Origin of the sequence: Mycobacterium colombiense (assembly GCF_001665835.1) — a bacterium.
Classification (GTDB): domain Bacteria; phylum Actinomycetota; class Actinomycetes; order Mycobacteriales; family Mycobacteriaceae; genus Mycobacterium; species Mycobacterium colombiense_A.
Window position 1 is genome coordinate 1 of record NZ_LZSX01000032.1, and the last position, 57,671, is coordinate 57,671.

At 68.1% G+C, this 57,671-nt stretch carries 53 protein-coding genes, 2 tRNA genes and 2 pseudogenes (1 of these 57 running past the window's edge); 28 read left to right on the forward strand and 29 right to left on the reverse strand.

Annotated elements, in window-relative coordinates; translation table 11 throughout:
• From A5760_RS26585 to A5760_RS06615, 3 genes and pseudogenes are all read right to left on the reverse strand, one after another.
• Positions 1–169 (reverse strand): annotated as a pseudogene (locus tag A5760_RS26585) (RDD family protein); the annotation flags it as partial.
• Between the two features lie 87 nt (positions 170–256).
• Entirely contained in the window at positions 257–1,663 is a 1,407-nt protein-coding gene (locus A5760_RS06610; RefSeq protein ID WP_064878887.1) for a cystathionine beta-synthase, read from the reverse strand.
• A gap of 61 nt (positions 1,664–1,724) precedes the next feature.
• The gene (locus A5760_RS06615; protein WP_064878889.1) at positions 1,725–2,792 is read right to left on the reverse strand and encodes an alpha/beta hydrolase fold domain-containing protein; all 1,068 of its coding nucleotides are present in this window, start codon (positions 2,790–2,792) and stop codon (positions 1,725–1,727) included.
• Positions 2,793–3,035: 243 nt separating this feature from the next.
• Here A5760_RS06615 and A5760_RS06620 point away from each other — a divergent pair, with 243 nt between their 5' ends.
• On the forward strand, positions 3,036–3,998 hold the full coding sequence (locus A5760_RS06620) for an SGNH/GDSL hydrolase family protein (protein WP_155764242.1): 963 nt from the start codon (positions 3,036–3,038) through the stop codon (positions 3,996–3,998).
• A 93-nt stretch (positions 3,999–4,091) separates the two neighbouring features.
• A complete protein-coding gene (locus tag A5760_RS06625; RefSeq protein WP_064878892.1) occupies positions 4,092–5,309 on the forward strand; it encodes an acetyl-CoA C-acetyltransferase in 1,218 nt (405 codons plus the stop codon).
• 109 nt (positions 5,310–5,418) lie between these two features.
• Here A5760_RS06625 and A5760_RS06630 read toward each other — a convergent pair whose 3' ends face one another.
• Positions 5,419–6,270 (reverse strand): Bax inhibitor-1/YccA family membrane protein, encoded by an 852-nt coding sequence (locus A5760_RS06630; RefSeq protein WP_064878894.1) that lies wholly within the window; start codon positions 6,268–6,270, stop codon positions 5,419–5,421.
• 225 nt (positions 6,271–6,495) lie between these two features.
• Here A5760_RS06630 and A5760_RS06635 point away from each other — a divergent pair, with 225 nt between their 5' ends.
• From A5760_RS06635 to A5760_RS06645, 3 genes are read left to right on the forward strand one after another with little or no spacing between them, the layout of a single operon-like run.
• Positions 6,496–7,533 (forward strand): enoyl-CoA hydratase/isomerase family protein, encoded by a 1,038-nt coding sequence (locus A5760_RS06635; protein ID WP_064878896.1) that lies wholly within the window; start codon positions 6,496–6,498, stop codon positions 7,531–7,533.
• Positions 7,534–7,546: 13 nt separating this feature from the next.
• On the forward strand, positions 7,547–8,329 hold the full coding sequence (locus tag A5760_RS06640; protein ID WP_064878898.1) for an enoyl-CoA hydratase: 783 nt from the start codon (positions 7,547–7,549) through the stop codon (positions 8,327–8,329).
• Between the two features lie 9 nt (positions 8,330–8,338).
• Complete coding sequence (locus A5760_RS06645) at positions 8,339–10,129, forward strand: alpha/beta hydrolase (RefSeq protein ID WP_064878900.1); 1,791 nt, start codon at positions 8,339–8,341, stop codon at positions 10,127–10,129.
• Here the strand turns inward: A5760_RS06645 and A5760_RS06650 are convergent.
• Together A5760_RS06650 and A5760_RS06655 are read right to left on the reverse strand one after the other, a co-directional pair.
• Positions 10,126–10,563: a rhodanese-like domain-containing protein gene (locus A5760_RS06650; RefSeq protein ID WP_064878902.1), complete on the reverse strand. Its 438-nt coding sequence runs from the start codon at positions 10,561–10,563 to the stop codon at positions 10,126–10,128. The two genes, A5760_RS06645 and A5760_RS06650, sit on opposite strands and share 4 nt — an antisense overlap.
• Entirely contained in the window at positions 10,560–11,171 is a 612-nt protein-coding gene (locus tag A5760_RS06655) for a cysteine dioxygenase (protein ID WP_064878904.1), read from the reverse strand. Before A5760_RS06655 ends, A5760_RS06650 begins: the two co-directional genes overlap by 4 nt.
• Positions 11,172–11,287: 116 nt before the next feature.
• Here A5760_RS06655 and A5760_RS06660 point away from each other — a divergent pair, with 116 nt between their 5' ends.
• On the forward strand, positions 11,288–11,731 hold the full coding sequence (locus A5760_RS06660) for a lipoprotein LpqV (RefSeq protein ID WP_064878906.1): 444 nt from the start codon (positions 11,288–11,290) through the stop codon (positions 11,729–11,731).
• A gap of 101 nt (positions 11,732–11,832) precedes the next feature.
• Positions 11,833–12,903 (forward strand): patatin-like phospholipase family protein, encoded by a 1,071-nt coding sequence (locus tag A5760_RS06665; protein WP_196772008.1) that lies wholly within the window; start codon positions 11,833–11,835, stop codon positions 12,901–12,903.
• Between the two features lie 30 nt (positions 12,904–12,933).
• Here A5760_RS06665 and A5760_RS06670 read toward each other — a convergent pair whose 3' ends face one another.
• From A5760_RS06670 to A5760_RS06715, 10 genes are all read right to left on the reverse strand, one after another.
• On the reverse strand, positions 12,934–13,803 hold the full coding sequence (locus A5760_RS06670) for a patatin-like phospholipase family protein (protein WP_064878909.1): 870 nt from the start codon (positions 13,801–13,803) through the stop codon (positions 12,934–12,936).
• A 23-nt stretch (positions 13,804–13,826) separates the two neighbouring features.
• A complete protein-coding gene (locus A5760_RS06675; protein ID WP_064878911.1) occupies positions 13,827–14,717 on the reverse strand; it encodes a class II glutamine amidotransferase in 891 nt (296 codons plus the stop codon).
• A 25-nt stretch (positions 14,718–14,742) separates the two neighbouring features.
• On the reverse strand, positions 14,743–15,216 hold the full coding sequence (locus tag A5760_RS06680; RefSeq protein ID WP_064878913.1) for an SRPBCC family protein: 474 nt from the start codon (positions 15,214–15,216) through the stop codon (positions 14,743–14,745).
• Between the two features lie 19 nt (positions 15,217–15,235).
• Complete coding sequence (locus tag A5760_RS06685; RefSeq protein ID WP_064878916.1) at positions 15,236–16,861, reverse strand: long-chain fatty acid--CoA ligase; 1,626 nt, start codon at positions 16,859–16,861, stop codon at positions 15,236–15,238.
• A 161-nt stretch (positions 16,862–17,022) separates the two neighbouring features.
• Complete coding sequence (locus A5760_RS06690; protein ID WP_196772009.1) at positions 17,023–18,141, reverse strand: WD40 repeat domain-containing protein; 1,119 nt, start codon at positions 18,139–18,141, stop codon at positions 17,023–17,025.
• Between the two features lie 403 nt (positions 18,142–18,544).
• On the reverse strand, positions 18,545–19,315 hold the full coding sequence (locus tag A5760_RS06695; RefSeq protein ID WP_064878922.1) for a DUF427 domain-containing protein: 771 nt from the start codon (positions 19,313–19,315) through the stop codon (positions 18,545–18,547).
• 7 nt (positions 19,316–19,322) lie between these two features.
• Entirely contained in the window at positions 19,323–19,595 is a 273-nt protein-coding gene (locus A5760_RS06700; protein WP_064878925.1) for a DUF6295 family protein, read from the reverse strand.
• A gap of 9 nt (positions 19,596–19,604) precedes the next feature.
• Positions 19,605–20,360: a dienelactone hydrolase family protein gene (locus A5760_RS06705; RefSeq protein ID WP_064878928.1), complete on the reverse strand. Its 756-nt coding sequence runs from the start codon at positions 20,358–20,360 to the stop codon at positions 19,605–19,607.
• 119 nt (positions 20,361–20,479) lie between these two features.
• Positions 20,480–21,286, reverse strand: a complete 807-nt coding sequence (locus A5760_RS06710; RefSeq protein WP_064878930.1) for a hypothetical protein — start codon at positions 21,284–21,286, stop codon at positions 20,480–20,482.
• 133 nt (positions 21,287–21,419) lie between these two features.
• Positions 21,420–22,646 (reverse strand): methyltransferase, encoded by a 1,227-nt coding sequence (locus A5760_RS06715; RefSeq protein ID WP_064878933.1) that lies wholly within the window; start codon positions 22,644–22,646, stop codon positions 21,420–21,422.
• 169 nt (positions 22,647–22,815) lie between these two features.
• Here A5760_RS06715 and A5760_RS06720 point away from each other — a divergent pair, with 169 nt between their 5' ends.
• Positions 22,816–23,145: a DUF732 domain-containing protein gene (locus A5760_RS06720; protein ID WP_064878934.1), complete on the forward strand. Its 330-nt coding sequence runs from the start codon at positions 22,816–22,818 to the stop codon at positions 23,143–23,145.
• 42 nt (positions 23,146–23,187) lie between these two features.
• On the opposite strand, the gene A5760_RS26590 is transcribed toward A5760_RS06720, so the two are convergent.
• Positions 23,188–23,340, reverse strand: coding sequence for a hypothetical protein (locus A5760_RS26590; protein ID WP_155764231.1), 153 nt, complete (start codon positions 23,338–23,340; stop codon positions 23,188–23,190).
• Positions 23,341–23,598: 258 nt separating this feature from the next.
• On the opposite strand from A5760_RS26590, the gene A5760_RS06725 reads away from it, so the two are divergent.
• On the forward strand, positions 23,599–24,786 hold the full coding sequence (locus A5760_RS06725) for a serine/threonine-protein kinase (protein WP_064878937.1): 1,188 nt from the start codon (positions 23,599–23,601) through the stop codon (positions 24,784–24,786).
• Between the two features lie 245 nt (positions 24,787–25,031).
• On the opposite strand, the gene A5760_RS06730 is transcribed toward A5760_RS06725, so the two are convergent.
• Positions 25,032–25,105, reverse strand: a tRNA-Leu gene (locus A5760_RS06730).
• Positions 25,106–25,458: 353 nt separating this feature from the next.
• Here A5760_RS06730 and A5760_RS06735 point away from each other — a divergent pair.
• The 4 genes from A5760_RS06735 (at position 25,459) to A5760_RS06750 (ending at position 28,368) form a co-directional block, all read left to right on the forward strand.
• A complete protein-coding gene (locus A5760_RS06735) occupies positions 25,459–26,361 on the forward strand; it encodes a PPE family protein, SVP subgroup (protein WP_064878939.1) in 903 nt (300 codons plus the stop codon).
• A 58-nt stretch (positions 26,362–26,419) separates the two neighbouring features.
• Entirely contained in the window at positions 26,420–27,583 is a 1,164-nt protein-coding gene (locus tag A5760_RS06740) for a PPE family protein (protein ID WP_064878941.1), read from the forward strand.
• A gap of 159 nt (positions 27,584–27,742) precedes the next feature.
• The gene (locus tag A5760_RS06745) at positions 27,743–28,039 is read left to right on the forward strand and encodes a WXG100 family type VII secretion target (RefSeq protein WP_007771418.1); all 297 of its coding nucleotides are present in this window, start codon (positions 27,743–27,745) and stop codon (positions 28,037–28,039) included.
• Positions 28,040–28,083: 44 nt separating this feature from the next.
• The gene (locus A5760_RS06750) at positions 28,084–28,368 is read left to right on the forward strand and encodes a WXG100 family type VII secretion target (RefSeq protein WP_007771417.1); all 285 of its coding nucleotides are present in this window, start codon (positions 28,084–28,086) and stop codon (positions 28,366–28,368) included.
• A gap of 112 nt (positions 28,369–28,480) precedes the next feature.
• On the opposite strand, the gene A5760_RS06755 is transcribed toward A5760_RS06750, so the two are convergent.
• A complete protein-coding gene (locus A5760_RS06755) occupies positions 28,481–29,833 on the reverse strand; it encodes a PPE family protein (protein ID WP_064878944.1) in 1,353 nt (450 codons plus the stop codon).
• A 702-nt stretch (positions 29,834–30,535) separates the two neighbouring features.
• Between A5760_RS06755 and A5760_RS06760 the strand changes: the two genes are divergently transcribed.
• From A5760_RS06760 to A5760_RS06800, 9 genes are all read left to right on the forward strand, one after another.
• Positions 30,536–31,309, forward strand: coding sequence for a response regulator transcription factor (locus tag A5760_RS06760; RefSeq protein ID WP_064878948.1), 774 nt, complete (start codon positions 30,536–30,538; stop codon positions 31,307–31,309).
• Positions 31,306–32,835 (forward strand): sensor histidine kinase, encoded by a 1,530-nt coding sequence (locus tag A5760_RS06765; protein WP_064878951.1) that lies wholly within the window; start codon positions 31,306–31,308, stop codon positions 32,833–32,835. The genes A5760_RS06760 and A5760_RS06765 overlap by 4 nt, the downstream gene beginning before the upstream one ends.
• A gap of 357 nt (positions 32,836–33,192) precedes the next feature.
• Positions 33,193–33,276, forward strand: coding sequence for a potassium ABC transporter ATPase (locus tag A5760_RS27650; protein WP_100882449.1), 84 nt, complete (start codon positions 33,193–33,195; stop codon positions 33,274–33,276).
• Complete coding sequence (locus A5760_RS06775; protein ID WP_064878954.1) at positions 33,273–33,362, forward strand: potassium-transporting ATPase subunit F; 90 nt, start codon at positions 33,273–33,275, stop codon at positions 33,360–33,362. The genes A5760_RS27650 and A5760_RS06775 overlap by 4 nt, the downstream gene beginning before the upstream one ends.
• A complete protein-coding gene (kdpA, locus tag A5760_RS06780; RefSeq protein ID WP_064878956.1) occupies positions 33,363–35,033 on the forward strand; it encodes a potassium-transporting ATPase subunit KdpA in 1,671 nt (556 codons plus the stop codon).
• Complete coding sequence (kdpB, locus tag A5760_RS06785) at positions 35,033–37,183, forward strand: potassium-transporting ATPase subunit KdpB (RefSeq protein ID WP_064878957.1); 2,151 nt, start codon at positions 35,033–35,035, stop codon at positions 37,181–37,183. The genes kdpA and kdpB overlap by 1 nt, the downstream gene beginning before the upstream one ends.
• A 1-nt stretch (position 37,184) precedes the next feature.
• Positions 37,185–38,108, forward strand: coding sequence for a potassium-transporting ATPase subunit C (locus tag A5760_RS06790; RefSeq protein WP_064878960.1), 924 nt, complete (start codon positions 37,185–37,187; stop codon positions 38,106–38,108).
• Between the two features lie 12 nt (positions 38,109–38,120).
• Positions 38,121–40,697 carry a sensor histidine kinase gene (locus A5760_RS06795; RefSeq protein WP_064878963.1) on the forward strand — a complete coding sequence of 859 codons (2,577 nt, stop codon included), beginning with the start codon at positions 38,121–38,123 and terminating at the stop codon, positions 40,695–40,697.
• Complete coding sequence (locus A5760_RS06800) at positions 40,694–41,374, forward strand: response regulator (protein WP_064878966.1); 681 nt, start codon at positions 40,694–40,696, stop codon at positions 41,372–41,374. The genes A5760_RS06795 and A5760_RS06800 overlap by 4 nt, the downstream gene beginning before the upstream one ends.
• 100 nt (positions 41,375–41,474) lie before the next feature.
• Here the strand turns inward: A5760_RS06800 and A5760_RS06805 are convergent, their stop codons facing one another.
• The 8 genes and pseudogenes from A5760_RS06805 to mfd form a co-directional block, all read right to left on the reverse strand.
• Positions 41,475–42,434, reverse strand: a complete 960-nt coding sequence (locus A5760_RS06805; protein WP_064878968.1) for a Ppx/GppA phosphatase family protein — start codon at positions 42,432–42,434, stop codon at positions 41,475–41,477.
• A complete protein-coding gene (locus A5760_RS06810) occupies positions 42,428–42,916 on the reverse strand; it encodes a DUF501 domain-containing protein (RefSeq protein WP_064878971.1) in 489 nt (162 codons plus the stop codon). The genes A5760_RS06805 and A5760_RS06810 overlap by 7 nt, the downstream gene beginning before the upstream one ends.
• Positions 42,909–43,616, reverse strand: a complete 708-nt coding sequence (locus A5760_RS06815) for an FtsB family cell division protein (RefSeq protein WP_064878975.1) — start codon at positions 43,614–43,616, stop codon at positions 42,909–42,911. Before A5760_RS06815 ends, A5760_RS06810 begins: the two co-directional genes overlap by 8 nt.
• A 20-nt stretch (positions 43,617–43,636) precedes the next feature.
• Entirely contained in the window at positions 43,637–44,926 is a 1,290-nt protein-coding gene (gene eno, locus A5760_RS06820; protein WP_064878977.1) for a phosphopyruvate hydratase, read from the reverse strand.
• Positions 44,927–44,983: 57 nt separating this feature from the next.
• Positions 44,984–45,712, reverse strand: a complete 729-nt coding sequence (locus A5760_RS06825; protein ID WP_155764243.1) for a lytic transglycosylase domain-containing protein — start codon at positions 45,710–45,712, stop codon at positions 44,984–44,986.
• A 318-nt stretch (positions 45,713–46,030) separates the two neighbouring features.
• Complete coding sequence (locus A5760_RS06830) at positions 46,031–47,080, reverse strand: nucleoside triphosphate pyrophosphohydrolase (RefSeq protein ID WP_064878982.1); 1,050 nt, start codon at positions 47,078–47,080, stop codon at positions 46,031–46,033.
• Positions 47,077–47,151: pseudogene (locus A5760_RS27225) on the reverse strand (16S rRNA (guanine(966)-N(2))-methyltransferase RsmD); the annotation flags it as partial. The pseudogene A5760_RS27225 and the gene A5760_RS06830, both read right to left, overlap by 4 nt.
• 2 nt (positions 47,152–47,153) lie before the next feature.
• Positions 47,154–50,807, reverse strand: a complete 3,654-nt coding sequence (gene mfd / locus A5760_RS06835) for a transcription-repair coupling factor (RefSeq protein ID WP_196772010.1) — start codon at positions 50,805–50,807, stop codon at positions 47,154–47,156.
• 120 nt (positions 50,808–50,927) lie between these two features.
• On the opposite strand from mfd, the gene lysA reads away from it, so the two are divergent.
• Positions 50,928–52,277, forward strand: coding sequence for a diaminopimelate decarboxylase (gene lysA / locus A5760_RS06840; RefSeq protein ID WP_064878989.1), 1,350 nt, complete (start codon positions 50,928–50,930; stop codon positions 52,275–52,277).
• 169 nt (positions 52,278–52,446) lie between these two features.
• Here lysA and A5760_RS06845 read toward each other — a convergent pair whose 3' ends face one another.
• Positions 52,447–53,040, reverse strand: coding sequence for a TetR/AcrR family transcriptional regulator (locus A5760_RS06845; protein ID WP_007776775.1), 594 nt, complete (start codon positions 53,038–53,040; stop codon positions 52,447–52,449).
• 160 nt (positions 53,041–53,200) lie between these two features.
• Here A5760_RS06845 and A5760_RS06850 point away from each other — a divergent pair.
• The 5 genes from A5760_RS06850 (at position 53,201) to A5760_RS06870 (ending at position 56,977) form a co-directional block, all read left to right on the forward strand.
• A tRNA-Gln gene (locus tag A5760_RS06850) sits at positions 53,201–53,272 on the forward strand.
• A gap of 123 nt (positions 53,273–53,395) precedes the next feature.
• Positions 53,396–54,880: a bifunctional UDP-N-acetylglucosamine diphosphorylase/glucosamine-1-phosphate N-acetyltransferase GlmU gene (glmU, locus tag A5760_RS06855; RefSeq protein WP_064878991.1), complete on the forward strand. Its 1,485-nt coding sequence runs from the start codon at positions 53,396–53,398 to the stop codon at positions 54,878–54,880.
• Positions 54,881–54,983: 103 nt separating this feature from the next.
• A complete protein-coding gene (locus tag A5760_RS06860; RefSeq protein ID WP_064878996.1) occupies positions 54,984–55,964 on the forward strand; it encodes a ribose-phosphate diphosphokinase in 981 nt (326 codons plus the stop codon).
• Positions 55,965–56,321 carry an arsenate reductase (glutaredoxin) gene (gene arsC / locus A5760_RS06865; RefSeq protein WP_064879000.1) on the forward strand — a complete coding sequence of 119 codons (357 nt, stop codon included), beginning with the start codon at positions 55,965–55,967 and terminating at the stop codon, positions 56,319–56,321.
• 32 nt (positions 56,322–56,353) lie between these two features.
• A complete protein-coding gene (locus A5760_RS06870) occupies positions 56,354–56,977 on the forward strand; it encodes an LpqN/LpqT family lipoprotein (protein WP_196772016.1) in 624 nt (207 codons plus the stop codon).
• 1 nt (position 56,978) lies between these two features.
• On the opposite strand, the gene A5760_RS06875 is transcribed toward A5760_RS06870, so the two are convergent.
• Positions 56,979–57,671, reverse strand: partial view of a helix-turn-helix transcriptional regulator gene (locus tag A5760_RS06875; protein WP_155764232.1) — the 3' portion only. It continues 2,604 nt past the right edge of the window; only the last 693 of its 3,297 coding nucleotides appear in the window; the start codon falls outside the window, past its right edge — the gene reads right to left on this strand; it ends in the stop codon at positions 56,979–56,981.

Below are 57,671 nucleotides of genomic sequence, written 5' to 3' on the forward strand. Positions count from 1 at the left end.
GGTCGTACCCGCCGGGCGGCGGGGGCGGGGGCGGCGGATAGGACCCGGTGGGCGCCTGCGGAGGCGGCGGCATCTGCTGGCCACCCGACGGCGGCTCCTGACCACCCGTCTGCCCGGGCGACGAGGGAGGTGGCGGGTAAGAGCCGCCGGGCGGCGGTTGATCGGTCATGGGCAACCTTCCACTCGGGTCCAGCCGAACTAGGCCGAAACAGTACCCGAGCACGTCGCGCCCCGGCGAGACGCGCGGCGCCGCGAATTACCGGCGCCCGGACAGCCCCCGAGGTCCGTCGGAGAGGAATCCCAGCAAGTCATAGCGGGTGATCACCCCAACCGGTTTGCCTTCCTCGACCACCATCAGCGCGTCCCAATCGCGCAGCGCCTTGCCGGCCGCGCTGACCGACTCCCCTGCGCCGATCATCGGCAGCGGCGGACTCATGTGCAGCGCGACCGCGTCGGCCAATTTCGCCCGGCCCTCGAAGACGGCCGACAGCAGTTCGCGCTCGGAGACGCTGCCGGCCACCTCCCCCGCCATCACCGGCGGCTCGGCGCCGACGACCGGCATCTGCGACACCCCGTACTCACGCAGGATGCCGATCGCGTCGCGCACGGTCTCGGACGGGTGGGTGTGCACCAGGTCGGGCAGCTCCCCGGACTTGCGGCGCAGCACGTCGCCGACCCTGGACTGTTCGGTGGAGCCGTCGAGGCGGCTGCGCAGGAACCCGTACGACGACATCCAGGCGTCGTTGAAGATCTTCGACATGTAGCCGCGTCCGCCGTCGGGCAGCAGCACCACCACGATCGAGTCGGGGCCGGCCTGCTCGGCGACCTTCAAAGCGGCGACCACCGCCATCCCGCACGACCCGCCGACCAGCATCGCTTCCTCGCGGGCCAGCCGCCGGGTCATGTCGAACGAGTCGGAGTCGGAGACGGCGATGATCTCGTCGGGCACCGTGCGGTCGTAGGCCTGCGGCCAGAAGTCCTCACCGACGCCCTCCACCAGATAGGGCCGCCCGGTGCCGCCGGAATACACCGACCCCTCGGGGTCGGCGCCGATGATGCGTACCGCGCCGTTGGATACCTCTTTGAGGTAGCGGCCGGCGCCGGTGATCGTTCCGCCGGTGCCGATGCCGGCGACGAAGTGGGTGACCTTGCCGTCGGTGTCGGCCCAGATCTCCGGGCCGGTGGTGGCGTAGTGGCTGGCCGGGCCCTCCGGGTTGGCGTACTGGTCGGGCTTCCAGGCGCCGTCGATCTCGGTGACCAGCCGGTCGGAGACGCTGTAGTAGCTGTCCGGGTGCTCGGGCGGCACGGCGGTCGGGCACACGACGACCTCGGCACCGTAGGCCATCAGCACGTTGCGCTTGTCCTCGCTGACCTTGTCGGGGCAGACGAACACGCACTTGTAGCCGCGGTGCTGGGCGACGAGGGCCAGCCCGACGCCGGTGTTGCCCGAGGTGGGTTCGACTATGGTGCCACCGGGCCGCAGCTGTCCGCTGGCCTCGGCGGCGTCGATCATCTTCACCGCGATCCGGTCCTTCGAGCTGCCGCCGGGGTTGAGGTATTCGACCTTGGCCGCCACGATGCCGGCACCGTCGGGGACGACGGAATTCAGGCGCACCAGCGGTGTGTCGCCGATGAGGTCACTGATGTGCTGCGCGATCCGCATGCGTTCATCGTCTCAGGCGGTTTCGCGCGGCGCACAACTACTCTCCGCGCGGTTTGCGCGTCTAGCTGGTGGCCTCACGGATGTAGTCGCCGATCTGCCGCAGTGAGCGCATGGCCTCGGGGACCATCGGCGCGGCCAGCTGGAAGTCGTGGATCTGCCCGGGCCACACCCGCACCTCGGCCGGCACGCCCACCGCGGCCAGCCTGCTCGCCGCCAGCCGCGCGTCGTGCAACAGCACCTCGGAGCCCGACACGTGGATCAGCGTGCGCGGCAGGCCGGGCTTGATGTGCTCCAGCGGCTCGTAGATCTCTTCGGGCTTCCCGTCGACGATGTTCTTCTGGGCCGCCCCGGCCACCAGCTCGGCGAGCGCATCGAACGCCCCGGCTGTGAACATCGCATCCGTCTCGATGTTGGGGTGGGCCTGCTTGGGTTCCTTGGCCAGCTGCAGCAGCGGCGAGATCGCCACCAGCGCAGCGGGATCCTCACCCTCCTCCTGCAGGCGCTGGGCCAGCGTGAGCGCCAGGTAGCCGCCGGCGGAGTCACCGGCCAGCACGATCTGGTCGGGTTCGTATCCGCGCCGGCGCAGCCAGCGGTACGCGTCGTGACAGTCGTCGAGCGCCATCCCGACCGAATTCTTCGGCAGCAGACGGTAATTGACCACCAGGATGGGCGAGTCGGCGAACTTGGACAGGGTTTCGACGAGCCGACCGTGCGAGTTCGCCCCACAAGTCAGAAAGGCGCCGCCGTGGAGGTAGATGATCACGCGGCGGCTGCCGTCGGCGGGCAGTACCCCGGGCGCGCGGACCAGCTGCGCCGACGCATGGGGCAGCTTCACGGTCTCGCGGACGGTGGCCGACGCCGGGATCAGCACCCGGGCGGTGAGGTCGATCAGGCCCCAGGGCCAAGGCAAATTGGGGACGTGGCTGCCGACGGACAGGATCGGCCGGATGGTCAGGCGCGAAGTAAGGTTCGCAAGTCGCGCGGCGGCGCTGGGCCCGGATTCCAGGACCTCGACGGGTGCGCCGTCGCTGATGGCGAATTTGCGTGCCTGGGCTCGACGCGCTCTCAGAACGTCATGCGGCCGAACGGTACTTGCCGATGACCCCGATTCCTTACTAGGTGCAGTCATGCTCAACACTTCCTACGCCGTTGTAGTGCGATACAGCATGTGACGAGGTGACCGAGCGTCTGGTTCAGCCGTTTGCCATGGCGCTCAGCCAACCCCTTGATCTCAGCTTGACAGGCGTTGCTTAGTGCAACGTATGAAATAGCTGATTCGATACCAGTTTTGCTTCGCACCGTAATCAGTTCGTTTTCCAGCCACCCGCGCGAAACTCGCAGCCGCTCTAAACTTGACTGCGTGACCATGCGGGTGCCACGTCGTTCGGCGATCGCCCTGGCCACAGCGGGCGCGCTGGCCTCAACAGGAACCGCCTACCTGGGGGCACGCAGTCTGTTGGTCGGCCAGGCCACTCACGCGCGCACGATCATCCCCAAGTCCTGGGACATCCCGCCCCGCGCGGACGGCGTGTACGTGCGCGGCGGCGGCCCGGTGGAACGGTGGCATCGCGGCATGGTGGTAGACCAACACCTGATGATGTTCGGTGACTCGACCGCCGCCGGATACGGCTGCATGAGCGCCGATGAAGTGCCCGGGGTACGGATCGCCCGCGGCCTCGCCGAGCAGACCGGCAAACGAATCCGGTTTAGTACCAAGGCGATCGTGGGCGCCACCTCGAAGGGCGTGTGCGGTCAGGTCGACGCGATGTTCGTGGCCGGCCCGCCGCCGGACATCGCGGTGATCATGGTCGGCGCCAACGACGTGACCGCGCTGAACGGCATCAGCCAGTCGGCGCAGCGCCTGGGGTTGACCGTCCGCAAGTTGCGCGCCCGCGGCGCCGTGGTGATCGTCGGCACCTGCCCCGATCTCGGGTTCATCAGCGCCATTCCGCAGCCGCTGCGGTCGCTGGCGCACGAGCGTTGCCTGCAGCTTGCGCGCGCCCAGACCGCGGCGGTCCGGTCGGCCGGCGGCGTGCCGGTGCCGTTGGCGCAGCTGATGGCGCCGCAATTCCGCGCCACCCCCGACGCCATGTTCTCCGCCGACGGCTTCCACCCCTCGGCGCCGGCCTATGCGCTCGCGGCCGACGCGCTGCTGCTCGCGCTCTGCGACGCGCTCGGCGAGGAGGTGGAGCGCCCGCCGCTGAGTTCGCCGGTGCCGGCGGCGACGCCGGTGCTCGGCCAGGGGCACACTCGCACCAGCGTGATGTCCCGGCTGTGGCGGCGCCCGGCGCCCGGACCTGCCCCGTCTTCGTGCCCCGAGGTCGGCAGCGACTAGATTTGTTCTCGCCCGTCGGGGTGGACCTACCGCCCGAAGGTGAAGCGAGCCAGCCCCATCTGTGGGATCTGCAGGGATCTGAAGGGAACCACCATGCCTGAAGCCGTCATTGTCTCAACTGCTCGCTCGCCGATCGGCCGCGCGATGAAGGGGTCGCTGGTCAACATGCGCCCCGACGACCTGACCGTCCAGATCGTGCGCGCCGCGCTCGACAAGGTGCCCGCGCTGAACCCGCACCAGATCGACGACCTGATCCTGGGCTGCGGCCAGCCGGCCGGCGAATCCGGCTTCAACCTGGCGCGGGTCATCGCCGTCGAGCTCGGCTTCGACTTCCTGCCGGGCACCACGGTCAACCGGTACTGCTCGTCGTCGCTGCAGACCTCGCGGATGGCCTTCCACGCGATCAAGGCCGGCGAGGGCGACGCCTTCATCTCCGCGGGTGTGGAGACCGTGTCCCGCTTCGCCAAGGGCAGCGCCGACTCGTGGCCGGACACCAAGAACTCGCTGTTCGGCGAGGCCCAGGAGCGGTCGGCCGCCGCGGCCGAGGGCGCCGACGAGTGGCATGACCCGCGCGCCGACGACAACATCCCAGACGTCTACATCGCGATGGGGCAGACGGCCGAGAACGTGGCGCTGCTGACCGGCATCAGCCGCGAGGACCAGGACCACTGGGGGGTGCGCAGCCAGAACCGCGCCGAGGAAGCGATCAAGAGCGGCTTCTTCGAGCGCGAGATCACGCCGGTGAGCCTGCCCGACGGCACCACCGTGAGCACCGACGACGGCCCGCGTCCCGGCACCACCTACGAGAAGATCAGCCAGCTCAAGCCGGTGTTCCGGCCCAACGGCACGGTGACCGCGGGCAACGCGTGCCCGCTCAACGACGGCGCCGCCGCGGTGGTGATCACCAGCGACACCAAGGCCAAGGAACTTGGCCTGACGCCGCTGGCGCGCATTGTCTCCACCGGGGTCAGCGGCCTGTCCCCGGAGATCATGGGCCTGGGCCCGATCGAGGCGACGAAGAAGGCACTGGCGCGCGCCAAGCTGTCGGTCAGCGACATCGACCTGTTCGAGATCAACGAGGCGTTCGCCGTCCAGGTGCTTGGCTCGGCGCGCGAGCTGGGCATCGACGAGGACAAGCTGAACGTGTCCGGCGGGGCGATCGCCCTGGGCCACCCCTTCGGCATGACCGGCGCCCGCATCGCCACCACGCTGCTCAACAACCTGCAGACGCACGACAAGACCTTCGGTCTGGAGACCATGTGCGTCGGCGGCGGCCAGGGCATGGCGATGGTGATCGAGCGGCTGAGCTAGGCCGCTCGAGCGCGGGCCGTCGGGTGGCGCCCTCAGCGCACACCCGACGCCAGCACACACGAAAAAACCGGCACGCCAATGGGCGTGCCGGTTTTTCTCTGTGGCAGAGCTAGTCGTTCTGCAGATAACTCAGCAGACGCAGGATCTCGATGTACAGCCAGACCAGCGTCACGGTCAGGCCGAGCGCGATGCCCCATGCCGCCTTCTCCGGCGCGCCTGCGCGGACCATCTGGTCGGCGGCGTCGAAGTCGATCAGGAAACTGAACGCCGCGATCGCGATGCACACCAGCGAGAAGATGATCGCCAAGGTGCCGCCGCTGCGCAGGCCGAGGCCGGTTCCGCCGTTGACGTGGAACATCGCCAGCACGAAGTTGCCGAGCATCAGTGCCAGCACGCCGAACATCGCGGCGACCAGCATGCGGGTGAACTTGGGCGTCACCCGGATGGCGCCCGTCTTGTAGACGACGAGCATGCCGAAGAACACCCCGAAGGTGCCCAGCACCGCCTCGCCGATCAGCGCCCCGGCGTTGGCGTGCGACACCGAGAAGTTGGCGAAGACGAACGAGATGGCGCCCAGGACCAGCCCCTCGAGCACCGCGTAGCTCAGCACGATGCCGGGGTTGTCCTGCTTGCGGCCGAAGGTGGCCACCAGCACCAGGACCAGGCCGCCCAGCCCGCCGACCAGGGCCAGCGGCATGGCCAGCGCGACGTCGCGGGCGACCAGGAAGTAGGAGACCACGGCGGACAGCGCCAGCACGGCCAGCGTGATGCCGGTCTTGGTGACGACGTCGTCGATGGTCAGCGGACGCGAAGCTTTGGCCTCTTGGTACGGGGCCGGGTAGGGAGCCGCGTAGGGGTCGGCTCCATAGCCCTGCATCGGGGGCGCGCCAGTGCCGAATTGCGCGTATCCGCCCCTCTGCTTAGGCAGCGAACGAAATACCGGGTTGCTTGTCTCCCGCACCGTCGGATCCTCTCTAATTGGCTTCGAGCTGTGCGAACACAATCTCAACGATCGGCGTTGCACGCTGGTTCCCAGCGGACCTGGGCGTTTTCCGGTGGATATAGTCTCCGCCGTTGTTGTCGCGTTAAAGATAACCCTTACCCGCGGGTGCCGCGTCGGTCGTGACGATCTAGATTTCTTCCTCGAGGCTGGACCGGACTGGACCGGCTCGAGGGAGGCGAGGGCGTGACCGACGAATCCGATGAGGTTCTGACCGAAGTCGAGGGAAGCGTCGGCTTGATCACGCTCAACCGGCCCAAGGCGATCAACTCGCTGAATCAGCCGATGGTCGACGCGCTGAGCGCCATCCTCACCGACTGGGCGGGCGACGACGCGGTGCGCGCGGTGGTGCTGTCCGGCGCCGGCGAACGCGGACTGTGCGCCGGCGGCGATGTGGTCTCGATTTATCACAGCGCGCGTAAGGACGGGGTCGAGGCGCGACGCTTCTGGCGCGACGAGTATCTGCTCAACGCGCAGATCGCCGACTTCCCCAAGCCGTACGTGGCGTTGATGGACGGCATCGTGATGGGCGGAGGCGTCGGCGTCAGCGCGCACGCGAACACCCGGGTGGTCACCGATACCTCCAAGATCGCCATGCCCGAGGTCGGCATCGGCTTCATCCCCGACGTCGGCGGTGTCTATCTGCTGTCTCGGGCCCCCGGCGGGCTGGGTCTGCACGCCGCGCTGACGGGGGCGCCGTTCTCCGGAGCCGACGCCATCGCCATGGGTTTCGCCGACCACTACGTCCCGCACGGCGACGTCGAGGCGTTCCGCCGCGCGGTGGTCTCCGACGGTGTCCAGGACGCACTCGCCAAGTACGCGACCGAACCACCGGCCAGTGAGCTTGCCGCGCAACGCAACTGGATCGACGAGTGCTATTCCGGCGACACCGTCGAGGACATCGTCGCCGCGCTGCGCGGGCACGACGCGGGTCCGGCCGACGACGCCGCCAACCTGATCGCCACCCGTTCCCCGATTGCGCTGTCGGTGACCCTGGCGGCCGTGCGCCGCGCCGCCAAACTCGCGACACTGAAAGACGTTCTGGTGCAGGACTATCGGGTGTCATCGGCGTCTCTGCGCTCGCACGATCTGGTGGAGGGCATCCGCGCCCAGCTGATCGACAAGGATCGCAATCCGCAATGGTCGCCGGCGCAGCTGCCCGCGGTCACCGCGACCGACGTCGAGGCGTATTTCGCCCCGGTCGACGACGACTTGAGTTTCTAGAAAGGCGGTTTGGATGACAGACACGAATTACGAGACCATCCTCGTCGAGCGCGAAGAGCGGGTCGGCGTCATCACCCTGAACCGGCCGAAGGCCCTCAACGCCCTGAATACTCAGGTGATGAACGAAGTCACCAGCGCGGCAGCAGATTTCGATGACGACCCCGGCATCGGGGCGATCATCATCACCGGCTCGGCCAAGGCGTTCGCCGCCGGCGCCGACATCAAGGAGATGGCCGGGCTGACGTTCGCCGACGCCTTCGGCGCCGACTTCTTCGCCCCGTGGAGCAAACTCGCCGCGGTGCGCACCCCGACGATAGCCGCGGTGGCCGGGCACGCGCTGGGCGGCGGCTGCGAGCTCGCCATGATGTGCGATGTGCTGATCGCCGCCGACACAGCGAAATTCGGCCAGCCCGAGATCAAACTCGGGGTGCTGCCCGGCATGGGCGGCTCACAGCGGCTGACCCGAGCCATCGGCAAGGCCAAGGCCATGGACCTCATCCTGACCGGCCGCACCATCGGCGCCGAAGAAGCCGAGCGAAGCGGTCTGGTCTCGCGAGTGGTGCCGGCCGACGACCTGCTGACCGAGGCCAAGGCCGTCGCGACCACCATTTCGCAGATGTCGCGCTCGGCGGCCCGGATGGCTAAAGAGGCCGTCAACCGCGCGTTCGAATCCACCCTGGCCGAGGGACTTCTCTACGAGCGCAGGCTCTTTCACTCGACCTTCGCGACCGAGGATCAGTCTGAAGGGATGGCGGCCTTCGTCGAGAAGCGCCCGCCGAACTTCACCCACCGCTAGGACGCTTGCATGAGCGAACCGGTTTCCGCGACACACGCCGAGGCAGACCAAGCGTCGGCGGACGTCGTCGAGCAGTCCGCGGCGCCCAAGCCGGACGTCGCAGCGCGGCCGGCGGCGGCAGAGCGAGCCGGACGCGCGGCCCCCATCCTGCCATGGACTGAAAGACCTTGGTGGGTACGGCATTACACGTTCACCGGCACCGCGGTCGGTGTGATCTTCATCTGGCTTTCGCTGACACCGTCGCTGTTGCCCCGCGGCCCGTTGTTCCAGGGGCTGGTCAGCGGTCTCTCCGGCGCCATCGGCTATGGGCTGGGCGTCTTTTCGGTCTGGCTGGTGCAGTTCATGCGCGAAAAGGATCACAGCCCGCCGCCGCCACGCTGGGCGTGGAAGGTGCTGATCCCGATCGGCGTGGTGGGCCAGGTACTCATGGCGATCTGGTTCCATGTGTGGCAGGACGACGTGCGCGACCTGATGGGCGTGGAGCACCTGAAATGGTACGACTACCCGCTGGCCGGCGTGCTGTCCCTGGTGGTGTTGTTCACGGTGGTCGAGCTCGGTCAATTCACCCGCTGGCTGGTCCGCTTTCTGGTCGGTCAGGTGGACCGGTTCGTGCCGTTTCGGCTCTCGGCAACCATCGTGGTCGTCACCCTGGTGGTCATGACCGTCGCCGTGCTCAACGGCGTCGTGCTCAAGTTCGCGATGCGCACCATGAACGACACCTTCGCCTCGGCCAACAACGAGGTGAGCCCCGACACCGCTCCCCCGAAAACCCCGCTGCGCTCCGGCGGCCCGGAGTCGCTGGTGTCGTGGGAATCCCTTGGCCACCAAGGCCGCATCTTCGTCGGCGGCGGTCCGAAGGTCGCCGATCTCACCGCCTTCAGCGGGGCCCCGGCCACCGAGCCGATCCGGGCCTACGCCGGATTGGACTCGTCGAAGGGCATCACGGCGGCGGCGGATCTGGCGGCACAGGAGTTGCAGCGCATGGGCGGGCTGCGCCGCGCCGTCGTCGCGGTGGGCACCACCACCGGCACCGGCTGGATTAACGAGGCGGAAGCCACGGCGCTGGAATATATGTACAACGGCAACACCGCGATCGTGAGCATGCAGTATTCGTTCCTGCCGAGCTGGCTGTCGTTCCTGGTGGACAAGGAGAACGCCCGGCACGCCGGGCAGGCGCTCTTCGAGGCCGTCGACAAGCTGATCCGCCAGATGCCCGAGGCGCAGCGGCCCAAGCTCGTCGTGTTCGGCGAGAGCCTGGGATCGTTCGGGGGCGAGGCGCCGTTCTTGAGCCTGAACAACGTGCTGGCGCGCACCGACGGGGCGTTGTTCAGCGGACCGACCTTCAAAAACACCATCTGGACCGATCTGACGTCGACGCGGGACAGTGGATCGCCGGAGTGGTTACCGATCTACCAGGACGGTCGGTATGTCCGATTCGTCGCTCGCGCAAAGGATTTGACGCGCCCCGACGCGCCGTGGGATCACCCGCGGGTGGTGTACCTGCAGCACGCGTCGGATCCCATCGCATGGTGGACGCCGGACCTGTTGTTCAGCAAGCCCGACTGGCTGAACGAGCCGCGCGGCTATGACGTGCTGCCGCAGACGCGCTGGATTCCGGTCGTCACGTTCCTGCAGGTGTCGGCCGACATGGCGGTGTCGGTGGACGTACCCGACGGGCATGGCCACCACTACGTCGCCGACGTCGCCGACGGCTGGGCGGCGGTGCTGCCACCGCCCGGCTGGACGCCGGACAAGACCGCGAAGCTGCGCCCGCTGCTGCACGCCGACGAGACGACTTAGAGCCAGCGGCGCGCGGTGCCGCCGGTGTCGGCGAAAACCGGATCGACCCGGCCCCCGGCCAGCTCGCTCAGCACGCCGGTGCCGGCCAGCGCGTGATAGCCGCCGATGACGTCGGTGGCGCGGTGCAGGCCGATGTCCAGCAGCGCGGCCGCCGCCAGGCTGGACGTGTAGCCCTCCGAACACAGGATCACCCATTCGACGTCGTCGCCGACGGCCTCGGGGAGCCTGGCCTCGCTGGTGGGATCGCAGCGCCACTCCAGGACGTTGCGTTCGATCACCAGCGCCCCGGGCACCTCACCCTCGCGAAAGCGCTGGGCCTGCGGCCGGATGTCGACCAGCACCGCGCCGCGCCGCAGCGCATCGGGCACTTCGACGGCGGGCAGGCGGCGATACCGGCGCCGGGCGGATCTCAAGACGACGTCGATGCGGCTCATGGCGATCCTTCCGGCTGGTCGGTCAGTTCGGTGCGTTCGCGGCGCAACGTCTTGCGGTCGGTGATCTCGTAGTACGACATCGCCGTCAGGGGCGGCGAGTAGGCATGCACGCTCAGGGTCGGCTGCACCGGCGCGGCGGCGGCGCTCGGCGCCCCCGCGACCGGCAGCGAAACGGGCACGGTGACCGGCCGCGGCGCCCAGACCACGTCGTGCACCCAGCCCAACGGGAATCCGGCCTGATCGCCGGCGTCCAGCCGACGGCGTCGCAAAGCCCTTCCGTCCCAACGATATTCGTTGAGCGACCCGGAAATGACGGTCAGCGCGCCCAGCGACCCGCCGTGGTCGTGCAGCTCGGTCGGCTGGCCGGGCACCCAGCTGATCAACCAGACGTCGAGTTCCTCGTCGCCGTGGATGCGGGTGAACCAGCGCCGCGACTCGGGTATGCCGCCCGCCGGCAACAGGTGGTCGCAACGCCCGCTGAGCACATCGTCGGCGGCCTGGTCGGTGGCGTAGAGCAGATCAGGCACTCGCAGCCGGGTCGGGCCGGCGGACGGGGCGGTGAAGGTTCGCGGGCGCTGGGCAGCCGCGGTGGCGACGGGTACAGACATTTAGAGGAGCTTTCACGCGAAAACGGATAGGACAAGCGGCGGCGTGTTACGGCCGACAACACTCGCAAAATCCGAAGCGCTCCATCACGGCCGCCAGTGTTGCATAGATTGAGACCGTGCGCTGGCGCGGTGCTCGGTCCCGGCGGTGGGGCGCGGTTGTCGCCGCGGCCGTCATCCTCGCGGTCACGGGGTGCTCGCACGGCGCCCACAGCGGCGCCCCCTCCTCCCCGCCGGGGCGGCAATCCGGCGTCGGCAACGGCCCGGGTTCGGCGCCCGCGGGCTCCGTCGGCCTGTCCCCCGCCGGCGTGACCACCAGGGTCGACGTCCCCGCGGACTCGACCGAAGAGGAGTACTACCAGGCCTGTCACGCCGCGAAGGAGTGGATGGACGCCCAGCCCAAGACGGATGCGTCGCTGTTCGAGCCGTATCTGTCGATGATTCAGGCGTCCCCGGCGGGCACCGCGGGCAGCTGGAACGCGCCGTGGTCGAAGCTGACGCTGGCCCGCCAGGCCGCCGTGATCGTCGCCGCGCGGGCCGCCGCCAACGACGAATGCGGGTAGCACCGCATCCGGGGATTTTTCGCCATCGCGTAATTGGGATCACGCCTGAAAAAAGTGCCCGCGCCGCCCGCTGACCGCGCGCCTCCGCGCAAAATGTAGGGGTGCCTGACGAACTTCCGCGTCGATCGGAACCGACCCGGGTGGCACTGGCCCTCGGCAGCGGCGGCGCCCGCGGCTACGCCCACATCGGGGTGATCGAGGCCCTGGTGGCGCGCGGTTACGACATCGTCGGCGTCTCCGGCTCGTCGATGGGCGCGCTGGTCGGCGGCCTGCAGGCGGCCGGGCGGCTCGACGAGTTCGCCGAGTGGGCGAAGTCGCTGACCCAGCGCACCATCCTGCGGCTGCTGGACCCGTCCATCAGCGCGGCCGGCGTGATGCGGGCCGGCAAGATCCTCGACGCGGTGCGCGACATCCTGGGCCCGGTCGCCATCGAAGAACTGCCCATTCCCTACACCGCGGTGGCGACCGACCTGCTGGCGGGCAAGTCCGTATGGTTTCAGCGCGGCCCCCTCGACGAGGCGATCCGGGCGTCCATCGCGATTCCCGGCGTGATCGCACCCCACGCGGTCGACGGGCGGCTGCTCGCCGACGGCGGCATCCTGGATCCGCTGCCGCTGGCCCCGCTCGCCGCGGTCAACGCGGACCTGACCATCGCGGTGAGCCTGTCCGGCAGCGAGGCGGTCAGCAACCGCGAGCCGGAGCCGGGTGCCACCGTCGAGTGGCTGACCCGCATGGTGCGCAGCACCTCCGCGCTGCTCGACACGGCGGCCGCCCGGTCGCTGCTCGATCGGCCGACGGCGCGCGCGGTGCTGAGCAGGCTGGGCGGACCGGCCGGTGAAGCGGACAGCTGGGCGGACCCCCAGGATGACGAGCAGCCCGCGCCCGATGACGACACCGGCGAACTGGTCGGTGTGGGACCCGACGTGCCGAAACTGGGCAGCTTCGAGGTGATGAACCGGACCATCGACATCGCCCAGGCCGCCTTGGCCCGCCACACCCTGGCGGTCTATCCGCCCGACCTGCATATCGAGATCCCGCGCTCGACGTGCCGGGCTCTGGAATTTCACCGGGCGGTGGAGGTGATCGCGGCCGGCCGGGCGCTGGCGGACGACGCGCTGGACGCCCTCGAAGTTGAGGACGACCAGGACGTCCCGCCAGCGATCGAGCACTGAGCGCTCAAATCGCTTGCGCGCCAAGCACTGTCACAGCCCCAGGAAGCGGGCGATGGCCGCGGCTTCGCGGCGGCCTTGCTCGCGTCCGGCCAGGGCGGACGGGATGCGGCAGCCCGGGTCCAGCGCGTTGGGCCCGAAAGCGGCCAGCGAATCGGCATCGGCGAAGATGGCGAACGCCGCGCCGGGAAACGCCGAGACCTCGGCGGCCGGCCCGGCACCGAACGGCGACGGCGCATCGACACCCGAGGGCACCAGCACCACCGCCGTCGCGCAGTCGGCGGCCACCGCGAGGTTGACCGAGCTGGCGACCCCGCCGTCCATGTAGTGGCGGCCCGCGATCGTCACCGGCGGCCACGCCCCGGGCACCGCGCAGCTGGCCGCGACGGCGTCGACCAGGTCGACGCCCGAGTCCCGGTCGAAGACGGTCAATTCGCCGGTTTCGACGTCGATCGCGGTCAGCCGCAACTCGGAATCCGGCCAGTCGTGCGACGGCAAGCGCCGCGCGATGACGTCGCGGCGCACCGGCGCGGGAACGGTTTTGGTGGCCAGCGCCACGGCACCGATGCGCTGCATCTGTTGCCGGGTCCTGTCCAGCGTGTCCTCATACGGCTCACCCAGGGCCGTCAGGAACAGTTCGGTGATGGTCTCGACGTCGACCCCGGAATCGATCTCGGCCGACGACTCGGCGACCTGCCGGTCGAACAGCTCGTCCAGGGTGTGGCCGCTGCTCAGCTGCGCGGCGACGGCCGAGCCCGCCGAGGTCCCGACCAGCACGTCCGACTCGGTCAGCAGCCGGGCCGCCGCCGCTGACTCGTCGGCGATGCCTCGCAGAACACCTGTCTCCCAGGCGATTCCCGCTATCCCCCCACCGGCCAGCACCAGGGCGCGTTTGGTTGTCACGTCGTCTAGCTTGCCAGCCCGGATCAGGCCAGTTGCCGGGTGTTCGGCAGGGCGTGCTGCGACTCCTCCACCGGCGAGCTCAGGTCCTCGCGACGCAGCAGATGTTTGGGCGGGTCCGGCAGGATCATGCTGCGGTGGATTTGCAGATCCGCATCGACATGGAAGAGTTCACCCGCCGGCAGCAGCCGCCAGCGTGGCTCGTCGTCCATCACCTCAGTGGCGAACACCACCGATGACCGCTCACACAGATGCTCCGACCGGGCGTGAATCCGCTTGGTGCACAAGTCGAATTCGGGATCACGCGAAGCCGCATCGTCGGATCGATCCAGAATATAGAGGTGATGGGTTTCCGGGTATCGCAGCGCCCACATGTCGGTGGCGGTGCTCAGCAGCACGTTGACGGCGTAGATCCAGGCGTGCTCCGCGAGCCATTGCATCGCGTCGGTGAGCCCGGCGGTGATGTCGCCGTCACGCGCGCGGATCGCGGCGGTGATCAACGCGAAGACCCGCTCGGAGTCGGTATCGCCCAACACCAAGTCGTCGGTGCCGACCTCACGCAGCCGCTCGTCGAGGATGTCCAATCCCTCGAGGACGCCGTTGTGCGCGAAGATCCGCCCGTCCTGCAGGAAGGGGTGGGTGTTGTGGATGTCGAGCGAGCCGGTGGTCGCGTAGCGGACATGGGCGATGACGGTCGTGCCGGTCATCCGGTGCGCCTCGGTCGCGAATTTGGCGTCCTGCCAGGCCGCTATCGGTTCCTTGTACAGGTGCGGTTGGCCGTGTTCGTCGAAGACGCCCAGCCCGGTGCCGTCCGGATTTCGCCGGCTCTGCTGAGCCAGGCTGTCCGGGGCGTCCAGCAGCCAGAAGGTCGCGGTGCACGCGTGCGTCCCGGCGTGCAGGCCAAAGAGTCGGCACATGGCTTCCCACGCTAGCGGTCGCGGGTCAGCCCGTCAGCATGGCCGACAGGTCGTGCAGTGCCCGGCGCGCGTAGGCCTTCCACATCCTGCCCAGCACCGGCAGGGCCCAGGCCGTCAGCGCCGAGCGCGGGCGGATGTCCCAGCGCCAGGTGATCTCGGTACCGCCACCGGCCGGCGCGAAGACCCATTCGCCGAGCACGTGGTCGACCAGCAGCGCCATCGGACCGGTGACCTCCGAAAGCCGGTAGCCGAACGACCGCGGCGGGTCAACGCTGGTCAGTTCCTCGCGCATGCTGGCCCCGCCGGCCAGGTGCACGACCCGGGTTTGGCCCGCCGCGTCCCAGGCGCCGGTCTGCTCGCGCACTTCCTTGATCGGCGGGAACGGCCCGTACCAGCGGTGGAAAAGCGTCGGGAGCGGCATGGGCAGCGTTCGGTGAAAAGCGTCCCGGGCTGCGACCGGGGTGAGGACGGATTGATCGACGACGAGCGAATGTACCACTGGTGTAACGCCTTTCAGCTCAGTGCGCCTCGATCACCTGGTATTCGTCCTCGGCGTATCGCGACCGGATGGTTTTCTTGTCGTACTTGCCGACGCTGGTGCGCGGGATCTCGTCGACGAAGGTCCACCGCTCGGGCAGCCACCACCGAACGACCTTGTCGGCGAGGAAGTTTCGCAGCTGTTCGGGGCTCACCGCCGCGCCCTCCTTGGCCACGATCACCGCGAGCGGCCGTTCCTCCCAGCGCTCGTCGGGAACGCCGACCACGGCGGCCTCGACCACATCCGGGTGCCCGATCAAGAAGTTCTCCAACTCGACCGAGGAGATCCATTCTCCACCGGATTTGATGACGTCCTTGGCGCGGTCGGTCAGGGTGACGAACCCGCGCTCATCGATGCGGCCCACGTCGCCGGTGCGCAGCCAGCCGGAGTCGAACTTCGATTCGTCGCGGCCCAGGTAGTAGGAGCCGGCGATCCACGGTCCGCGGACCTCGACCTCGCCGACGGCTTGGCCGTCGTTGGGCAGCACGTGACCCTCGTCGTCGACGATGCGCATCTCCACCCCGCAGACCGGCTGACCCTGCGTCCCGCGGAAGGCCCAGTGCTGGTCCTCCGGGGTGCCCGGCGGCGGCCACGCCATGGTGGCCAGCGGCGACGTCTCCGTCATGCCCCACAACTGCCGGATCTGTACGTCGTGCTTTTCCTCGAAGGTGCGCATCAGCGATACCGGGACGGCCGAGCCGCCGCAGACCACCAACCGCAGCGACGACATGTCGTGGTCGGGGTCGTCCTCGAGGTGATGCAAGACGCCGTTCCAGATGGTCGGCACCGCGCCGGTCACGGTGGGTTTCAGGTCCTCGACCATCGCGACCAGCGAGCGGGGGTCGAGGTGGCAATCGGGCAACACCAAGTCGGCGCCGGCCATCAGGGCCGCGTACGGCAGCCCCCAGGCGTTGGCGTGGAACATCGGCACGATGGGCAGCACGCTGTCGGTGGCCCCGACGCCGATGCCGTTGGTGGTACACGCGCCCATCGTGTGCAGGAAGCTCGAACGGTGGCTGTAGACAACGCCTTTCGGGTTGCCGGTGGTACCGCTGGTGTAGCACATCGCGGCCGCGGAATTCTCGTCTATGCGCGGCCAGTCGAACTCGGGGGACTCGCCCTCGAGGACGTCGGCGTAGCGCAGCACGGTCTTGCCCGATCCCTGCAGCGGCTCGGTGTCGTCGCCGACCACGATCACGGTGTGCACGGTCTCGAGCTCGGGCAGCACGGGTGCCAGCAATTTGACCAGTGAGGCGTCGACCAGCACCACCTGGTCCTCGGCCTCGTTGGCGACGAAGGCGATCTGCTCGGGGAACAGCCGGATGTTGAGGGTATGCAGGACGGCTCCCATCGACGGCAAGGCGAGGTATGCGGTGAGGTGCTCGGCGTTGTTCCACATGAACGTGCCCACCCGCTGGTCACCCGTGACGCCGAGCCGGCGCAGGCCATTCGCCAGTTGCGCGGCCTGCCGCCCCAGCTCCCGGTAGGTCGTGCGCCGGTAGCCGTCGCCGGTGGCGGTCGTGACGGTGCGTTCCCCGTGCACGGTGCAGCCGTGACGCATGATCGCGGTGATGGTCAACGGAAAGTCCTGCATCGTGCCGTCCACTGATCTACCGCCTTAGTCTCGGGGCAACACGTGTGCCGTCGGCCGCCTCCACCCTAAGCCTGAATTCGGCGAGAGTGTCAGCACCCGAGGAGACTGACGGTCGATTGCGCGGATCCCGTTCGGCCGGGGCCGCTTTGGGGGCCCCGCGGCACCGGGCGGGCCTAGGCCAGGACCGGTTCCCACTCCGGCAGTTCGGGCAGCCAGCCGGCGACCGACAGGTCCCGGTCGCTCGCGCCGCCGCGGGTCTGCGATGGCGCGGTCGAGGAGATGCGCGCCGCGGTGAGCACGCCGGAGTAGTCGGCGACGTACAGATGGGTGCCGTCGGGGCTCTCCACCACGCACGACGGGTGCTCGGACACCTTGACCTCTCCGACGACGTCCTGCTGGTGGGTGCTCAGCACCGTGATGCGGTCGTCGCTGACCAGGTAGGCGCGCGCGCCGTCGCGGCTGAGCGTCATCCGCGTGAGCGGGCCGGTGATCTCCGGGACCTTGTGGGTGCCGACGATTTTGTTGACCCGGGTGTCGACCACGTCGAGCACCGCGCCCGCGACCGGATCGCAGCTCGCCACGTAAGCCGTGCCGCCGTCGTTGCTCAACGCCACATCGCGCAGGGGCAGACCGAGGTCGACGACGCCGACGATGCGCGACCGGCCGCCGACCCGGCGATTGTCGGACCTCGTCCGGGTCTCGATCATGACGAGACTGCCGCCGGTCGGGGCGTTCATGCCGACGTACAGCCGGCGTCCGTCGGGGCTGATCCGCACGCATTCGGTGGTGGTGCCCGGCACGGTCGCCAGGTCGATGACCTCGAGGTCGCCGGTGGTGGTGTCCAGCACCGTCACATCGGCGCCGCGAACCGCGTTCCGGCTGGCATAAAGGAATTTGCCGTCCGGGCTCACCGTCAGGTCGCTGACGCTGTTCGCGAGCCGGTGTGTGGCGATACGCCAGTTCGTGACGACGTCGATGACCTCGATGGCGTCGTAGCCGGCGGTCGCGATGCTGACGTAGGCGTAGTTGGAGTCCGCACTGCTCATGGTGACCGCGAACGGTTCGGCCAGCCCGGTGACGGTGCTGGAGACACGACACGTGTTGGCGTCGATGACCGAAACCATGTTGCGGCCGTAGTTCGTTGCGACCAGCCGGCGCCCGTCCGGGCTGATGTCGATATCGCTGATCGGGCCGTTGTGCAACGGGACTCGCACCACCGAGGTGGCGTCAAGCTCGAAAATTCGGGCGTCTCGATCGTCGTGCGCGGCCGTAGGGCCGTTCACATCGTTCACGCTGGCACCGCCTTTGCTGTGTTTGTCGGCTCTGGTCGTCAAGTGGCGAAGCCGCCGGTACGTGTGCGACGATTTGGCCTCCGGATTCACCGGGTTTCAGCACCGAAAGGCGCTGACGAGATTGGTTTTCGGTAGTCTACTGGCCCAAAATTGCCGCACGGCAGTTCGAGATGCTCGACGTTAGCTACGTCACTCCGCGCACTCAGGTTCTGCTCAGACTTCCAATCACGCTGTATCGCAGTCGCTTACCCGTAGCGAAAGTCGGGCAAACCCGCTTCCGGCGGATTTCGCTCGCGCCGCTAACAGCCCACGTGAGCGCGCTATCGGCTGCGTATGTAAGGAATTCTCAGGTTTCGCGACCGACGAGGGATACATCACATCGCCCGGGCGCGGGGGGTTTACCCTAGCTGAACTGAGTTTGCGGCCTCGCCAACCTGACCCCGTCGACGGTGATGTCGAGTTTCTCGTTGTAGAAAGCGATTAGACCGGCAATCTGACCGACCGCCGGAAGCGGATAGTGGTAGGTCCAAGCCAGGTCCTCGTGCACGGCGTCACCCACGCGCACCGACCAATAACCCGACGTAACCCCCTTGTACGGACACAACGTCTGCGTGGGGCTGGATTCCAGGTGCTCGAAGGCGACATCGGTCGGATCGATGTAATACCTTGTCGGCAAACCTGTTTCGAACAGCAAGACGGGAGTTGTGGTGTCGGCCAAGAGGATTCCGTCGAGCTCGACGCGAATGTGGCGGTGCGAGCGCAGGGCGTCGACCCGCGAATACGGATTGCGCGGGTGGCCGTAGATCGGCTCGTCTTCTTCGAACCAGCGCAACGGATTCCACTCGAACCGCACGGTTCCGGCCAGCGGGCCGTCGCCGTCGGCGTCGAATACCCGCGCGGCGGACTCATGCGTCTGGCCGGCGCCCACCAGGGAGTACAGCCGCGACGCCCCGAATTGCACCTTCTGGGCGTGGTTTTCGTCGTGCAGGAACTCGGAACGGACGTCGTCGAGCGGGATGTAGTACTGCGGGTAGTACGGAACTTCCCACACGTACCGGGCGGCGGTGGTGTCAAAGACCAGCGCGTCGCCCAGGTAACCACGGACCCGCCGCGGGGCGGGTTCGATCCTGCCGCGCGCCGCGGCCATCTGCGGGTAACCGGTGTCGGCGGTCATCGCTGACCTACTGGTCCTTGGAGGCCAGCCCGGCCGGGGCGTGACCGATGGCCTTGCGGATGGCGTCGGCCAGCGCCAGCGCGCTTTCCTCGGTCAGTTCCAGGGCCACCCGCGCCGACGGGCCGAGCTGCGGGTTGATCACGTCGATGTTGACGGTGTGGCCGTAGGGAGCGTGGACGGGGTGGTCGACATACACCGTCGCGCGGTTGGCGCCGAACCATCCCGTCGCGCCCTTGCCGCTGCCCTCGATCTCGACATGTTCGGTGAGATAGGTGCACATGGGAGATGCCTAGCCCTTCAGGTAGGTGGCGAAGAACTCGTCGATGCGCCGCCAGCCGTCCACCGCGGCCTCCGGCCGGTACGCCGGGCGGTCGACGGAGAAGAACGAGTGGCCCGCGCCCTCGTAGGAGTGGAACTCGTGCGGCTTGTCGTGCTTGTTGAGCTCGGCGTCCAGGGTGGCCACCGCGGCGGGCGCCGGAAACCGGTCGTCGAGCCCGAACAGGCCCAACAGCGGACAGCTGAGGTTGGCGGCCAGATCCAGGATCGGCTTCATGGCCTTGGGCATGCCCTCGGGCGGGTCCTCGACGATGAAGGCGCCGTAGCAGTCCACCGCAGCATCGAACGGCAGCGAGCACGCCGCCAGGTAGGCGTGGCGTCCGCCCGAGCAGTGCCCGATGACACCGAACTTGCCGTTGGCGCCGTCCAACGTGCGCAGTTGCTCCACTGCGCCCGCGACGTCGCCGACCAATCGTTCGTCGGGCACCCCGCCGGCGGCGCGCGCCGCGGCGGCCGCGTCATCGGCCGCGGCGCCCGGGGCTTCGCGCGAGTACAGGTTCGGCGCCACGGCGTTGTAGCCGCTGACGGCGAGCCGGCGGACGAACTCCTTGGTCTCCCGGTCATACCCGGGCATGTGGTGGATCCACACGACGCCGCCGCGCGAGGCCTGCTCGAGCGGCACGGCCTGGTAGGCCTCGATCTCGTCGCCGCCGTGGCCGGTGATGGTGATGGTTTCTGCGCGGATGGCGTCTGCGCCGGGTGCGTTCATCGCGACTCCCTTTCTCCGCTCCGGTGGGCATTCCCGTGGTGGCCACCCGGATGCGGAGCGCTGCGGCAGGTCCGGGGCCGCTCCGCCGAGAACCAACGTAGCCCAATCGCGCTGCGGGTTCAGTGCCGCTTGTCGCGCACCTTGTAGGTCGAGGGCCACGACTTGCGTGACTCGTCTCCGGTCAACGGAGTTCCCATCCCGCCGACCTTGACGGCGTACGCCTCCTTGCCGGGGCCGACCTCGCGGTTGGCGTGTTCCTGGGCCAAGTAGTAGAGCTCGTCGATGGTGGCTTCGTCGTACGCGACGAACGAGGTTTCCCGCGCGACGTCGTCGATGCCGACCAGCATCCGGTCGGGCAGCAGTCGCGACGCGACCGCCGCGAGCCCCAGCAGCCCGAAGGGAATGATCCAGTAGCAGAGGAAAGACTGTGGCGTCTTCGTGTCCAGCATCAGGGCGGCGGTGGTCCCCGCGGGCCCGGCGGGACCTTGCACGATCGACGGGATCACCGACGACACCGTCATCGCGGCGAACGTCGCGACCCACAACCAGCTCAGGATCTTGACGGCCCGGCCGAACAGCTCGGTTTTGACGACGTCGGCGGCTTGTTCCGCGGCTGCGAACTCGGCCATGAAGGGCTTGCCGACCAGCACCCCGATCAGCGTCACCAGGAAGATCCCGGCGTTGCTCAGCGGCAGTATCCACCGCTCGAGGAACGAATCGCCGAGCGTGAACGCCAGCACGGCGAGAATCAAAAGCACTGCGACGGAAGCAAAATCGAAGAACTGCCACTTCCTGCCCACCGCGCCCCCCAAGCCCAGGCTGGCGGCGGCGATCGCCAACGCGACCAGCACGGCCGCGGCGAACGGAACGTTACCGACGAGTACCCAATACACGATCCACGGCGCGAGACCGAACAGCATGCCCATGCTGGGTCAGTGTATGGATGACGGTTTGCGGGCCCGTCGGCGGCAGGCCAAACTGTTGGTCCGCGCGCACAATGGCGGCGCCCGGCGGCGACCGCCTCTGTCAAACATGTTATGCCGCAACAGATTCGGGGCGTTAAGCGGATGGCGCGTTGTTCAGCGCCATCGCCAGAAAGTCCAGACGCCACAGCGACCGGAACAGCGTCAGCCCGAAGTCCTGCACCCGCTGCCTGTCCTCCGGCCTGACGTCGCCGCGCTGTGCCATGCCCTCGATGATCTGCCCGATGGTGCGGCGGCCGTCGACGAGCTGGACGAAGGGCAGCTGGGCCGGGTTGAGCTTCAGCGTCGCGCCTGGCAGGTGAATGGTGTCGCCGGACAACACGCAGGCCGTGCGCAGCAGCGGGACGTAGCCGAGGCAGGCCACCGCCGAGAAGTCGATCGCGTAGTCCCCTTTCGGGCGGTCCGGGCGGCAGGCGAGGAAGAAGTGGGTGGCGTTCGCCGGTTGCAGCCGTTCCATCACCGACCACAGCTTGGGGTCGGGCAGCTGGTTGAGCACCGACTGGAACCGGCTGGCCGGGGCGAGGAGGTCGTGCGGGTAATAGGGCACGTTGCGCAGCCAGCCCTGGAACGCCAGCCCGGCGGAGTCGACCAGCTGCAGGCATTCGTCGACGGTGTAGCTGCGTTGGCGGGCGTGCAGGAAGGTGTCGACGAGCGCGCCCTCGGACATCAGATCGCGCGCGCTTTGCAGATAGGGGCGGACGGGGTGGTCGGCCGGTAGCGTCGCGATCGCCTGGACGACGAGTTGCACCGAGGCGTCGTCCTGCGACAAGCCGAGGTCGCGGAACGCCGATTCGAGCATGTCGACCCCGATCCGGCCGTACTTCGCGTAGAGCATGACGCCCAGTACCCCGTCCCGGCGCAGGCACCGGCCGAGCGCCGTCAACCCGGCCAAAGGGTCGGCCATGTGGTGCAGGACGCCGCTGGACACGATGAGGTCGAAGTCGCGCGAGAGCGCCGATACCTCTTCGATCGGAAGCCAGAGCAGTTCCAGGTTGTCCAGGCCGTGCCTGTCTTTCAGCTGCCGATGGTGATTCAGCGCAGACTGGCTGACATCGATGGCGACGACCTTGGCGCCGCGGTTCATGTAGGCCAGCACGGCCGCCTGGAAGGTGCCGCATCCGGCCACCAGGATGTCCAGGTCCGCCTTGTATTCCCGGTCGGGCCACAAGATCCGATGGGCCCAGTGGGGGTCGAACCAATCCCAGTGGTTGGTGGTCCACGCCGCGAGATCGGTTACCGGGGGCGGATATTCCCACCGATCGTATTGGCGGGAGACGCCGTCGCTCCGCGGATCCTCGGTCACTTCGGCGCTGGCTCCTTCGCGGTGGCAGATCGCGCAACGGTACGACGAACTTACTGCGCCTGCCACATTCGGCCGCAGGATCAGTCGCCCCGATTCGTTCCGATCTGACGATTCGGGGCGGCACAATTAGGATTCGGTTCCTGCACCACCCACGGCGAGTAGTCAGCGAATGAACAACACGACATCCTTGCGCGGCTCGATCGCTGTCGGCATGGCCGCGTTGGTCGTCCTCGCCGCCGCCCCGGCGGCGAATGCCGACCCGGCTGACGACAACTTCCTGCGCGCGCTGACCCAGCGGGGACTCACCTGGCCGAGCGGCAACGATCAAACGATGATCAACGTCGGGCATGCGGTGTGCGCGGACTGGGCGGGCGGGGACACCATGGCCCAGACCGTCGACGATGTGCAGAAGTCGCTCGGGGTGAGCACCAACGGGGCCGGCACGGTGATCGGGGCGGCGACGGCGTCGTGCTGTCCCGAATTCCGCAGCAAAATGTAGGGCGCCGGCCCGCTACCAGCCCAGACCCTCTCCGGCGATCGGTTACCGGTTGCCGGCTTCTTCTTCGGCGCAGTGGACCATTCGCTCGCTCAGGCGGACCAACGGGTCTTCGTGCCCGCCGGGCATGCTGTAGGCCAGGCGACGCAGCTCGATGGCGAATCCGTACAGATCTTGGCTCAGGGACGGAGCATTCATAAGGCGACTTCCCACGTATGTGGAGTGTGTATTGAATCTGTAAGCGCCCGAGTGCTCTTCCCGATCAGACCGCCACGGGCATGCGCTTGCGCGCTACGCCTACCCCAATTCGGCTTAATCGCAAACCTGAGCGCCCGCTGGACGTGTACGCCGGTGCGCTCGCCCTAGGCACGGTCGGGCGCGCGCGTTTTGAGCCGTCGCTGTTCGGGTAACCGACGGCACAATTGTGACCGCAGTGGCACGGAGTTAGCAGGGCGAATGAACACCCGTGTGTTGCTCGCCGGCCGCTATGAGGTGCGCGGCAGGCTGGGTCATGGTGGCATGGCCGAGGTTCGTGACGGCTGGGACAGCCGACTGCGCCGGCCGGTCGCGATCAAGCTGCTGCATCCGGCGGTGAGCGCTCAGAGCGGCATGCGGAACCGATTTGATGCGGAGGCGCACGCCGCCGCGGCACTCAATCATCCGAATATCGTCGCGGTCTACGACAGCGGCGAACATGCAGGCAGGCCGTTCATCGTTATGGAGCGGTTGCCCGGCGAAACCCTGGCTGACGAGGTGCGCCGTGGTCCACTGTCGCAGGACCGGGTCCGCGCCATGCTCGACAACGTCTTGGCCGCGCTGGCCGCGGCACACCGCGCCAAAATCCTGCACCGCGACATCAAGGCCGGAAACATCCTGCCCGCCGCGGGCGGCGAGATCATGAAAGTTGCAGACTTCGGGATCGCCAAGACTCCGGAGGCCACCAAAACCCTGACCGGCCACATCCTCGGGACCATTGCTTACCTGAGTCCCGAGCGACTCGCCGGTGCGCCTGCGTGTGTCGAGGACGATCTTTATGCGGTCGGCGTCGTGGGCTATGAAGCGCTTGCCGGCCATCGCCCGTTCCCGCAGGAGAACATGGCCGCTCTGGCGGGTGCCATTCTGCATGGACGGCCGCCGCCGCTCGCCGGGTTGCGACCCGACGTCGACCCCCACCTGATCATGGTGATCGAACGCGCGATGGCTCACGACCCGTGCCGGCGGTTCGGCAGTGCCGAGGAGATGCGCGCCGGGCTCCACCGCGTTCGTCCCGCGGCCGCAGCCGTGCCCCTCGCCCCGCCGCCGCGCGCGGTCACCAAGGTGCTGGAGGTGCCGGTTCCCGGCTCGCCCACGAACACGTTCGTCCCGGCACTGGTCTCGCCGACGACGAACCGCAGGAGAAAGCTGCTGAGCGTCCTGGCGGTCTTGGCCGTACTGATCCTCGTTCCGTTGGCCCTCGCGCTTGATGCGTCGTCCTCGCACGCACCCGGGGAACCCGCCACCACCAGCACGCCGGCGCCGATCCCCGTTGATAACGCCGCGCCGCCACCATCCCCGCCGCCACCACCGTCAGCGCCTCCGGCACCGGTTTTGCACGGCCCTGGCAAAGGACACGGCAAGGGAAATGGCGGCGGCCGGGGGGATTAGATCCGACCACCTGGAGCAGTGCGGCACGAGGGTGCTGCCCGGCCTGCCGTCTGGATTGCGTCCCGCCCCGCCCGTTAAAACCTCTGCGGTCCCGGCTGATTCGAGCATGCGGCCATGCTCGAAAATCTCGTGCGGTGGCGCGAAGTGGTCACCATGAGGTCCGGCCGCACACTCGTCCCGACTGATCTGCTGAGGCTTGGCCCTGCGGCGATACGGGAACACCGCCCCCGGCACGGCAAACCCGGTGCCCCCAGTCGGACTCGAACCGACACTGTGCGGATTTTAAGTCCGCTGCCTCTGCCAATTGGGCTATGGGGGCCCGGCGGCGAATCTAGCGCGTTGCGGCCCCGCGCGTGGCATCGCATCGAGTTGCTAATTAGCCAGATGTACAACATGCGGGCCGAATGGGCGTCCGCTACGATCCGCGCGCCGCGCGCGATCTCCTCTCTCGGCGCCTGCGCCGAGATGACATCACGATGTCGTCCGACAGGGCCTTGTTAAAACTGCCGCCCTTGTCGTTAAGAAGCCGTAAACGGCTGTAACCCCTGCCCTTTGGAAAGGGACCGTGAGGTTGTGGGTCATTAACCTTACGCACACGCATAAGGGCCGTTTACGTGCAGACAGGTCGATCCCACGCCGGGGGTCGACTCGTTCCAACACTAGGAGCAACGGATGTCGTTTCTGACAACACAAACTGAAGAGATGTTAGCCGCAGAGCAACTGCTCAGCGGGATTAACACCAATCTGGCGGCCCAGAACGCGGGCGCGGCGTCGGCGACGACGGTGATCGCTCCCGCCGCCGCCGACCCGGTGTCGGCTCAGCAAGCGGCCGTCTTCTCGGCGTACGGCACCCAGTACCAGGCGATCGCGACCGAGGCGCAGGCGCAACTGGAGAACTACGCGCAAACGCTGGGCATCAGCTCCGGCAGTTACGGCGACACCGAGGCCATCAACGCGAGCCAGGCCGCGCTTTCGAGCGCCGCCAGTCCCGCCGCCGCCGCTGCCGCCACGCCGTCGAACACCCCGCTGGACTGGCTTTCCTACCTCCTCGGTAGCACCGGCAACGGCACCAACCCGAACATGCTCGGCGGGATCTTCGGCCTCTCGAGTAACGGCGCCAACATCTTGAACATCGGTGGCGGCAACTGGGCCTCCGCCGGTTCCGACCTGCTGGGTCTGGCCGGTGGCGGTCTGCTCGACACCTCCGCCGCCGACGCCGCCGGTTCCGCCGCCGACGCCGCGGGCCTGGCCGACACGACGGCGCCGATGGCCGGAGGCGGCATGGCCGGCATGGGCGGCCTGGGCGCCCCAATGGCCGCGGCAGGGCAGGCCACCATGGTCGGCAACTTGTCGGTGCCCCCGACCTGGGCCGGCCCGGCCACCCCGGTCGTCGGCACCAGTGCGGCGCCGCTCGAGACGGTCGGCTGGACCGCGGCCGCGCCGCAGGCCGGCGGCACGGGGACCGTCATTCCGGGGATGCCCGGGATGGGCACGGCCGCGCGCAACAGCGCCGGCTTCGGTGCGCCGCGCTACGGCGTCAAGCCGATCGTCATGCCCAAGCCCACGGCCGTGTAGCCCTCGGTCAGTTCCTCGAAGACTTCAAATTCCAAAGACAAAAGGAGCGGGAAACACAATGGTTCTTGACTTTGCAGCAATCCCCCCGGAGATCACCTCCTCGCTCATGTACGCAGGCGCGGGCGCCGCGCCGCTGATGGCCGCCGCGACGTCCTACGCCAACCTGGCCGCCGAGGTGAGCAGCACCGCGACCCAGTGGGAGTCGATCACCTCGTTGCTGACCAGCGAGCAGTGGACGGGCGGCGGCTCGGCTGCGGCCGCGGCCGCAGCCCAGCCGATTATCGCCTACCTGACCGAAACGGCGGCGACGCTCGAGCAGGCGAGCGCGCAGGCCATGGCCTCGGCGGCCGCCTACGAGGCCGCGTTCGCGGCGACGGTGCCGCCGCCGGTGATCGCGGCCAACCGGACGCTGCTGGCGACGCTCGTGGCCACCAACTTCCTGGGCATCAACTCGGCCGCGATCGCCGCCACGGAAGCGCAGTACGCGGCGATGTGGGCGCAGGACGCCGCCATGATGGCCGCGTACCAGGCCGCCTCGGCGGCAGCGGGGGTCCTGACGCCCGTGACGCCGCTGGCATCGACCACCAACCCGGCGGCTGCCGGGGCGGCGGACAGCACCGCGCTCGCCGCCGACTCCACGGGCGGGACGGTCCAGGCGTTGGCAGCTCCCCTCGCCGCAGCGCCCGCCGCCGTCGACCCCACGCTGCCCTTCCAGACCACCGGCATCCTGTCCTCGATCGACAACTTCCTCGGCACGCCGTCGGTCTTCAACGCCATCAACGGCGGGGTCAACACCGGGGCATGGTTCACCATGAACGCCATCCCGACGGCCGTATCCCTGGGACACACCCTGGGCACCGTGCCGTCGATCCCGTTCGCGCTCACCGACTCCGTCACGCCGCTCGCCGGCGGGATGGTGCCGGGCACCATGGTGGGCTCGGTGTCGGGCGCGGGAGCGTCGGCGGCCCTGGGCGAGGCCTCCGCGGTCGGCGGCCTCTCGGTACCGGCCGGTTGGTCCGCGGCCGCGCCGGCGACTGCGGCGGCTTCGGCCGCCGCCCCGCTCGAGGGCTCGGGCTGGACCGCCGCGGCCGAGGCGGAGCCGGTCACCGCGATGCCCGGCATGCCCGGAATGGCGGGGGCAGCAAAGGGCGCCGGCGCCTACGGCGCCGGGCCGCGGTACGGCTTCAAGCCGATCGTCATGCCCAAACAGGTTGTCGTCTGACAGGGTCCGCTGATATGGGCAGAAGGGGGTACATGTCACCCATTTGAGGCGAGCAATTAACCGGCAGGCCGTAGTCTATTTACAACACGGCCACCACCGCATCAATTACAACTGTTAAGACTTCGGCGAACTGAAGCTTCAAGATAGGAGACAGCCGACATGGCAACACGTTTTATGACCGACCCGCACGAGATGCGGGCGATGGCGGGCCGCTTCGAGGTGCACGCCCAGACCGTTGAGGACGAGGCTCGCAAGATGTGGGCGTCGTCGATGAACATCGCCGGCTCGGGCTGGAGCGGTCAGGCCCAGGCCACCTCGTACGACACCATGGGACAGGTCAACCAGGCCTTCCGCAACATCGTCAACATGCTCCACGGAGTGCGCGACGGACTGATTCGCGACGCGAACAACTACGAGCAGCAAGAGCAGGCCTCGCAGCAGATCCTCGGCAGCTAGCAGTCGAAGCGGCTGTCGCCCAACACTTTTAAGGAGCTAAGCAAATGAGCATCAATTACCAGTTCGGCGATGTAGACGCCCACGGTGCCTTGATCCGCGCCCAGGCCGCGTCCTTGGAGGCCGAGCACCAGGCCATCGTTCGCGATGTGCTTGCTGCCGGCGACTTCTGGGGCGGTGCGGGTTCGGTGGCATGCCAGGAGTTCATCACCCAGTTGGGTCGCAACTTCCAGGTCATCTACGAGCAGGCCAACTCCCACGGACAGAAGGTTCAGTCCGCGGGCAGCAACATGGCCAGCACCGACAGCGCCGTCGGGTCCTCCTGGGCCTGACACCTCGTTTCGACACCGGGGCCGCACACCACTTGGTGTGCGGCCCCGTTTTTCGGTAAGCGAACGGGCTTGTGCCGCAACGGCGCAAGCCCGATTTGTTGCCGGGCTCCGGCTATCCGGCCACCGGCGAACGCGGAAACAGCGACGGGCGCAAACCGATTCGGTGTGCCCCACCGTCGGACTCGCGGCCGACCATCGCGCCCAGCGGCAGCTTGGAAATGCCGGTGCCGCTGGCCGGGGATGACACCGCGCCCACCGTCCCGGGTGCGGCGGCGTCGAAAGCCGGCAGCGGCGCGACGGACGAAACCGTCTCGGCCCACGTCGGAGGCACCGACAGGGTTCCGAGCGACGACGCTTGGCCCACACTCGCCGAGGTGGTCGCGCCGAGTCCCCCCATCGGCCCAAGGCTTCCCAGCGCGCCCAAGCTTCCCAAGCCCGGGGCCGCACCCCCTTCGGCGCCGATGATCGAACCGGCACCCTCCATGTCGAGTCCCAGGCCGTACACGTCCATCGCGACTCCAGCGCCGTCGCCGCCCAACCCGGCACCGTCGGCGCCCAGGCCGGCAAAATCGGAACCCAGCCCGATCGCATCCGACGCCAGACCGGCCGCCTCCCCGGATCCCGCGGCACCGCCGAGCGCGGAGCCGACGCCCTGCACGGCCCCCAGCCCGGTGCTCGCGCCCTTGGTGGCGCCTTTACTGGTACCCGACAAACTCGATAGCGCGCTGATCGGGGCGGAGGCTCCGGACGACCCCAGCGACGCCCCCGTGCCCATCGCGGCCGGCGACAGCCCCGTGCTCGTAGAAGAGCCCGGGGTGGACAGGCTCTGCAGCGCTTGCGGCACCGAGGACATCGCGTGTGCCGAGGCCGTCTGGGCGTGGCCGCCGGCCTGCGCCGCGGTCGCGTGAGCGACCGCGGCGGCCTGACCGGTCACGCCGCCGGGATTCGTCGTCTGTGGTGGTGGCGGGAACGCGCTGAAGGTCGAGGCGGTAGCCGAACTGGCCGCATATCCGTACATCGCGGCGGCGTCCTGGGCCCACATCTCGCCGTACTGCGCCTCGGTGGCCATGATGGCGGGGGTGTTCTGCCCGATGAAGTTGGTCGCGACCAAGGTCATCAGCTGGGCGCGGTTGGCCGCGATGAGCGGCGGTGGCACCGTCATCGCGTACGCGGTTTCGTACGCGGCCGTGGCGGCCGCGGCCTGCAGGCCCGACTGCTCGCACTGCTCGGCGGTTGCCCGCAGCCACAACACGTAGGGCGCGACGGCGGCCGCCATCGACATCGACGTCGGACCCAGCCAATCGTTGGTCAGGGTGGCAATCACCGATTCGTATCCGCCGGCGGCGGCGCTCAGCTCGGCGGCTAGTGCGTCCCACGCCGCCGCGGCGGCCAGCAGCGTCCCGGGGCCCGGCCCCAGATACATCCGCCCGGAGTTGATTTCCGGGGGCAATGCGCCGAAATCCATTGTCTTCCTTAATCCTAGAAAAGTTTGCTGGACCGGCCGGACGCGACGAACAGCGCCGGCCCGCGGTCACTCAGCCGCCGCATGGCGCCCGCCGGCCGTGCGGTCCCGCGTCGTGCGCGGCCGATTCGGCACGGGCGGGTAAGGACGAACCGTTGGCTCCCCGGTCGACGCCCGTTCTGCGGCCCGAAACGCGACGCCCGCCGGGGAAGGGATGCGCCGTATCCGCGATGCCCACCGTCGTGCGCGTCGGGGCGTCGCAGCGGATCCGGGTCGGCACCGCGCTCAATGTTTGGGGCTTCGCGCAAACGCGCTGCGCCACGAAAAACATGTCAATGAACCACTATTCGTAACACGATGTGACTTGGAAGTTGTGCAGATCGGGACACCGTCGTCCCCCGCCGTCGTGCGCACGTTTTGATCAATCGACGACATTCGCTGCACCGCAGCGGTTGCGCTTTAGATGAAATCGATTCTGGCACCGTTGGTTTGGCGACCGCGACCATGTACGGGATCGCGTCCGTCAAGCCAACGACTCTGCATTTCAGTATTTTTCGGATGTCGATTCATCTCAAGGCGACACACGCGGCACATAGAGAACACATATTTGAGCCGCACCGCCTGTGATCTGGCGAACAGGCCTACATTTGAGAATTCTATGAACTCCGTGACAGTCCTGTGTGTGGCTTGCCAGAATGTAGGAGCATGACCGCAATGTCGGGGTACTCAGGCGCGCAACGCCCACGCCAAGCCATCCTGGGGCAGCTGCCCAGGATCTACCGTGCCGACGGGTCACCCATCAGGGTTTTGCTGGTCGACGACGAGCCGGCGCTGACCAATCTGGTGAAGATGGCGCTGCACTACGAAGGCTGGGTTGTCGACATCGCCCACAACGGGCGCGAGGCCATGGCCAAGTTCGACCGGGTCAGCCCCGACGTCCTCGTCCTCGACATCATGCTTCCCGACGTGGACGGATTGCGGATCCTGGAACGCATCCGCCAATCCGATGCCTATACCCCCACGCTCTTCCTCACCGCGCGCGACTCGGTGATGGACCGCGTCACCGGTCTGACCGCGGGCGCCGACGACTACATGACCAAGCCGTTCAGCCTCGAGGAGCTGGTCGCCCGGCTGCGCGGGTTGCTCCGCCGCTCCGGCCAGCAGCCCACGCCGACGGCCGAAACCCTCAAGGTCGGCAACCTCAAGGTCGACAGCGCCAGCCGGGAAGTCACCCGTGATGGCGACCCGATATCGCTGTCCTCCACCGAATTCGAATTGTTGCGCTTCCTCATGCGCAATCCGCGCCGTGCCCTGAGCCGCACCGAGATCCTGGACCGCGTCTGGAATTACGACTTCGCCGGCCGCACCAGCATCGTGGATCTCTACATCTCGTACCTGAGGAAGAAGATCGACTCCGGGCGCGAACCGATGATTCATACCGTCCGCGGTGTGGGGTACATGCTGCGGCCGGCGGAATGACCCGAGACACAGACAGCACCCCCGGGGTCTTTCCCCGGTGGTTCCCCCATTCGCTACGGCGCCAACTGCTGTTGGGGGTGCTGGCCGTGGTCAGCGTGGTGCTGGTGACGGTCGGGATCGTCTCGGTGCTCAGCCTGCGCGGCTATGTCAACATCATGAGCGATGCCGATGTCGCCGAGTCCCTGGACGCGTTCAGCCACCAGTACACCAAATACCGCAACGGCGAACATGTCTCGCTGCATCCCGGCACCCCGCCCATCGCACAGGCGATGCTGGAATTCACCGGAGAGACGCCCGGAAACCTGATCGCCGTGCTGCACAACGGCACCGTGATCGGGTCTGCGGTTTTCTCCGAAGACGAACCGAAATCCGCGCCGGCCGACGTCGTCCGCGACCTGCAAGCACAGACGTGGAGTGACGGGCCGCCGCGCACCGAAATCCTCGGCAGGCTGGGGCCTTACCGCGTCGACAGCACCGTCGCCGGGTCCGACGTCCTGGTGGTCGGGGTGTCGCAGAACCTCGCCGACCGGATCATCGCCCGCAAACAGCTCACCACCATCGTGCTCACCGCGGCGGCGCTGGTGCTCACCGCCGGACTCACCATCTGGGTGGTCGGTTACACGCTTCGTCCGCTGCGCCGGCTGGCGTCGATCGCGGCCGGCGTCGCCGCCATGCCGCTCACCGACGATGACCACCGGATCAGCGTCCGGGTGCCACCGCAAGACACCAACCCGCAAAATGAAGTCGGGATCGTCGGGCACACGCTGAACCGCTTGCTGGACAACGTCGACAGTGCGCTGGCGCATCGGGTCGACTCGGATCTGCGGCAGCGCCAGTTCATCACCGACGCCAGCCACGAATTACGTACACCGCTGGCGGCCATTCAGGGCTATGCCGAACTCACCCGCCAGGACAGTTCAGCGCTGCCGCCGACGACCGAATACGCGTTGGCCCGAATCGAGTCCGAGGCCCGACGGATGGCTTCGCTCGTCGACGAGTTGCTCCTGCTCTCCCGCCTGGGCGAAGGGCAAGACCTGCAGTCCGAGGACGTCGACCTGGCCGAGGTGGTCAGCAACGCGGTGAATGACGCGACCGTGGCGGCGTCGACGCATCACTGGGTCAAAGATCTGCCCGAGGAGCCGGTCTGGGTGCGCGGCGATCACGCCCGGTTACATCAACTGGTCAGCAATCTGCTCAGCAACGCCCGCGTGCACACCCCGCCGGGGGTCACGGTGACGACCGGAATCACCTGCCGCCGTGACGGTCCCGGGGCGCCCTACGCGGAACTGACGGTCACCGACGACGGTCCCGGCATCGACGCGGAGCTGCTGCCCAAGTTGTTCGAACGGTTCGTTCGGGCCGACAAGTCGAGATCCAACGGCTCGGGCAATGGGCTGGGTCTGGCCATCGTCAGCTCGATCGTCAAGGCCCATCATGGTTCGGTCACCGCCGAATCCAACGAGAGCAGCACGGTGTTCCGGGTGCGGCTGCCCTTGATCTCGAGCGCCGACAAAACACCACGTTAACTCGCCGACGGTGATCCCGCCGGGCATGGACGTCGTTGCCGCAGAACGTGATTGACGGCCGGGGCGGTTCCTTCGCCCGGTCGCCGAAGCGGCGGTGAGGCGACGCGCGGATGCGGCCGCCTGGGGGCGTTAAGAAACCGTAAAGGTGCAGTGTGCGCCCGTTAGGAAACCGTCAATCGAACGCCCCGACGGATGACGTCCCGATAATTTCGAGCTGATCTTGGCTGGCGAGACTGTCGCTTGATGGTGGTGACCCGCGACGCCCGGCTCCGGCCGCGCTTGCGATCACCACATCCTGTGGCTGACTCACCGAGGTCCCTTTCGTATGCACTGTGATCGGCGCGGGACGGAGAAATGATGGGCGTGGTGGTTTACCTCGTGCTGACCGTGGCGGTGTTCGCCGTACTCGGCCTGGCTCAGAAGTTGGTCGAGCGGCTGTGAACTACCAAAATGCGATCGGCTTGGTGCTTTCCATCGTCATCGCGCTCTACCTCGGGGGCGCCCTGCTGTTCCCGGAGAGGTTCTAAGTGAACACGACAACGGCCGGGGTACTTTTCTTCGTCGTCCTCGTCGCGGCGGTGGTGGTCGTCCACGTGCCCTTCGGGGACTACATGTTTCGGGTGTACACCTCGGAGAAGGACCTCTATGCCGAGCGGGCGATCTACCGACTGATCGGGGTCGATGCCCGTTCGGAGCAGACATGGGGTGCCTACGCCCGCAGCGTGTTGGCGTTCTCGTCGGTCAGCATCATGTTCCTGTTTGTGTTGCAGCTGGTACAGGGCAAGCTGCCGTTACATCTGCATGATCCGGCCACAAAGATGACGCCCTCGATGGCGTGGAACACCGCGGTCAGCTTCGTCACCAACACCAACTGGCAGGCCTACTCCGGTGAATCCACGCAGGGCCATCTGGTGCAGATGGCCGGCCTGGCGGTGCAGAACTTCGTCTCGGCCGCCGTCGGGATGGCGGTGGCCGTCGCGCTGGTGCGCGGGTTTGCCCGCAAACGCACCGGCGAGCTCGGCAACTTCTGGGTCGACCTGGTCCGCGGAACGCTTCGCATCCTGCTGCCCATCGCCGTCCTCAGCGCGATCCTGCTGGTCGCCGGCGGGGCGATCCAGAACTTCCACCTGCACGACCAGATGGTCACCACCGTCAACGGAACTCAGCAGACGATTACCGGCGGCCCGGTGGCCAGCCAGGAGGTCATCAAGGAGCTCGGCACCAACGGCGGCGGCTTCTACAACGCGAACTCGGCTCACCCGTTCGAGAACCCGACCGTATGGACCAACTGGCTGGAGATCTTTTTGATCCTGGTGATCGGCTTCTCGCTGCCGCGCACCTTCGGTCGGATGGTGGGTAACACCAAGCAGGGCTTCGCGATTGCGGCCGTGATGGCGACGCTCTACACGGCCAGCACGACGTTCATGCTGTGGTTTCAGGTCCAACACCACGGGACCGTGCCGACCTCGATCGGCTCTGCGATGGAGGGAGTCGAGCAGCGCTTCGGCGTCACCGACTCGGGGGTGTTCGCCGCCGCGACGACGCTCACCTCCACCGGGGCCGTGGACTCGACTCACGACTCTCTCACCAGCCTGGGCGGCATGATCGCGATGTTCAACATGCAGCTGGGCGAGGTCGCCCCCGGCGGCACCGGGTCCGGCCTGTACGGCATCCTGATGCTGGCGGTGATCACCGTTTTCGTCGCCGGGCTGATGGTCGGGCGTACTCCCGAATATCTCGGCAAGAAGATCACCCCGCGCGAGATCAAGCTTGCCGCAAGCTATTTCCTGGTCACACCGTTGATCGTGCTGACCGGCACCGCGATCGCGATGGCGCTGCCCGGCGAGCGGGCCGGCATGCTCAACGGCGGACCGCACGGACTCTCCGAGGTGCTCTACGCGTTCACCTCGGCGGCCAACAACAACGGGTCGGCCTTCGCCGGGCTGAGCGCCAACACCGACTGGTACAACACGGCTCTCGGCCTGGCCATGGCGTTCGGCCGGTTTCTGCCCATCGTGTTGGTGCTGGCCCTGGCCGGGTCACTGGCCAGGCAGGGCAGCACACCGGATTCGGCGGGCACCTTGCCCACGCACCGGCCGCAGTTCGTGGGCATGGTCGCCGGCGTCACGTTGATTGTCGTTGCCCTCACGTTCTTGCCCATGCTCGCGCTCGGGCCTCTCGCTGAAGGGATCCACTGATGACCGCGACCGCGATCCACCCCACCGAGCGGACCCAGCCGGCGGTGTCCACCGGCAGAAAACGGGTGCAGGGCGGACTGCTCGACCCGAAGATGCTCTGGAAGGCCACACCGGACGCCCTGCGCAAACTCAACCCACGCACCCTGTGGCGCAACCCGGTGATGTTCATCGTGGAGATCGGCGCCGCCTGGAGCACCGCCTTGGCCATCGTCGATCCAACGTGGTTCGCCTGGGTGACCGTGATCTGGTTGTGGCTCACGGTGTTGTTCGCCAATCTCGCCGAGGCGGTGGCTGAGGGCCGGGGCAAGGCGCAGGCCGAAACGTTGCGCCGCGCCAAGACCCAGACCATGGCCCGGCGGCTCAGAGACTGGGCGCCCGGCGCGACCGCGATCGAGGAAGCGGTCGCCGCGCCGCAGTTGCAGCGGGGCGACATCGTCGTGGTCGAGGCGGGTCAGGTGATCCCAGGCGACGGTGACGTCGTGGAAGGCATTGCCTCGGTGGATGAATCGGCCATCACGGGCGAGTCCGCGCCGGTGATCCGCGAGTCCGGCGGCGACCGTTCCGCCGTCACCGGTGGCACCACCGTGCTCAGCGACCGCATCGTCGTGAAGATCACCCAGAAGCCCGGAGAGAGCTTCATCGACCGGATGATCGCGCTGGTCGAGGGCGCCAACCGGCAGAAGACCCCGAACGAGATCGCACTGAACATCCTGCTGGCCGCGTTGACGATCATCTTCGTCTTCGCCGTCGCGACCTTGCAGCCGTTGGCGATCTACTCCAAGGCGAACAACCCCGGCGTCCCGGATGGCCAGGCGCTCAACGCAAGCGGCGTCACCGGCATCGTGATGGTGTCATTGCTGGTGTGCCTGATCCCGACGACGATCGGCGCGCTGCTGTCGGCCATCGGCATCGCCGGCATGGACCGTCTGGTGCAGCGCAACGTCCTCGCCATGTCTGGGCGGGCGGTGGAAGCCGCCGGCGACGTCAACACCCTGCTGCTGGACAAGACCGGCACCATCACGCTGGGCAACCGGCAGGCCGCGGCGTTCATCCCGCTCGACGGAGTCTCCCCCGAACAGCTGGCCGACGCCGCACAGTTGTCCAGCCTCGCCGACGAAACACCCGAGGGCCGTTCGGTTGTCGTGTTCGCCAAGCAGCACTTCGGGCTGCGTGCGCGCACACCGGGTGAGCTGTCCAAGGCCCAATGGGTGACGTTTTCGGCCACCACCCGGATGTCGGGTGTCGACCTCGACGGTCAACTGCTGCGCAAGGGTGCGGCGAGTTCGGTCGCGGAATGGGTACGCGCCCGAGGGGGTAAAGTACCCGAGCAGCTCGGCGAGGTCGTCGACGGCATCTCGGCCGGCGGTGGCACCCCGCTGGTGGTCGGGGAAAGCCGCGACGGCGAGGTGGCGGTGCTCGGCGTAATCCATCTCAAGGACGTCGTCAAGCAGGGCATGCGCGAGCGGTTCGACGAGATGCGGCGGATGGGCATCCGGACGGTGATGATCACCGGCGATAACCCGTTGACCGCCAAGGCGATTGCGGACGAGGCCGGAGTCGACGACTTCTTGGCCGAGGCCACGCCCGAGGACAAGCTCGACTTGATCAAGCGCGAGCAGGCGGGCGGCAAGCTGGTCGCGATGACGGGCGACGGCACCAACGACGCGCCCGCCCTGGCTCAAGCCGACGTGGGTGTGGCGATGAACACCGGCACGTCGGCCGCCAAAGAGGCCGGGAACATGGTCGACCTGGACTCCGATCCCACCAAACTCATCGAGATCGTGGAAATCGGCAAGCAGCTGCTGATCACCCGGGGTGCGCTGACCACCTTCTCGATTGCCAATGACATCGCGAAGTACTTCGCGATCATCCCGGCGATGTTCGTCGCACTGTTCCCCGGCCTGGATCTGCTCAACGTGATGCGGCTGCACAGCCCGCAATCGGCGATCCTGTCCGCGGTCATCTTCAACGCGGTCGTCATCGTCGCGCTGATCCCGCTGTCGCTGCGCGGCGTGCGGTACACGCCGAGCAGCGCGTCAAAGCTGTTGAGCCGCAACCTTTACGTCTACGGTCTCGGCGGTATCGTCGCCCCGTTCATCGGAATCAAGTTGATCGACCTGATCGTCCAATTCATCCCAGGGATGTCCTGACATGACGTTTTCGAATTTCGTCCGCCTCCATTGGGCGGCATTGCGCACGCTGCTGGTGCTGACGGTGATCACCGGCCTGGCCTACCCGCTGTTCATCTGGGTGGTCGCACAGTTTCCCGGACTGCGTGACCAGGCCGAAGGGTCGATTCTGGCCGCCGATGGAAAGCCGGTGGGTAGCAGGCTGATCGGCCAGTCGTTCACCGACAAGGACGGCAACGCACTGCCGCAGTACTTCCAGAGCCGCCCCTCGGCGGCCGGCGCCGGGTATGACCCGACGTCGTCGGGTGGCAGCAACCTGGGGCCGGAAAGCGTGGTCGACACGCCCGCCGATCCGTCGCAACTGGCGGCCGGCAAGTCCGCGTCGGACGCGGGTTTCAAACCGAGCCTGTTGACGACGGTGTGCTCACGCAGCGCCGCGGTGGGCAAGCTGGAGGGAGTCGATGGGTCGCGGCCGTTCTGCACGGGCGGCGGCGTGGGTGCGGTGCTGTCGGTGATCGGGCCGCGCGACGGACGCGGCAACGTCATCCACCCGACCCGGGTGGTCAGCGTCAACGAGCCGTGCGGGTCGACGACCACGCCGTTCCTTGCCCTCTACGAGGGTGTGCGCGTCGAATGTGCCAAGTACGACGAGGACTACACCATCGGGCAGATCGTGCCGATCCGCGGCGCCGCGCCGGCCGATCCGGCGGTGCCGGTGGACGCGGTGACCGCGAGCGGCAGCGGCCTGGACCCCAACATTTCACCCGCCTATGCCGATATCCAGGTGGCGCGGGTGGCCAAAGTGCGTCACGTCAGCGCAGATCAGGTGCGCGCCGTGGTCGCGCAGCACAGCAGCGGCCGCGGCCTCGGGTTTTTCGGTGAACCGTGCGTCAATGTGCTGCAACTAAATCTGCAACTCGACCACCGGTATCCGGTTACGAGTTAGCGCCGAGGGGGGATGATGGTTGACGTGAGTGACGTCAACCTCCGCGACCACCATCCCAAGCGCGGGGAGTTACGCATCTACCTGGGTGCGGCTCCGGGTGTGGGCAAGACGTACTCGATGCTGGGCGAAGCACATCGGCGGCTGGAACGCGGCACCGATCTGGTGGCGGGCGTGGTGGAAACCCATGGGCGGTCGAAAACCGCTGAGCTGCTTGAGGGCATCGAGGTGATTCCGCCGCGCCAGGTCGACTACCGCGGCGGCAGCTTCGCCGAACTCGACGTGCCGGCGGTTTTGGCGCGCCGCCCCCAGGTCGTCCTGGTCGACGAACTCGCGCATACCAATACGCCCGGCAGCAAAAACCCCAAGCGGTGGCAGGACGTCGAGGAACTGCTCGACGCCGGGATCACCGTGATCTCCACGGTCAACGTGCAGCACCTGGAAAGCCTGAACGACGTCGTCGCGCAGATCACCGGTATCGAGCAGAAGGAGACCGTACCGGACTCGATCGTGCGCCAGGCCTCGCAGGTCGAGCTCATCGACATCACACCAGAGGCGTTGCGCCGCAGGTTGTCTCATGGCAATGTCTATGCCCCGGATCGCATCGATGCTGCGCTGTCCAACTACTTTCGCCGTGGAAACCTCACCGCGTTAAGGGAATTGGCGTTGCTGTGGCTTGCCGACCAGGTCGACACCGCGCTGGCCAAATACCGGGCCGAGAACAAGATCACCGACATGTGGGAGGCCCGCGAGCGGGTCGTGGTGGCGGTTACCGGTGGTCCAGAGTCCGAGACGCTGGTACGGCGGGCATCCCGTATCGCATCGAAGTCCTCCGCCGAGCTCATGGTGGTGCACGTGATCCGCGGGGACGGGCTGGCCGGCCTGTCGGAGTCCCGGATGGTTAAGATCCGGGAGTTGGCGAGCAGCCTCGACGCTTCGCTGCACACCGTGGTCGGTGATGAAGTGCCCACCGCCCTACTCGAGTTCGCCCGTGAAATGAACGCCACGCAGCTGGTGATCGGCACCTCGCGGCGATCGCGCTGGGCGCGCCTCTTCGAGGAAGGGATCGGTCCGAGGGTCGTCGAGCTATCGGGAAAGATCGACGTGCACCTGGTCACCCACGAGGAATCCAAGCGCGGCTTCCGCGCGGCGTCGCGCGGGCCTCGCGAACGGCGGGTGACATCGTGGCTGGCGGCCGTCATCGTGCCGTCGGTCATCTGCGCGATCACCGTCACGACGCTGGACCCGTATCTGGCTACCAGCGGCGAGAGCGCCCTGTTCTTCATCGGGGTGCTGCTGGTCGGACTGCTGGGAGGCATTGCGCCCGCGGCACTTTCGGCGGTGTGGTCCGGGTTGTTGCTGAACTACTTTCTGATCAACCCCCGGCATAGCTTCACCATCGCCGAACCCAGCAGCGCCATCACCGAATTGGTGCTGCTGCTCATCGCGGTCGCCGTCGCGGTGCTGGTCGACTTCGCGGCCAAACGCACCCGGGAGGCCCGTCGCGCCTCGCAGGAGGCGGAGCTGCTGACCCTGTTCGCGGGGTCGGTACTGCGCGGTGCCGATCTCGAGACGTTGCTCGAACGGGTGCGCGAGACCTACGCCCAGCGGACCGTCAGCATGCTGCGTGAGCCCGGCGAGGAGGCGCGCGCCGACGGCAAGAAGAGCGACGTCGTCGCCTGCGCGGGCCGCGACCCCTGCGTCACCGTCGATTCGGCCGACACCGCGATCGAGGTCGGCGACGACGAGTTCTGGATGCTGCTGGCGGGCAGGAAGCTCTCCGCGCGTGACAGGCGGGTGCTGGGCGCGGTGGCCAGGCAGGCAGCGGGCTTGATCAGGCAGCGTGAGCTCGCCGAGGAGGCCAGCCGCGCCGAGGCGATCGTCCGGGCCGACGAACTGCGCCGCTCCCTGCTGTCGGCGGTCAGCCATGACCTGCGGACACCCCTGGCGGCGGCCAAGGTCGCCGTCTCCAGCCTGCGCGCCGAAGACGTCGCCTTCTCCCCTGCCGACACCGCCGAATTGCTGGCCACCATCGAGGAGTCGATCGATCAGCTGACCGCACTGGTCGGAAACCTGCTCGATTCATCGCGTTTGGCCGCCGGGGTGATCCACCCGGATCTGCGCCGGGTGTATCTGGAGGAGACCGTGCAGCGGGCTCTGATCAGCATCGGCAAGGGCGCCACCGGTTTCTTCCGGTCTGCCATCGACCGGGTCAAGGTCGACGTGGCCGACGCCATGGTGATGGCCGACGCCGGTCTACTGGAACGCGTGCTGGCCAACCTGATCGACAATGCGTTGCGCTACGCGCCCAACTGTGTGGTGCGTGTCAACGCCGGGCGGGTGGGTGATCGCGTGCTGATCAACGTCATCGACGAAGGCCCCGGGATTCCGCATGGGGCCGAGCAACAGATCTTCGAGGCGTTTCAGCGGCTCGGCGATCACGACAACACCATCGGCGTCGGCCTGGGGATGTCCGTGGCGCGGGGCTTCGTCGAGGCGATGGGCGGAACAATTACGGCCACCGACACCCCGGGAGGCGGGCTGACCGTGATTGTGGATATGGCTGCGCCGCAAGCGATGGATGCCGTATGACGCGCGTTTTGGTGATCGACGACGAACCGCAGATCCTGCGTGCGCTGCGCATCAACCTGACGGTGCGGGGCTACGAGGTGATCACCGCGTCCAGCGGGGCCGGCGCGTTGCGCGCGGCCGCCGAGCACAAACCCGACGTGGTGGTCCTCGACCTCGGCCTGCCCGACATCTCCGGCATCGATGTGCTGGCCGGTCTGCGCGGCTGGCTCACCGCGCCGGTAATCGTGTTGTCGGCGCGCACCGACTCGTCGGACAAGGTCGAGGCGCTGGACGCCGGCGCCGACGACTATGTGACCAAACCCTTTGGGATGGACGAGTTCTTGGCGCGGCTGCGCGCGGCGGTGCGCCGCAACACCGCCGCCTCCGAACTGGAACAACCGGTCATCGAGACCGAATCGTTCACCGTCGACCTGGCCGCCAAGAAGGTCACCAAGAACGGCAGCGAAGTCCACCTCACCCCGACCGAGTGGGGAATGCTCGAGGTTCTGGTCCGCAACCGCGGCAAGCTGGTCGGCCGCGAAGAACTCCTCAAAGAGGTGTGGGGCCCGGCGTATGCCACCGAAACGCATTACCTTCGTGTGTATCTCGCGCAGCTGCGCCGCAAACTCGAGAACGACCCGTCGCATCCCAAACACCTGCTGACCGAGTCGGGCATGGGGTACCGCTTCGAGGCGTGAGACTTGCGACCGGGCCCGGGTCACACCAGCCACTCTCGCCTCCACGCAGGTGGGTCAGTTAATAGCCCGCGTCCCCAGAGGCCGGTGGGGCTTGTGTGACCTACTCGGCGATGGACAACACGATGCCGTCCAGGATGTCGTGCTCGCTGACCGTCAGCTCGTCGATGCCCGCACGGGCGCGCAGCTCGCGCGCCAACTCCTCGACGACGATCGCCCCGCCGCCGATCACGTCGGCCCGGCCCTCGTGCATCGGCGGCAGCGCCGCGCGCTCGGCCCGCGTCATGCCGATCAGCCGCTCGCACACCGACAGCAGGTCATCGCCGGCGACACGCGAAAGATGAATGGCCGTAGAGTCATACGTCGTCATGTTGTGGGCCAGCGCGGACAGCGTCGTCATCGTCCCGGCCAGTCCGACCCAGGTCTTCACCCCCTCCACGGGCACCACACCCAGGGCGACCTCGAGTCGTTCGCGCACCACCTGGCGGGCCGCCGCCACCTCCTCGGGCGCCGGCGGATCCGAATGCAAACAGCGTTCGGTCAGCCGCACGCAGCCGATGTCGGCCGAGTAGCTGGCCGTCACGCCGTCTCCTGCATCGCCGCCGCCGACGACAATTTCGGTGGAGCCGCCACCCAGGTCGACGACGACGAAAGGACCTGTCGCACTGTCCAGCTCGCCGACCGCTCCCCGGAACGAGAGCTCGGCCTCTTCGGCGCCGGTGATCACCTCCGCAACCGCCCCGGGCAGCACCGCGCCCAACACCTCGGCCGTCATCGCGAAGAACGCGTCGCGGTTGGCGACGTCGCGGGCGGCCGACGTGGCCACCATCCGCACCCGCTGCGCGCCATGCTCTTTGATCAAGGCCGCGTAATCGGTGAGCGCCGCGCGGGTGCGGGCGATCGCGGCCGCCGCGAACTCACCTGTCGCGTCGACACCCTGACCCAGCCGCACGATCCGGGTCTCGCGGTGCACGTCGCGCAGCCGGCCACCGTCAAGGTCGGCGATCAGCAACCGGATTGAGTTGGTACCGCAGTCGATTCCCGCGAGCCTGCCGTTCACCATTGGCCGGCCACCAAGATGCCGGCCATCGCCGGCTCGTCGGCCAGGATCGCCAGCGCCTCGTCGCCGAACGGGTTCACGCCGGGCCCCTTGGCCAGCGAATGGGCGATCAGCACGTGCAGACACTTGACCCGGTCGGGCATTCCGCCGCCGGAGAATGTGGTCCCCAGCGATTCGATCGCGTCCCGTTCGGCCAGATACGACTCGTGGGCGCGCCGATAGGCGGCCGCCAATTCCGGGTCCTGGCCCAGCCTTTCGGTCATCTCGCGCATCAACCCCGTGGTCTCCAGTCTGCTGGCGGCGGCCGTCAGGGCCGGATGGGTCAGGTAATACAGCGTCGGAAACGGCGTGCCGTCAGGCAGTCTCGGCGCCGTCTTCACCACGCCGGGTTCACCATTGGGACAACGGTAGGTGATTTCGAGTACCCCGCGCGGCTCGCGCCCGAGCTGGCGCGCCACCGCTTGAAGGTCGGCATGATCAGCCACCGGGACCCGTGGGATTCGGTGCGGGCACGGGGCCGGGCAATCCCGGTTCGGCCGGCGGGGCTTCGGGCGCAGGCACTTTGGTGGGCGGCAGGTGCGGGGCGTCGGCGATGGTGTGCCACAGCGACGTGTACCAGGGGTCACCGTTGGCCGGTTTCGCCGACGGGGATCCCGGCTGCGCGGGCTCGGCCGCCGACGGCGGAAGCTGAACCTGGAACGGGATGTCGCCGGGCTTGACGAAGCCGAGGCGCTCGCGGGCCTGCGCCGCAATGTAGGCCGGGTCACCGAGTTTGGCCTTGCGCTGCTCCAGGTCCGCGACCTGACGGCGCAGCGCCGCTTCGCTGGCGGCCAGCTGATTCATCTCGGTGCGTTGCGCGAAGTAGGTGCGCACCGGTCCGGCGATGGTCAACGTCAGCACGCAGACCACCGCGGCCAGCACCGCCGCGCGGCGCGCGGTGAAACCCAGCCGTTGCTCGGAGCGCTGCTCCACCGATTCGGCGGCCTGGCGCGTGATGGGCTCGACGACATGCTCTTGCTGCGTTCGCGTGGCGGTCCGGCCGGCCTGGTTCGCAGTGGGCGAGGTTCGCGAAGACGGCTTGGAGGACGGCTTGGCCGTGCGGCGGCCCCGACCCGAATCGCCGGCCTTCCCCGGGCGTGGTGCCGGGGAGCGCCGCTTCGAGTCGGGCCGTTTCGCGTCAGCCATGTCAGCCGTTGAACGTCAAGCTATTTCGCCTCCACGGCGTACCGCGGGAACGCCAGGTCGCCGGCGTAGCGCGCGGCGTCACCGAGCGCCTCCTCGATCCGCAGCAGCTGGTTGTACTTGGCGACGCGCTCGCTGCGGGCCGGCGCGCCGGTCTTGATCTGCCCGCTGCCGACGGCCACCGCCAGGTCGGCGATCGTGGTGTCCTCGGTCTCTCCGCTGCGATGGCTCATCATCGTGCGATAGCCGCTGTGGTGGGCGAGCGCGACGGCGTCCAGCGTCTCGGTCAGCGTGCCGATCTGATTCACCTTGACCAGCAACGCGTTTGCCACGCCCTTGTCGATGCCCTCTTCCAGGCGCTCAGGATTGGTGACGAAGATGTCGTCGCCGACCAGCTGCACCCGGTCACCGATCGACGCGGTAAGGGTCACCCAGCCGTCCCAATCGTCTTCTGACAGCGGGTCTTCGATGGACACCAGCGGGTACGAGCCGAGCAGCCCGGCGTAGAACTCCGCCATCTGCTCGGCGGTGCGGGTGGCACCCTCGAACTTGTAGCCGGTCCCGTCGGTGAAGAACTCGGTGGCCGCCGCGTCGAGCGCCAGCGCCACCTCGGAGCCGGGTTTGAAACCGACCGACTCGATGGCCCGGCTGATCAGATCCAGGGCCGCGACCGTGCCCGCCACGTCGGGGGCGAAACCGCCCTCGTCGCCGAGGCCGGTGCTCAGACCCTCCTTCTTCAGCACCGACTTCAGCGCGTGGTACACCTCGGCTCCCCAGCGCAACGCCTCGGCGAAGCTGGGCGCACCGATCGGCGCCACCATGAATTCCTGGATATCGACGGCGGTGTCGGCGTGCGCGCCGCCGTTGAGGATGTTCATCATCGGCACCGGCAGGATGTGCGCGTTCGGGCCGCCGAGGTAGCGGAACAGCGGCAGCTCGGCGGAATCGGCGGCGGCCTTGGCCACCGCCAGCGACACGCCCAGGATCGCGTTGCCGCCCAGCCTCGACTTGTCGGGGGTGCCGTCCAGATCCAGCAGCGCCTGGTCCACCAGCCGCTGATCGTCGGCGTTCAGGCCGATCACCGCCGGACCGATCTCGTCCAGCACGGCCTGCACCGCTTTCTGCACGCCCTTGCCGCCGTAACGCTCGCCACCGTCGCGCAGCTCGACGGCCTCGTGCTCGCCCGTCGACGCGCCGGACGGCACCGCCGCGCGGGCAAACGTCCCGTCGATCAGGGCTATCTCGACCTCGACTGTCGGGTTACCGCGGGAATCGAGGATCTCGCGGGCCCCGACCTGCTCGATAATCGGCACTGAGTTCTCCTTGCGTCGTCGCCGGTGCGTGCTTTTGCCGGTCAGCGATACATCCTGCTACAGCGGGTGGCCCTTCGCGTAAGCGGTCGCCCAATCGCGGACCGCCCGGGCGTAGACACCGGAGTTGTTGTAGGCGCGCAGCGCGGTGATCCAGCCGCGGGGTGTCGCGAGATCCTTTCCGCGCCAACAGAGATACCCCGCCGCCGCGAGCGCGGCGTCGTCGATGTTGTCCGGGCTGACGCGGCCGTCGTTGTGAGCGTCGACACCATAGAGCCGCCACGTCTCCGGGATGAACTGCATCGGCCCCATGGCGCGCGTCACACCGTCTCCGTCGGTGACGTCTTCCTCCGTGTCGACGATGCGCAGCGTGCCGCCGCTGCCGTCGAGGCGGACGCCCCGAATCGGGGGGCTCACATCGCCGTTGGGGGCCAGCCGCGCGCCGTGGTAGGTGCCGTGGTGGCTCTCGACCTGGCCGATGCCGGCCAGGGTGGTCCACGCGATGTGACATTTCGGGTTCTCGACTTCGGCGACGCGGGCCGCGTAGGCGTAGGCCTCGAGCGCGATCACCGGGATCTCCAGCCCCGCCGACCGCTGCTGGGCCCACTCCCGCAACTGATCCGCGGGCCGGCCGCTGGCATGGGTGTCCACCGCCGGCACCGGATCGCCGACCGGGGGCGGAACCCCGTCGGGGATGAACAGGCTGAGCTGCCAGGTGCAGCTGGAGGCCAGAACGATCGCGGTTGCGCCGATCACGGCGGCCGCGCGCATCCAACGCCTCGGCGACACCATGCTTTTCTGAGCTCCCCTAAACTCGCCTGCACCAACTTCCGCCACACCATCGTCCCATGCGTTCGGCAACTGCCCGGTTGCCTCGGGCCTCGACGCACCGACGTCTCGTCGGTTTCAGCTAATGCTCGGTTAGCTGCTCGTCGTCTCGGCTAGCGCAGTCAGACCGACGTCGACCACGGGGATTCGCAACCTCATCCGCGATATTACCGAGCGACCGACGACAAATGCGGCAAACATTCCGGTGATCGCTCCGACTCAATGGCCGAAAGTGCGAATTAGTGCGCCGCGGCGCCGCGGTGAGCCGTTGCCGCCCCGTCAGGCGTCGCCGGCCGTCGCGTCGGCGGTGGTTTCTTCCTCGACCACATCGACGGACGCGTCGGCCTCGCCGTCGGTCTCGGTCGCCGACTCCTGCGGCCGATCGTCGACCGCCGGTTCTTCGGTCGGCCAGTGCTCGCGCCACTCCTCTTCGGAGATCTCGCCGACCGGGGCGACGTCGAACTCCTCGGGAACACCGGCGCCTCGGCGCGCCGCGGCGATCATCCGCTCGACTCCGCGGACCGTCTCCACGAATTCCAGAACTGCGCTGCGCAGGGCACTTTCGGCGTCGACGTCGGCCGACACCGAGATCGAGGTGACGGCCCCGGGGATCAGTTCCGCGGGCAGGCCCGCTTTGCCGGCACGCGCAATGACCTTCTGCGCCAGCGCCAATGCGGGCTGCCCGGTGTGCACATCGTCCATCACCGACTTGCGCGGCTTCTCGGCCGCCTTGCGCTCTTCCCACTGGGCCAGCTGCTCTTCGAGCGAAATCGATTGTCCGGCAAGCACTCCCGGCACCCGGTTGCCCAGTTTGCGCATCAGGGTGGCGGCGACGTCGTCGATGGTGAAGGGGAACTGCGACGCGTCCTCGGCGATGCGGGCGTGGAACAGCACCTGCAGCAGCACGTCGCCTAGCTCTTCACGCAGCGCCTCGGCGTTGCCGCTGCCGACCGCGTCCAGTAGCTCGTAGGTCTCCTCCAGCAGAAACCTGCGCAGCGAGTCATGGGTTTGCTCGCTCTCCCACGGCCCGGCGGTGCGCAGCTTGTCCATCATCGCCACGGCATCGACCAGCCGTTCCCCACGCGGCGTCTCGGGCGCCGAGATCAGCCGGGCCCCGGCCGCCAACCGGGCGACGACAGCGGGGTGGTCGGGGTCCGACGACAGCAGCACCGGGGCGTCTTCACCGGAGTGCACCGGGCGCGCCGCGGGCAGCGACCACGGCACCGCGACGGGCATCTCCTCGGTGTACTGCACCTCGCCGCCGAGGTGCTCGATGGCTTCGACGGGCACCAGCGAGGGACGGCGGGGGTCGAACAAGACGACGATCACGGGCGCCCCTCCTCCTCATCGCTTCGTCCCCCGCAAGCGGGCGGTACCCCCACTGCATCGTCGCGGGCGCGGATCACGCCTGCCGCTCCTCACTTGCCATCGACGCAGGTAGTTCACTCGTTATACCAATGTCTGTCTGCGGTTTGCCCTGCAGTGCCGTCACCAGGTTGGCGACCATCTGCACCAGCTCGACATCGCGCAGTCGCGGCGCGCCCACCCCGCCGGCCCGCGGGATGGGGACCTGCACGGTCGACGTCGTCGCGCGGTAGCTCGCGGCCGGGTACATCCGCTTGAGCCGCACCTGGGCCGAATCCGGCAGCGTCATCGGCGAGAGCCGCACGGTCGACGCCGACGCCGCCGACACCTCGGTGATGCCGGCGGTGCGGCACAGCAGCCGCAGCCGCGCCACCGCCACCAGCCGAAGGGCCGGTTCGGGCAGCGCCCCGTACCGGTCGATGAGTTCCTCTACCACCGCGTCGATCTCACCATCGGAGGCCGCCGCGGCCAGCCGCCGGTACCCCTCCAGGCGCAGCCGGTCGCTGGCGATGTAGTCCGGCGGCAGGTGCGCGTCGACCGGCAGGTCGATCCGCACGTCCTTGGGCTCCTCGGCCGTCGTGACGGTCTGGCCGTCGGCGGCCGCCCGGTAGGCCTCCACCGCCTCGCCCACCAGCCGGACGTACAGGTCGAAACCGACCCCGGCGACGTGGCCGGACTGCTCGACGCCCAACACGTTGCCGGCGCCGCGGATCTCGAGGTCCTTCATCGCGACGGCCATGCCCGCGCCCAACTCGTTGTTCTGCGCGATGGTGGCCAGCCGGTCGTAGGCCGTCTCGGTCAGCGGCGAGTGCGGCGGATACAGGAAGTAGGCGTAGCCGCGCTCCCTGCTGCGCCCGACCCGGCCGCGCAGCTGGTGCAGCTGCGACAGGCCGAACGTGTCGGCGCGCTCGACGATCAGCGTGTTGGCGTTGGAGATGTCCAGTCCGGTCTCCACGATCGTGGTGCAGACCAGGATGTCGTATTCGCGGTTCCAGAATCCCTGGACCGTGCGTTCCAGCCGTTCCTCGGGCATCTGCCCGTGCGCGACGACCACCCGCGCCTCGGGCACCAGCTCCCGGATCCGGGCCGCCGTCCGGTCGATCGAGCTGACCCGGTTGTGCACGTAGAAGACCTGCCCGTCGCGCAGCAGCTCGCGCCGCAGGGCCGCCGCGACCTGCTTGTCGTCGTGCGGGCCGACGTAGGTCAGCACCGGATACCGCTCCTCGGGCGGCGTCAGGATCGTTGACATCTCCCGGATGCCGGCCAGGCTCATCTCCAGCGTCCGCGGGATGGGGGTGGCGCTCATCGTCAGCACATCGACGTGGGTGCGTAGCGACTTGATGTGCTCCTTGTGCTCGACGCCGAACCGCTGCTCCTCGTCGACCACCACCAGGCCGAGGTCCTTCCAGCGCACCCCGGTCTGCAGCAGCCGGTGCGTACCGATCACCACGTCCACCGATCCGTCGGCCAGGCCCTCGATCACCGCCTTGGACTCCGCTCCGTCGGTGAACCGGGACAGGCCCTTGACGGTCACCGGGAACCCGGTCATCCGGTCGGCGAAAGTCTGCAGATGCTGGTCGGCGAGCAGCGTGGTGGGCACCATCACGGCGACCTGCTTGCCGTCCTGGACGGCCTTGAACGCCGCCCGCACCGCGATTTCGGTCTTGCCATAGCCGACGTCGCCGCAAATCACCCGGTCCATTGGGATCGGTTTTTCCATATCCCCCTTGACTTCGGTGATGGCGGTGAGCTGGTCGACGGTCTCGGTGTACCCGAACGCGTCTTCCATCTCGGCCTGCCAGGGCGTGTCCGGCCCGAACGCGTACCCGGGGCTGGCCTGGCGCTTGGCGTACAGCGACACCAGCTCGCCGGCGATCTCGCGCACCGCGCGCCGGGCCTTGGTCTTGGTGTTGGTCCAGTCGCTGCCGCCCAGCTTGCTCAGCGCGGGCGCCTGCCCGCCGACGTACCGCGACAGCTGGTCCAGCGAATCCATCGGCACATACAGCTTGTCGGACCCGCCGCCGCGCTTGCTCGACGCGTATTCGAGCACCAGGTACTCGCGGCGGGCGCCGCCTACGGTGCGCTCGACCATCTCCACGAACCGGCCGATGCCGTGCTGATCGTGCACCACCAGATCACCGGCGGTGAGCGCCAACGGGTCAACGGTGTTGCGCCTCTTGGCCGCCAGACGCTTGCCCTCGACGGCCGCCACCCGGCTGCCGGTCAGGTCGGTCTCGGTGATCACCACCAATGTGGCGCCGGGGATGATGACGCCGTCGTGCAGCGGCCCCTTGAGCACACCAACCACGCCGGCCTTGGGTGCGGCACCCGATTCGAGCATGGCGGCCGGGGTGTCGCATTCGGCCAGCCGCTCCACCACGCGATGCGCGGTGCCGGTGCCGGGTGCGACGACGACGGCGTAGCCGCCGGTGCTGACGTGCGCGCGCAGCATCGCGAAGATGCCGTCGATGTCGTGCTGATGTCCCCGAGCCGACGGCGCCGAGCGGATGTCGAGTTCCACGGCCGACTCGTCGGACAGCTGGCTCAACGTCCACCACGGATGCCCGGCGCGCGCCGCCGCGGCCCGGACCTCGTCGAGTTCGGCGAATCCCGATCCACCGAACTGCGCCACATCGACCGGGGCGTCGGTACCCAACGCGGCGACCGACCACGACGCCTCGAGGAATTCGCTGCCGGTCTTGATCAGGTCGGCGGCCCGGGTGCGGACCTTCTCCGGATCGCAGAGCAACACGGGTGTGCGCTCGGCCAATTGGTCGGTCAGCAGCACATGCTCGCCGGGCCGAAGCACCGGCAGCAGGGCCTCCATGCCGTCGACCGCGATGCCCTCGCCGATCTTGGCCAGCATGTCGGTGACGCTGCCGGTGATGGCGGGTTCGGTGGTGCGGTGCCGCGCGGCCAGCTGGGCGGCGCGCTGCCGCACCTCGTCGCTCAGCAGCAGTTCGCGGCAGGCCACCGCGATCAGGGTGTCGACCTCGATCTCCGGGATCGAGCGCTGATCGGCGACCGAGAACATCCGCATCTCGCTGACCTCGTCGCCCCAGAACTCGATGCGCACCGGGTGCTCGGCGGTCGGCGGGAAGACGTCGAGAATGCCTCCGCGCACGGCGAATTCGCCGCGCCGGCCGACCATGTCGACCCGGGTGTAGGCCAGCTCGGCGAGCCGGGTGATCACGCCCTCGAATTCGATCTCGGTGCCGACGTTCAGCGTGACCGGTTCCACGAGGCCCAGCTGCGGCGTCATCGGCTGCAGCAGCGAACGCACCGCGGTCACCACCACCTGCAGGGGCGGACCCAGCCGGGCATCGTCGGGATGGGCCAGCCGGCGCAGCACCGTCAACCGGGCGCCGACGGTGTCGACGCCGGGCGAAAGTCGCTCGTGCGGCAGCGTTTCCCACGACGGAAAGACCGCGACGGAATCGCCGAAGACCCCGCGCAGTTCAGCGGTCAGGTCGTCGGCTTCGCGCCCGGTCGCGGTGACTACCAGCAGAGGACCCAACCGCGCCAGCGCACTGGCGACGAATAGCCGTGCGCTGGCTGGACCCACCAGGCTCAATTCGGCAGGCGAAGCGGACGCGCTGTCGATCAACTGCTGGAAGGTCGGCGCGGTGAGCGCCAATTCAACGAGCCCCGCGATCGGGGTTTCTGGGCGAGCAGCCCCCGGTGCGGTCATGATGAATTCCATTCTAGGGGCGACGCCGGACACACCGAACGACGTCAATATTGAGGTCGCCGCCGTCAAGGGATCGTAAGAAACCCACCGGCCGAATACCCGCGGGCGCAGGTTGGATTCATGACATTGCTGGACATCCTGCCGTCGCTCGGTCAGGCGGCTTCCCCGCGTTTCGATCCCGCCATCTGGCCGATCACCGCCCACCCCGACGAGCAGGGCAGGCTGTGCGTCGGCGGTGTACCGCTGGCCGATATCGCCGACGAGTTTCACACCCCGGCCTACATCATCGACGAAACCGACTTCCGGCATCGCGCCCGCCGCTACCGCCGCACGCTATGCGGCGCCGGAAACACAGTGGTGGTCTACGCCGGCAAGTCGCTATTGAGCACCGCGGTGGCCCGCTGGGCCCGCGAAGAGGGCCTCGGCCTCGACGTCTGCTCCGGCGGCGAGCTGGCCGTCGCCCTTGCCGGTGGAGTCGACCCGGCGCGGATCGTCATGCACGGCAACGCGAAATCGTCGGAGGAACTGCGCGAAGCGGTGCGCGTCGGCGTGGGACGCATCGTGCTGGATTCCGGCATGGAGATCGCCTACCTCGCCGGCCTGGCGCAACGGCGCCAACGCGTGCTCATCCGGGTGACCCCCGACATCGACATCCACGGACACCGCGCGGTCACCACAGGCGTCAGCGATCAGAAGTTCGGGTTCACGCTGCACGGCGACCGCGCCGACGTCGCGGCCCAGCGCGTGCTGTCGCACCCCATCCTCGACCTCGTCGGCCTGCACTGCCACATCGGCTCGCAGGTCGCCAACCCGGCCCTGTACGGGGAGGCGATCCGGCGGATGATCGCCGCGATGGCCGATATCCGTGCCCGGCACGGCGTCATACTCACCGAGCTCAACATCGGCGGTGGGCACGCCATCCCCTACGTCCCCGGCGATCGCGAGCTGAATCTCGAGCAGCTGGCCGACGTCATCGAGAACGCCCTCGACGAGGCCTGTGCCGCCGAGCATTTCCCGCGGCCGCAGCTCGTGGTGGAACCGGGTCGGGCCATCTGCGGCCGGGCCGGGGTGACCCTGTACCGGGTGTGCTCGATCAAGACCCAGCCGGGCGGGCGCACCTTCGTCGCGGTCGACGGCGGCATGAGCGACAACCCGCGGGTGTCGCTGTACGGCGCGCAATACACGGCCGCGCTGGCCAACCGGCATTCGCTGGGACTCAAGCGGCGGGTCACCGTCGTCGGCCGGCATTGCGAGGCGGGCGACGAGATCGCCCGCGACATCGAGCTTCCTGCGGACCTGCACCCCGGCGACCTGCTGGCGGTGGCCTGCACCGGCGCCTACCACCACAGCATGGCGTCGAACTACAACATGGTCGGGCGCCCGGCGCTGGTGGCCGTCAAGGACGGGCGGGCCCGCGAACTGGTTCGCCGGGAAACCGTCACCGACCTGCTGGCCCGCGACTGCGGCTAGTGGCGATCGCAAGCGCGGCGTAGCCGGGCGCAGCGGGTCGCCACCCTCGGGCTAGTGGCGATCGCAAGCGCGGCGTAGCCGGGCGCAGCGGATCGCCACCCTCGGGCTAGTGGCGATCGCAAGCGCGGCGTAGCCGGGCGCGGCGGATCGCCACCATCGGGCTAGCGGGCTACTCGTCCTGCAGCCGGGGGTCGGCCTCCAGGTGGGTCAGCCCGTTCCACATCAGGTTGACCAGGTGCGCGGCCACCACTTCCTTCTTGGGCTCGCGGGTGTCGAGCCACCACTGCGCGGTCATCGACACCGAGCCGACCAGCGCCTGCGCGTACAGCGGCGCGAGCCCGGGATCGAGGCCGCGACGGGAGAAGTCGCCGGCCAGGATGGAGCTGACCTGGTTGACGGCGTCGTTGAGCAGGCTGGAGTAGGTGCCCGAGCTGATCGCTGCCGGCGAGTCGCGGATCATGATCCGGAAGCCGTCGGTGCGCTCTTCGACGTAGGTGAGCAGGGCCAGCGCGACCCGTTCGACGCGCACCCGGGACCGGTTGTTGGTCAGCGACGAGGTGATGCCGTCCAGCAGCGCCGACATCTCGCGGTCGACGACGACGGCGTACAGGCCTTCCTTGCCGCCGAAATGCTCGTAGACGACCGGTTTGGACACGTTGGCGCGCAGCGCGATCTCCTCGATCGAGGTGCCTTCGTACCCGCGTTCGGCGAACAGCGTGCGCGCTATGCCGACCAGCTGTTGGCGGCGCTCGGTGCCGGTCATCCGCGCGCGCGGCGCCCGCACCTCTTTGTCCGGTTCCCTGTCCAGCACGGCCACGTCATTCAGCGTATCGGTCAACAGCCGACAAGCGACCCGCATCGTCGTCAGACTAAAGTCTTGGTGGCGCGGTCGGTCTCATCCGCCGCTCACCGTGGGTTAGCGATCCGTCGTGGTGTAATCGGCAGCACCTCTGATTTTGGTTCAGATAGTTCAGGTTCGAGTCCTGGCGACGGAGCTTCAATTGCTACTTGCGATATCCCATCGTTTTTTGCCTTCACCGCAGCTGAAGTGACACGCTTGACGGCGTGTCGGCGCTCCCGCGCGCAGCCCGCGCGGGACAAACCCAAGAGGAGGGTTGATGTCGTCTCCTGGTGATACCGCGGTCCTGGTGCTAGCGGCCGGGCCCGGCACCCGGATGCGGTCGGACACCCCGAAAGTCCTGCACACCATCGGTGGGCGCAGCATGCTGTCCCATCTGCTGCACGCGATCACCAAGGTGGCTCCCCAGCACCTGGCCGTCGTTCTCGGCCACGACCACGAACGGATCGCGCCACTGGTGGCCGACTGGGCCGACGCGCTGGGACGTCCGGTCGACGTCGCGCTGCAGGACCGGCCCCGCGGCACCGGCGACGCGGTGCTGTGCGGCCTGTCCGCGCTGCCCGACGACTACGCCGGGGTCGTCGTCGTCACCTCGGGCGACACCCCATTGCTGGACGCCGACACCCTGGCCGACCTGATCGCCTCCCACACCGCGGCGCCGGCCGCGGTCACGGTGCTGACCACGACCCTGAGCGACCCCAGCGGCTACGGCCGCATCCTGCGCACCCAGGACAACGAGGTCATGGCGATCGTGGAACACGCCGATGCCACGCCCTCGCAGCGCGAGATCCGTGAGGTCAACGCCGGCGTCTACGCCTTCGACACCGCGGCGCTGCGCTCGGCGCTGAACCGGTTGAGCTCCAACAACGCCCAGCAGGAGCTCTACCTGACCGACGTCATCGCCATCCTGCGCGGCGACGGCCTGGCCATCCACGCCCGCCACGTCGACGACAGCGCGCTGGTCGCCGGCGTCAACAACCGCGTCCAACTCGCGCAGCTGGGCGCCGAACTCAACCGCCGCATCATCGCGGCCCATCAGATGGCCGGCGTCACCATCGTCGACCCCGCCACCACCTGGATCGACGTCGACGTCAGCATCGGTCGCGACACCGTCATCCAGCCGGGGACGCAGCTACTGGGCCGCACCCAGGTCGGTGGCCACTGCGTCGTCGGACCGGACACCACCCTGACCGACGTCAGCGTCGGCGACGGCGCCTCGGTGGTGCGCACCCACGGCACCGCGTCGTCGATCGGTGCCGGCGCGACCGTCGGGCCGTTCAGCTACCTGCGCCCCGGCACCGTGCTGGGCGACGACGGCAAGCTCGGCGCGTTCGTCGAAACCAAGAACGCCACCATCGGCACCGGCTCCAAGGTGCCGCACCTGACCTACGTCGGCGACGCCGACATCGGCGAACACAGCAACATCGGCGCATCCAGCGTGTTCGTCAACTACGACGGCGAAACCAAACGGCGGACCACCATCGGCTCGCACGTGCGCACCGGCTCGGACACCATGTTTGTGGCGCCGGTGACCGTCGGCGACGGCGCCTACACCGGCGCGGGCACGGTGGTGCGCAACGACGTCCCGCCCGGAACGCTGGCGGTATCCGCGGGTCCACAGCGCAACATCGAAGGCTGGGTGCACCGCAAACGGCCGGGCAGCGCGGCCGCGCAAGCGGCCGAGGCTGCCGAGAAAGCAGCTGCTCAGGGCCCCGCGGAGGGCTCCCCACCAAAAGCCGACTAGACACCGTGAATTTGCTAGCTGGCAACCCGGCCACATTTCCGTACGATTCGCTTCGTACGATGGGGCCTTCCATCCCCCACCCCGATTTGGCGAGGGCAGTGCGTTGAGCCACGACTGGACCGATAACCGCAAAAATTTGATGCTCTTCTCCGGCCGTGCGCATCCGGAGCTGGCCGAGCAGGTGGCCAAGGAGCTCGACGTCCACGTCACCGCGCAGACCGCGCGGGAGTTCGCCAACGGCGAGATCTTCGTGCGGTTCCACGAATCGGTGCGCGGATGCGACGCCTTCGTCCTGCAGTCGGCCCCAGACCCGGTGAACAACTGGCTGATGGAACAGCTGATCATGATCGACGCCCTGAAGCGGGGCAGCGCCAAGCGGATCACCGCGGTCATGCCGTTCTACCCGTACGCCCGGCAGGATAAGAAGCACCGCGGCCGCGAGCCGATCTCGGCGCGGCTGGTCGCCGACCTGCTCAAGACCGCGGGCGCCGACCGGATCGTCACCGTCGACCTGCACACCGACCAGATCCAGGGCTTCTTCGACGGGCCCGTCGACCACATGCGCGGGCAGAACCTGCTGACCGGCTACATCCGCGACAACTACCCCGACGGCAACATGGTGGTCGTCTCGCCCGACTCCGGCCGGGTGCGCATCGCCGAGAAATGGGCCGACGCGCTGGGCGGCGTCCCGCTGGCCTTCATTCACAAGACCCGCGACCCGCGGGTGCCCAACCAGGTGGTGTCCAACCGCGTCGTCGGCGAGGTGGCCGGACGCACCTGCGTGCTGATCGACGACATGATCGACACCGGCGGCACCATCGCCGGCGCGGTCAAGCTGCTGCGCGACGAGGGCGCCGGTGACGTGATCATCGCGGCCACCCACGGTGTGCTCTCCGATCCGGCCGCCGAGCGGCTGGCCGCCTGCGGCGCCCGGGAAGTGATCGTGACGAACACCCTCCCGATCGGCGAGGAGAAGCGTTTCCCGCAGCTGACGGTCCTGTCCATCGCGCCGCTGCTGGCCAGCACCATCCGCGCAGTCTTCGAAAACGGTTCCGTTACCGGGCTTTTCGACGGAGACGCCTAGATGGCTGGCAAGCCAGACGACGCCGTTATCTTTCACAACCCACGCTGCAGCACTTCCCGCAAGACACTGGACCTGTTGCGCGACAACGGCTTTGAACCCACCGTGGTCGAGTACCTGAAGACTCCGCCGACCCGTGCCGAGCTGGTGAAGATGATCCGCGACGCGGGCATCGACGTGCGCACCGCGACCCGCAAGCGTGAGTCGCTGTACGAGGAGCTCAACCTCGCGGACGCGACCGATGACCAGTTGCTCGACGCCATGGTCGAACATCCCATCCTCATCGAACGACCCTTCGTCGTCACGCCGAAGGGCACTCGGCTGGCCCGCCCGATCGACGCGGTCCGCGAGATTCTGTGAACCGGCTCGGCCGCCGCGTGGCCGCTGCCGCGATGGTTGCGGCGGCCCTCTCCGCGAGCAGCTGTGCACCGAAACCGCCTGATTACCAATCGATCCTGTCGAAGACCCCGACGACCACGACCACCAAGGCGGCGGAGAAGCCGGTTCCCCTGTCGCAGTATCTGCAAAGCATCGGGGTGACCGGGGAACCGGTGGCACCGGGGTCGTTGCCCGACCTGACGGTGTCGATCCCGACACCCCCGGGCTGGTCGCCGTTCACCAGCCCGAACATCAGCCCGCAGACGCTGATCATCTCCCAAGGCGGCAAGTTCCCGACGGCGAGGCTGGTGGTGTTCAAGCTGAACGGAGACTTCGACCCGGCCCAGGTGATCAAGCACGGCAACGACGATGCGCAACTGTTCCAGAACTTCAAGCAGCTGGACGCCTCGGGCGCGCCCTACAACGGCTTTCCCTCGTCGATGATCCAGGGGAGCTACGACCTCGAGGGCGGCATGCGGCTGCACAGCTGGAACCGCATCGTCATTGCGACCGGCTCACCGCCCGCACACCAGCGTTATCTGGTGCAGCTGACCATCACCGGCTTCGCCAATCAGGCGGCCGCGCAGTCCAGCGACATCGACGCGATCATCCACGGATTCGTCGTCGCGGCGAAGTGATTCAGGCACGGCGACCTGCTTCCTGCACAAGTTGGACACGGGAGGTCAAGCCGAGTTTGGCATACACATGGGAGAGGTGAGTCTGCACCGTCCGCGGTGAGATGAACAGCCGGGCGCCGACCTCCTTGTTGCCCAGGCCTTCTGCGACCAGGCGCGCCACATCGTTTTCCATGGGAGTCAGCGACGCCCATCCGCTGGTCGGGCGTTTACGCTCTCCGCGACCACGTTGCGCGTAGGCGATCGCTTCTTCGGTGGATAGCGCGGCGCCCTCAGCCCACGCGGCGTCGAAAGCCGCCTGACCCAGAGCTTCTCGTACCATCGTGAGCGCAGCATCGTGATCGGTCCGGTACATGGGGAAGCGCGGGTGTTCCATGCGCTGTCGCATGGCCTCCGCTGCGCCCAACAGGCGCGCCGCGTGCGGGTGACTGTCGTAGTCGGCGGCGAGGCGGGCGAGACATTCCAAGGCGTCATCGACGTGCAGATACCCCTGAGTATGGGACGCGAGGGTGAGGGCCTTGTGAGCGTCTTGCTCCGCTTGCCCAGACTCACCTCCAGCCAGTGCGATGTACGCACGAACGACTAGCGCCGGCACTTTTTGCCAGGCCGGTGTCATCTCGACGTTCTCGTCGGCCCAGCGGCGCGCCGTGGTCAGATCACCGATTGCCAAGGCCGCCTGCGCTATCGGGTTGGTGGA

Bases quoted from the DNA above. Each gene is read 5' to 3' on its own strand.
- A5760_RS06610 (WP_064878887.1), bottom strand. From the start codon at position 1,663: ATGCGGATCGCGCAGCACATCAGTGACCTCATCGGCGACACACCGCTG.
- A5760_RS06615 (WP_064878889.1), bottom strand. From the start codon at position 2,792: ATGACTGCACCTAGTAAGGAATCGGGGTCATCGGCAAGTACCGTTCGG.
- A5760_RS06625 (WP_064878892.1), top strand. From the start codon at position 4,092: ATGCCTGAAGCCGTCATTGTCTCAACTGCTCGCTCGCCGATCGGCCGC.
- A5760_RS06640 (WP_064878898.1), top strand. From the start codon at position 7,547: ATGACAGACACGAATTACGAGACCATCCTCGTCGAGCGCGAAGAGCGG.
- A5760_RS06645 (WP_064878900.1), top strand. From the start codon at position 8,339: ATGAGCGAACCGGTTTCCGCGACACACGCCGAGGCAGACCAAGCGTCG.
- A5760_RS06650 (WP_064878902.1), bottom strand. From the start codon at position 10,563: ATGAGCCGCATCGACGTCGTCTTGAGATCCGCCCGGCGCCGGTATCGC.
- A5760_RS06655 (WP_064878904.1), bottom strand. From the start codon at position 11,171: ATGTCTGTACCCGTCGCCACCGCGGCTGCCCAGCGCCCGCGAACCTTC.
- A5760_RS06675 (WP_064878911.1), bottom strand. From the start codon at position 14,717: ATGTGCCGACTCTTTGGCCTGCACGCCGGGACGCACGCGTGCACCGCG.
- A5760_RS06695 (WP_064878922.1), bottom strand. From the start codon at position 19,315: ATGACCGCCGACACCGGTTACCCGCAGATGGCCGCGGCGCGCGGCAGG.
- A5760_RS06700 (WP_064878925.1), bottom strand. From the start codon at position 19,595: ATGTGCACCTATCTCACCGAACATGTCGAGATCGAGGGCAGCGGCAAG.
- A5760_RS06705 (WP_064878928.1), bottom strand. From the start codon at position 20,360: ATGAACGCACCCGGCGCAGACGCCATCCGCGCAGAAACCATCACCATC.
- A5760_RS06710 (WP_064878930.1), bottom strand. From the start codon at position 21,286: ATGGGCATGCTGTTCGGTCTCGCGCCGTGGATCGTGTATTGGGTACTC.
- A5760_RS06720 (WP_064878934.1), top strand. From the start codon at position 22,816: ATGAACAACACGACATCCTTGCGCGGCTCGATCGCTGTCGGCATGGCC.
- A5760_RS26590 (WP_155764231.1), bottom strand. From the start codon at position 23,340: ATGAATGCTCCGTCCCTGAGCCAAGATCTGTACGGATTCGCCATCGAG.
- A5760_RS06725 (WP_064878937.1), top strand. From the start codon at position 23,599: ATGAACACCCGTGTGTTGCTCGCCGGCCGCTATGAGGTGCGCGGCAGG.
- A5760_RS06735 (WP_064878939.1), top strand. From the start codon at position 25,459: ATGTCGTTTCTGACAACACAAACTGAAGAGATGTTAGCCGCAGAGCAA.
- A5760_RS06740 (WP_064878941.1), top strand. From the start codon at position 26,420: ATGGTTCTTGACTTTGCAGCAATCCCCCCGGAGATCACCTCCTCGCTC.
- A5760_RS06745 (WP_007771418.1), top strand. From the start codon at position 27,743: ATGGCAACACGTTTTATGACCGACCCGCACGAGATGCGGGCGATGGCG.
- A5760_RS06750 (WP_007771417.1), top strand. From the start codon at position 28,084: ATGAGCATCAATTACCAGTTCGGCGATGTAGACGCCCACGGTGCCTTG.
- A5760_RS06755 (WP_064878944.1), bottom strand. From the start codon at position 29,833: ATGGATTTCGGCGCATTGCCCCCGGAAATCAACTCCGGGCGGATGTAT.
- A5760_RS06760 (WP_064878948.1), top strand. From the start codon at position 30,536: ATGACCGCAATGTCGGGGTACTCAGGCGCGCAACGCCCACGCCAAGCC.
- A5760_RS06765 (WP_064878951.1), top strand. From the start codon at position 31,306: ATGACCCGAGACACAGACAGCACCCCCGGGGTCTTTCCCCGGTGGTTC.
- A5760_RS27650 (WP_100882449.1), top strand. From the start codon at position 33,193: ATGGGCGTGGTGGTTTACCTCGTGCTGACCGTGGCGGTGTTCGCCGTA.
- kdpB (WP_064878957.1), top strand. From the start codon at position 35,033: ATGACCGCGACCGCGATCCACCCCACCGAGCGGACCCAGCCGGCGGTG.
- A5760_RS06790 (WP_064878960.1), top strand. From the start codon at position 37,185: ATGACGTTTTCGAATTTCGTCCGCCTCCATTGGGCGGCATTGCGCACG.
- A5760_RS06795 (WP_064878963.1), top strand. From the start codon at position 38,121: ATGATGGTTGACGTGAGTGACGTCAACCTCCGCGACCACCATCCCAAG.
- A5760_RS06800 (WP_064878966.1), top strand. From the start codon at position 40,694: ATGACGCGCGTTTTGGTGATCGACGACGAACCGCAGATCCTGCGTGCG.
- A5760_RS06805 (WP_064878968.1), bottom strand. From the start codon at position 42,434: ATGGTGAACGGCAGGCTCGCGGGAATCGACTGCGGTACCAACTCAATC.
- A5760_RS06815 (WP_064878975.1), bottom strand. From the start codon at position 43,616: ATGGCTGACGCGAAACGGCCCGACTCGAAGCGGCGCTCCCCGGCACCA.
- mfd (WP_196772010.1), bottom strand. From the start codon at position 50,807: ATGACCGCACCGGGGGCTGCTCGCCCAGAAACCCCGATCGCGGGGCTC.
- lysA (WP_064878989.1), top strand. From the start codon at position 50,928: ATGACATTGCTGGACATCCTGCCGTCGCTCGGTCAGGCGGCTTCCCCG.
- A5760_RS06845 (WP_007776775.1), bottom strand. From the start codon at position 53,040: ATGACCGGCACCGAGCGCCGCCAACAGCTGGTCGGCATAGCGCGCACG.
- glmU (WP_064878991.1), top strand. From the start codon at position 53,396: ATGTCGTCTCCTGGTGATACCGCGGTCCTGGTGCTAGCGGCCGGGCCC.
- arsC (WP_064879000.1), top strand. From the start codon at position 55,965: ATGGCTGGCAAGCCAGACGACGCCGTTATCTTTCACAACCCACGCTGC.
- A5760_RS06870 (WP_196772016.1), top strand. From the start codon at position 56,354: ATGGTTGCGGCGGCCCTCTCCGCGAGCAGCTGTGCACCGAAACCGCCT.